A 57210-nucleotide genomic window follows, 5' to 3' on the forward strand; every position below is an offset into this window, starting at 1 on the left:
CGCGCCCTGCGCGCCGCCGACGCGGCGCTCCTGACCAGGCTTCCCGCCGCCGGTACGGTGCTTCCGCCGGTCACCAGGCCGCTGCTGCGGCCGCGGCAGCTCCTGCACGAGCTGGCCGTACTCCCCCCGGGACACGTCGTCGGCGGCGGCTTCACCGGGCGCGGCGCGGGCTCAGCCGACGCCTCGCGGATCGTCACCGGCTCGCATGCCGCCGGGCCCGTACGGGACAGGCCGCACGGCGTGACGACGGGCGCTGCGGGGGAGCGCCCCGGACCGGGGGACGACCTCCCGCACGCGTCCGGTGCGGCCGGTGACGGCGCGCCCCGCCGCCTCTGAGCCGCCGGTCCCGGCCCCGCGGCACCGCGCGGCGATCGTTGTGGCGCCCTGTGTCGGCGGCGGCCCGTAGGCTGGCGGCATGGCGACGAGTGGTGCGGTGGTCAAGAAGATCAAGAAGGCGAAGGTCGCGCAGACGCATGCGGGACTGGTACGGCAGGCGCGGCGGATCAACCGCGAGTTGGCGGAGGTTTATCCGTACGCGCATCCAGAGCTGGACTTCGAGAATCCCTTCCAGCTCCTGGTCGCCACGGTGCTGTCCGCGCAGACCACGGACCTGCGGGTGAACCAGACGACGCCCGCGCTGTTCGCGAAGTACCCGACGCCCGAGGACATGGCGGTGGCCGACCCCGAGACGCTGGAGCAGATCCTGCGCCCGACCGGCTTCTTCCGCGCCAAGGCGAAGGCCTTGCAAGGGCTCTCGACGGCGCTGCGGGACCGGTTCGGCGGTGAGGTGCCCGGGCGTCTCGAGGACCTGGTGACCCTGCCGGGCGTCGGCCGCAAGACGGCCAATGTCGTACTCGGCAACGCCTTCGGCGTCCCCGGCATCACCGTGGACACCCACTTCGGCCGCCTCGCCCGCCGCTTCGGCTGGACCGAGTCGCATGACCCGGAGAAGGTCGAGGAGGACGTCGCCGGGCTCTTCCCGAAGTCGGACTGGACGATGCTGTCGCACCGCGTCGTCTTCCACGGCCGCCGTATCTGCCACGCCCGCAAGCCCGCCTGCGGCGCCTGCCCGATCGCCCCGCTCTGCCCGGCCTACGGCGAGGGCGAGACGGACCCGGAGAAGGCGGAGAAGCTGCTCAAGTACGAGAAGGGCGGCGCCCCCGGACAGCGCCTGAAGCCCCCGCCGGACTACCCGGGCCGGCCCGCGCCCCCGCTGGCGGCCTCATGACCCACGCGCGGGGGGCGGGCACCGGAGCGGACGCGGGTGCCGGGCCGGACACGGGCGCGGGCCTCGGCGCGGACCCGCGAGCGGGCCTCGGCGCCGATGCCGGAGAAGGCACCGGGGTCGAGATCAGCGCCGCCGGGCTGCCCAGGTGGCTCGAACCGGTGGCCGACGCCGTCGCCGGGGTCCGGCCGGAACAGCTCAGCAGCTTTCTGCCGCCCGAAGGCGGCGGGCGGCAGTCCGCCGTCCTGATCCTGTTCGGGGACGGCGACCGGGGCCCCGAGATGCTGCTCATCGAGCGGTCGAGGGCGCTGCGTTCGCACGCGGGCCAGCCCTCCTTCCCCGGCGGCGCCCTCGACCCCGAGGACGGCGACCCGGACGGCGACGGGCCGGTGCGCGCCGCGCTGCGCGAGGCCGAGGAGGAGACCGGCCTCGACCCGACGGGCGTCCAGGTCTTCGGCGTGCTGCCGCGGCTCTACATCCCGGTCAGCGGCTTCGTGGTGACCCCCGTGCTCGGCTGGTGGCGCAGGCCCACCCCGGTCGGCGTGGTCGACCCGGCCGAGACCGCGCGCGTCTTCCGGGTGCCTGTGGCCGATCTCACCGACCCCGCCAACCGCGCGACCCTGACCCACCCCAGCGGCTTCCTCGGCCCGGCCTTCCTGGTCGAAGGCGCGCTGGTCTGGGGTTTCACCGCGGGGCTGATCGACAGGATCGTGAAGTTCGCGGGCTGGGAGCGGCCCTGGGACCGCGACCGCAAGGTGCCGCTCGCCTAGACCGTAACCGCGCCGTACCGCGCCCTGCGGAGCTCGTACGGCCGGTCCTCGGGGGCGCGTGCCGGGGCTCCTCCGAGGGTGTTCGGGGGGTGTCCGTGGCGGGTTCGGCCCCGTGGCGCCGGTCATCGGCCGTACCACGCAGGTCACCTGGGCCGTACGGTGCCGTCGGGCGGGGCGGCCATGAGACCGTGTCCAGGTGAACGTGCTGGACTTTCTGCTCATCCTCGCCGCCGTCTGGTTCGCCGTGGTCGGTTACCGGCAGGGCTTCGTTGTCGGAGTCATGTCGGTGGTCGGCTTCCTCGGCGGCGGTCTCGCCGCGATCTATCTGCTGCCGCTGTTCTGGGACAAGGCGACGGACCACTCCTCGCCGGGCTCGGTCGCGGTGATCACCGCCGTGGTGGTCGTCATCGTGTGCGCGTCGGTGGGGCAGGCGTTCACCACGCACCTGGGCAACAAACTCAGGACCCGCATCACGTGGTCGCCCGCCCGCGCCATCGACGCGGGCGGCGGCGCGCTGGTCAATGTGCTCGCCATGCTGCTGGTGGCCTGGCTGATCGGCAGCGCGCTGGCCACCACGGCGCTGCCGACGATAGGCCGCGAGGTGCGCTCGTCCAAGGTGCTGCTCGGCGTCTCCAGGGTGGTGCCGCAGGAAGCCGACACCTGGTTCACCGACTTCAGCTCCACCCTCGCGCAGAACGGCCTGCCGCAGGTCTTCGGGCCCTTCGGCTCCGAGCCGATCACCTCGGTGCCCCCTCCCGACCCGAACCTCGTGCACAGCGCCGTCGTCACCGACGCCCGCCGCAGCATCGTCAAGATCGTCGGCACCGCGTCGGGCTGCGGGAAGGTCCTCGAAGGGTCCGGCTTCGTCTTCGCCAAGGACCGCGTGATGACCAACGCGCACGTCGTCGGCGGCGTCTCCGAGCCCACCGTGCAGATCGGCGGCAAGGGCCGCCTGTACGACGCCCGCGTGGTCCTCTACGACTGGCAGCGCGACATCGCCGTCCTGGACGTGCCGCGTCTGAACGCGCCGGCGCTCAAGTTCACCAGCGGCGACGTACAGTCCCGCGACGACGCCATCGTGGCCGGTTTCCCGGAGAACGGCGCCTTCGACGTACGCGCCGCCCGCGTCCGCGGCCGTATCGAGGCCAACGGCCCGGACATCTACCACCGCGGCACCGTCCACCGCGACGTCTACTCGCTGTACGCGACCGTCCGCCAGGGCAACTCCGGCGGCCCGCTGCTCACCACGAACGGGCAGGTGGCGGGCGTCGTCTTCGCCAAGTCACTCGACGACTCGAACACCGGTTACGCGCTCACCGCCGACGAGATCCGCCCGGACATCGCGGCGGGCACGGCGGCGAGCCAGCAGGTCGACACGGAGAACTGCGCGCTGTGAGGTGACCGACGGCCGGCCCGGCGTACCTGTCGGCCGGGCCGTCCGTCGGCCGGACGGTCACTGCGCCCTGGCGTGCCGCAGCCGGGCGCCGACCCAGCGGGCCCGGCGCCGCAGGATGCGCGGGATTCCGATCTGGGGCTCCCCCGGCGGGAGCACGGCCAAGGGCGCCCCGCTGTTGACGGAGACGGAAGTGTTACGGCGATTGCGTGATACGTCACGGTAGTCGTGCGTCCAACCCATACGAAGCTAAGTGCCCGCAGCCCTTGGTCGGTAATCGCCCTTCGGTCGCCTGGTTGGCGTATGCGTCCGGCATTTTGCGGATCATATGACCGACACGCGGACGCCTGATGCGTGCGGGGCGGGCGCGGTGGCAGAGGGACGCCTGATGGCGGGTCAGAGCTTCGCTGAGAGTGAGTCAGTTACGGCGCGAGGCCGTGCGGAGGCGGCGGCTTGGGCCCGTCGGGAGCGTACGGCTCAGCGGTCCGGCTCCGGGTCCTTCAACCAGTTGATCAGCTCGGTCGAGAACGCGGCCGGGTCCTCCTCGTGCGGGAAGTGCCCCAGGCCGTCGAAGAGCCGCCAGCGGTAAGGCGCCTCGACGTACTCCCCGCTGCCCGCCGCGCTGCGGCTGCGGATCGCCGGGTCGAGCGAGCCGTGCAGGTGCAGCGTCGGCACCCGGACCGGCCGCTTCATCCGCCGGTTGAACTGGATGCCGTCGGGCCGCGCCATCGACCGCACCATCCAGCGGTACGGCTCGACCGCGCAATGTGCCGTCGAGGGGATCTGCATCGCGCGCCGGTAGACGTCCACGGCCTCGTCGTCCGGCAGCCGCGGCCCCGACCACTGGTGGATCAGTCGGCCGACCAACTCCGCGTCGTCCGCCACCAGGTGACGCTCCGGCAGCCAGGGCGACTGGAAGCCCCAGATGTAGGCGCCCGACTTGCTGTGCCGCAGGTCGGTCAGCATCGCGTTGCGCCAGCGGCGCGGGTGCGGCATCGACTCGACCGCGAGGCGGCGTACGAGCTTGGGCCGCATCGTCGCGGCCGTCCACGCCAGGTAGCCGCCGAGGTCGTGGCCGACCAGCGCGGCGTCCGGCTCGCCCAGCGACCTGATCACCCCGGTGACGTCGAGCGCGAGGTTGCCCGCGTCGTAACCGCGCGGCGTACGGTCGCTGCCGCCCACCCCCCGCAGGTCCATCGCCACCGCACGGAAACCGGCCTCGGCGAGTGCGGGCAGCTGGTGCCGCCAGGTCCACCAGAACTGCGGGAAGCCGTGCAGCAGGAGGACGAGCGGGCCGTCGCCCATCTCGGCGATGTGGAAGCGTGCGCCGTTCGCGGCCACGTCACGGTGGGTCCATGGCCCTTCGAGGCGGGGGACGGAACCGCCGCCGCCCGCACCTGACGGCCCGGTTCCCGGCCCGTTCCCCGAGCCGTTCCGCGACTCATTTCCCGAACCGCTTCCGCTGTCGTTTCCCGTGGCACTGCCCGACCTGCCGACGACCCTCATGGTGGAGAGAGTGTCACATCTTCAGGTCGGGTGCTCTGGTCGAACCGGCCATCGAATCCGGCCCGGCGCCGGACACCGAATCCCGGACGCCGCCGCGTCCCGCGTCCCTGTCCGCGCGGGGCAGCGCGGGCTTGGCGGCGGCCTTGTCCAGACTCGTGGCCGTGTCCAGCGGACGCGGGTGCGGCTTCGCGTTCTTCATCACCGCTGCGGTCTGCTTGGCCGACTCGATGGAGCGCTCCGGCTTCTTCACCTTCTTGAACCGGCCGTACGCGACCAGGCCGAGGAGCGCGGCGATCAGCACGTACGCCCCGGCGACGATCAGGAACGACCACCCCAGGGTGATCCCGAGCGCGTGGATGCCGTACGCGGCGGCCATGCTGAACATCGGCATGGCGAAGAAGGCCAGGGTCAGGGCGACACCGATCGCGCCGCTGCCGAACAGCGCCCGCTTCACGTCCTGCCGCAGTTCCACCTTGACGAGGGCGATCTCGTCGTGCACCAGGGCGGAGACATCCGCCGTGGCGGAGGCGAACAACTGGCCGAGGCTGCGCCCGTCGTCGTCGTGGGCTGCGCTCATTGCGTCCTCCGTCGTCAAATCGTTGTCGTTCCGTCAGATCATGCCTCAGCCGGAGTCATCTCCGCCGTCGCCCCGGGCCAGACGGGCGAGCCTGCGGTGTTCCGCGGCCTTCCGTTCCAGGATCTCGGCCATCCGCAGGTGGTAGGCGGGCTGGTCCTGCTCGTACACGTCGGGGACCCCGTCGCCGTCCTCGTCGCGCTCCTCCTCGTCGCACAAGGCGCGGTATTTGTTGTTCCGCAGCTTCAGCAGAATCGTCGCCAGCACCGCGGAGAGCAGCGAGCCGACCAGGACGGCGGCCTTCGCCTCGTCGGCGAGCAGCGCGTCGTCCTTGAAGGCGAGTTCGCCGATCAGCAGGGAGACGGTGAAGCCGATCCCGGCGAGCGAGGCGACCGCCAGGACGTCGGGCCATTTGAGGTCGGCGTTGAGCTGCGCCCGGGTGAAGCGGGCCGCCAGCCAGGTGCCGCCGAACACGCCGACGATCTTTCCGGCCACCAGTCCGATCAGCACACCGAGCGTCTCGGGCTTGGTGAACACATCGCGCAGCGAGCCGCCCGAGACCGCGACCCCGGCCGAGAACAGGGCGAACAGCGGCACGGCAAGGCCCGCCGAGATCGGCCGCACCAGGTGCTCGATGTGCTCGCCGGGAGATTCGCGCTCACCCTCGCGCCTGGTGCAGCGCAACATCAGGCCCATGGCGACGCCCGCGATGGTGGCGTGCACGCCGCTGTTGTACATCAGGCCCCAGATCACCAGCGCCAGCGGCACGTACACGTACCAGCCGCGTACTCCCGAGCGCAGCAGCAGCCAGAAGACGACCAGCCCGGCCGCCGCTCCGCCGAGCGCGGCGTAGTTGATCGAGGAGGTGAAGAAGACGGCGATGATCAGGATGGCGAAGAGGTCGTCGACGACGGCGAGGGTGAGCAGGAAGGCGCGCAGAGCGGCGGGCAGGGCGGTGCCGATGACGGCGAGGACCGCGAGCGCGAAGGCGATGTCGGTGGCGGTGGGGACGGCCCAGCCCTTGAGGGAGCCGCCGCCGGTGGCGCTGACGACGGTGTAGAAGATCGCGGGGACCGCCATGCCGCACATGGCCGCGATCACCGGGAGCGCGGCGGCCGAGGGGGTGCGCAGCTCGCCCGCGACCAGTTCGCGCTTCAGCTCGATGCCCGCCACGAAGAAGAAGACGGCGAGCAGGCCGTCCGCCGCCCAGTGCGCGACGGACAGGTCGAGGCCGAGCGTGGAGACGCCGAAGTGGAAGTGGCTGACGCTCTCGTAGCTGTGGTGCAGGGTGTTCGCCCAGATCAGCGCCACCACGGCGGCCACCAGGAGCAGGACTCCGCCGACGGTCTCCGCGCGCAGCGCGTCGAGGACGAAGGTGCGTTCCGGGAGCGGCAGCCGTCCTAGGACGGTGTCGGCGCGACGGCGCGGTTGCTCAGTCACGCGGGTACTCGGTCATGGGGGCGGCCTCCTGGGCGGGTGCGGCTGGCTGCGGACACAGGTGTCCCGTGTGCCGACCAGACTTCCCGGCGCGCCCTTAAGTTTTGTCGCGGTGCTGCCGCGATGTGTCGTCAGCCTAACCCGAACGTGTGAGGGGCGCCCCGGTGGTTGCCGGGGCGCCCCTCATGGGTGTGGTCGCGCGGGTGTGGTGACGCCAGGGGGTGGTGGCGCCAGGGGTGGTGGCGCCGGGTGTCAGTCCTCGCTGGGTGCGCTCGGCAGCTTGCTCTGGATGAGGTCCATCACCGTGGAGTCGGTGAGGGTGGTGACGTCCCCCAGCTCGCGGTTCTCCGCGACGTCGCGCAGCAGGCGGCGCATGATCTTGCCGGAGCGGGTCTTGGGCAACTCGTTGACGATGAGGATCCGCTTGGGCTTGGCGATCGGGCCGAGCGTCTTGCCGACGTGGTCGCGCAGCGCGCCCGCGAGGTCCGCGCTGTCCTCCGCGGTGCCGCGCAGGATGACGAACGCGACGATGGCCTGCCCGGTGGTGGCGTCGGCGGCGCCGACGACGGCGGACTCGGCGACCTTCGGGTGCGAGACCAGCGCCGACTCGACCTCGGTGGTGGAGATGTTGTGGCCCGAGACGAGCATGACGTCGTCGACCCGGCCGAGCAGCCAGATGTCGCCGTCCTCGTCCTTCTTGGCGCCGTCGCCCGCGAAGTAGCGGCCGGGGAAACGGGACCAGTAGGTGTCGATGTAGCGCTGGTCGTCGCCCCAGATGGTGCGGAGCATCGACGGCCACGGCTCGGTGAGGACCAGGTAGCCGCCGGAGCCGTCCGGCACCTCGTTGGCCTCGTCGTCCACGACGGTCGCGGCGATGCCGGGCAGCGCGCGCTGCGCGGAGCCGGGCTTGGTCTCGGTGACACCGGGCAGCGGGGAGATCATCATGGCGCCGGTCTCGGTCTGCCACCAGGTGTCCACGATCGGGGTCCTGCCGCCTCCGATGTGCTCGCGGTACCAGACCCACGCCTCGGGGTTGATCGGCTCGCCGACGCTGCCCAGCACGCGCAGGCTCGTCAGGTCGAACTTCGCGGGGATGTCGTCGCCCCACTTCATGAACGTGCGGATCGCGGTGGGCGCGGTGTAGAGCAGCGTGACGCCGTACTTCTGCACGATCTCCCAGAACCGGCCCTGGTGCGGGGTGTCCGGCGTGCCCTCGTAGATCACCTGGGTGGCGCCGTTGGAGAGCGGGCCGTAGACGATGTACGAGTGGCCGGTGACCCAGCCGATGTCGGCGGTGCACCAGTAGACGTCGGTCTCCGGCTTGAGGTCGAAGACCGCGTGGTGGGTGTAGCTGGCCTGGGTGAGGTAGCCGCCCGAGGTGTGCAGGATGCCCTTGGGCTTACCGGTGGTGCCCGAGGTGTAGAGGATGAACAGCGGGTGCTCGGCGTCGAAGGGCTGCGCGGTGTGCTCCGCGGACTGGCGCCCGGTGATCTCGTGCCACCACACGTCCCGGCCCTCGGTCCACTCCACGTCCTGGCCGGTGCGGCGCACCACCAGGACGTTGGTGACCTGCGGGGAGCGCGAGACGGCGTCGTCGATGGCGGGCTTGAGCGCGGACGGCTTGCCGCGCCGGTAGCCGCCGTCGGAGGTGATGACGAGCTTGGCGTCGGCGTCGGCGATCCGGGACGCGACGGCGTCGGCGGAGAAGCCGCCGAAGACCACCGAGTGCGCGGCGCCGATCCGGGCGCAGGCCAGCATCGCGATGACTGCCTCGGGGATCATCGGCAGGTAGACCGCGACCCGGTCGCCCTTCTCGACGCCCAGTTCGGTCAGCGCGTTGGCGGCGCGGGAGACCTCGTCCTTCAGCTCCGCGTAGGTGATGCTGCGGCTGTCGCCGGGCTCGCCCTCGAAGTGGATGGCGACCCGGTCGCCGTTCCCGGCCTCCACATGACGGTCGACGCAGTTGTACGCGACATTCAGCTCACCGTCGGCGAACCACTTCGCGAACGGCGGGTTCGACCAGTCCAGGGTCTGCGTGGGCTCGGTGGCCCAGGTCAGACGGCGGGCCTGCTCGGCCCAGAACCCCAGCCGGTCGGCCGCCGCCTGCTCGTACGCGTCCGCCGTGACGTTGGCGGACGCCGCCAGTTCGGCCGGGGGAGCGAACCGCCGCTCCTCCTTCAGCAGGTTGGCCAGGCTCTCGTTGCTGCTCACGCCAGCTCCTTGTCAGGGTGTCCCACATGTCCCAGCACTACCTCACCAGTCCTGGGCCACCCTGACAATAGCTACCCGAAAAATGGTTTAGACCTTTGCGGCCTCCCGGGCGGTGTCCGGTGCGGCGTCAGGCCCCACCGCCGCGAACACACTCGTCGAACCGTCCAGGATGTACGCCTGCGCCTCCGCGACATGGAAGTACATGCCGTGCAGTTGGAGCGTGCCCTCGCTGACCCGACGCGCCACGCAGGGGTGCGCCATCAGGTGTTCGAGCTGCTGCATCACATTGACCAGGCTCAGCCTTTCGAGGTCGTCGGCGACCGGCCGGTCCGCGAGCGCCACCTCGCCGCGGCCGAGTCTGCCGATCCGGCCGAGCCGCGCCAGGCTGGGGCGGCCGTGCCGCAGCCACCGGGCCAGCGGGGTCTGCGCGCCGGGCTCGTGATCGGAGCCCAGCAGCGCCTGCATCGCGCCGCAGCCGGAGTGCCCGCACACCGTGATGCTGGAGACCTGGAGCACGTCCACCGCGTACTCGACGGCGGCGGCCACCGAGTCGCAGGAGGCGTCGGAGCCGGGCGGCGGCATCAGATTGCCCACATTGCGCACCGTGAAGAGGTCACCGGGGCCGCTTGACGTGATCATGCTGGTGACCAGCCGGGAGTCCGCACAGGTGAGGAAGAGCTGGCCGGGCCGCTGTCCTTCGCGGGCCAGCCGCGCCAGCTCCTCGCGGACCAGCGGCGCGGTGTTGCGCTGGAAGGCGCTGACGCCGCCGAGCAGTTGACCACCGCTGGTGGCGGGCACGGTGCCGGAGCGGGTGCAGTGGTGGTTGCGCCACGGCGTCCAGGGGCGGCAGGCGTGCGCGCTCACCGGTTCGCTGACGGTCCGTCCGACCGCGTCGCCGAGCGTCGCGTGTCCGCCGCGCGAACGGTGCCTGGCGCACCAGGCGTTCAGCGCCTCGTAGGCCGCGTGGTCCATGAAGGAGCCGTCCAGCTCCACCACCGCGTTGGCCCCGTCGGGGACCTGGGTGAAGGCCCGGGTCAGCCGGGGCACCGCCAGGAACGTCAACTGGCCGGTGACCCGCACCCGGTGGCACTCCGGTTCCTCGGTGACGGTGACCCGCGTGTGCGTCAGGCGGCGCAGCGACAGGCACAGCGCGACCACGATCCCCACGATCACGCCCTGGAGCACACCGAACAGCACCACCGAGCCGAGCGTGGCCGCGTACACCGGGAATTCGCGGTGCCGCTGGACGTGTCTGATGTGCGCGAAGCTCACCATGCGGACGCCGACCAGCATCACCAGGGCGGCGAGCGCGGCCAGCGGGATCAGCTCCAGCGCCCAGGAGGCGAGCCCGGCGCAGAGCAGCACCCACACGCCGTGCATCACGGTGGCGCGGCGCGTCACCGCGCCCGCTTCGACATTGGCCGAGCCGCGGATCGCGCCGCCGGCCACCGGCAGGCCGCCGAGCAGGCCCGACACCATGTTGGCCGCGCCCTGGCCGAGCAGTTCGCGGTCGAGCTTGGCCGGCGGGGCGTGCGGTCCCGGACGCCGGCCCTGAAGGGTGTCGACGGCGACCGCGGACAGCAGCGACTCCATGCTCGCGACCAGGGTGACGGTGAGCACGGCGGCGACCACACCGAGGACCGGCCCCGAGGGCAGGGTGGGCAGCACGGGCGCGCTCCACGCGGGCAGATTCACGCGCGGCAGCGACAGTCCCGCGCTCACGGCGGTGGACAGCACGACCGCGGCCAGCGGCGCGGGGATCGCGCCGAGCAGCCGTCCCGCCCTGCCTCTCAGCCGCCGCCAGCCGAGCAGTACGGCCACGGTGATCGCGCCGATGGCGGGTGTGGCCGGGTTGGTGACCGCCAACTGGCCGGGCAGCGCGGTGATGTTGTCGAGGGCGGAGCTCTGCGGGCTGCCGCCGAGGACCACATGAAGCTGGCCGAGGGCGATGACCATACCGATGCCCGCGAGCATGCCGTGGACGATGGCGGGACTGACCGCGAGCGCGGATCTGGCCACCCGCGCCATGCCGAGCACGAGCTGCGCGAGCCCGGCGAGCACGGTGATGGCGCAGGTGCTGCGCCAGCCGTAACGGTGGACGAGGTCGGCGGTGACCACGACCAGGCTGGTCGCGGCGCCGCTGACCTGGAGGGGCGCCCCGCCGAGCAGCCCGGCGACGATGCCGCCGACGACCGCGGCGACGAGGCCGGACTGGAGGGGGGCCCCGGTCGCCAGCGCGAGGCCGAGCGACAGCGGGACGGCGATCAGGAAGACCGTGATCGAAGCGGACAGATCGGACCGGTGGATTCTCTGCATAATTCCCGTCTCCTTCGGTGGGCGGCGGGACGTGATTGCGGAGCGTTATCGCTCGCTACTCTCAAGCGTCAGTAAATGGAGAGTAATCGACCGATTGCGGAGAGTGAAGTCCAGAGGTTTGATCGGGGCTTTATTTACTGCTATCGAGTGAATTGGCAGATGAACGGCCAGGTCGTTGCGGTCACGACACGGTCACATGTCACTTTTTGGGCAAATCCCTTTTTCTGTGATGTGAGGTACGAATGCACTCCCTGCGCAAGGCACCGGCGCTACTCGCCGTAGCCGCGCTGGCCGCAGGCGCGGTCGCGTGCTCCGCCGCCGACGGCTCGGGCTCCGGATCAGCCGCCGGGTCCGGCCCCGGCGCCGCCCCGGTCGTCGGCCGCGCCGAGCCCGGCAACGCGGGCACCCACCCCGAAGCCGCGGCGCCCCACGCCGTCCGGCTCATCGGCGACGGTTCGACCGCCGACACCGGCCCGCAGCCCCATCAGCCGGTCTTCGCGCGCCTCAAGCCGGGGGAGCGGCCGCCGCAGCTCGTCGTGTTCTCCTGGGACGGCGCGGGCGAGGACAGCCAGAAGCTCTTCTCGCACTTCCGCGAGGTCGGCGAGCGCTACAACGCGGCGATGACGTACTTCCTCAGCGGCGTCTACCTGCTGCCCGGCGACCACAAGGACGTCTACGCCCCGCCCAAGCACCCGCGCGGCGCCTCCGACATCGGCTTCAACGACCGCCAGGGCATCACCGACACCCTGCGCGAACTGCGCCTCGCCTGGCAGAACGGCAGCGAGATCGGCACCCACTTCAACGGCCACTTCTGCGGTCCCAACGGCGGCGTCGGCACCTGGTCGAGCGACGAGTGGTCCAGCGAGATCCAGCAGGCCGAGGGCTTCGTGAAGAACTGGAAGACCAACTCCGGCCTCACCAAGCTCGACCCGCTGCCCTTCGACTACAGCAAGGAACTGGTCGGCGGGCGCGCCCCGTGCCTGGAGGGCCAGCACAATCTCATCCCGGCCGCCAAGGCCGCGGGCTTCCGCTACGATGCCAGCTCGATCGGCGGCCGACAGACCTGGCCCTCCAAGATCGACGGCGTCTGGGACTTCCCGCTCCAGGACATCCCGGTGCCGGGACGCGCCTTCGAGACGCTCTCCATGGACTACAACTTCCTCGCCAACCAGTCGGGCACCGTGCACGGCGACCCCGCCAAGCAGGCCGCCTGGGGCAAGCAGATGCACGACGGACTGGCCGCCGCCTTCGAGCGCGCCTACAACGGCAACCGCGCCCCGCTCTTCATCGGCGACCACTTCGAGTCCTGGAACGGCGGCGTCTACATGAAGGCCGTCGAGGACACCGTCAAGGAGGTCTGCGGCAAGGAAGGCGTGCGCTGCGTCAGCTTCAAGCAGGTCGCGGACTGGATGGACGCGCAGGACCCTGCGGTGCTCGCGCGGCTGCGGACGCTGGACGTCGGCCAGGCGCCCAAGGACGGCTGGAACACCTTCATGGGCGGAGCGCCCGCCGCCGCGACGGCGGGCGGTCCCGAGCGGATCAGGCCGGCTGTGCGCTAGCGGCCGCAGCGGGGTGGGGCAACTGCTCGTGCCGTTCCCGTTCCCGTTCCCGTTCGCCGAGCACGAAGTCGGGGTCGACCTGCGCCGCCAGGTCGGCGCCCGTCTTCGCGTTTCCCCAGCTCTCCGCGTTCTTGAGGTGGAAGTGCACCATCTGCTGGGTGTAGCGCGCCCAGTCCCTGCGCTCGTACGTGGCGTCCGCCCGTTCGTGCAGCGTGCGCAGCGCGCGGCGGTTGTCCTCCTCCAGCCGCGCGAACCGCGGCGGCCTGCCCTTCTCCATCGCGCGCACCCAGTCCGAGTGCCCGACGGTGACCAGCAGGTCGTCGCCGACCTCGGCGCGCAGGAAGGCCAGGTCGTCCGCGTCCCGCACCTTGTTGCCGACGACCGCGAGATCGACGCCGAAGTCGCGGGCGTACTCCTTGTACTGGCGGTAGACGGCCACGCCCTTGCGGGTCGGCTCGGCGACCAGGAACGTCATGTCGAAGCGGGTGAACATCCCGGAGGCGAAGGAGTCGCTGCCCGCCGTCATGTCCACGACCAGGTACTCGTCGCGGCCGTCCACCAGGTGGTTCAGGCAGAGTTCGACCGCGCCGACCTTGGAGTGGTAGCAGGCGACGCCGAGATCGGACTCATTGAAGGGGCCGGTGACCATCAGCCGCGCGGTGTCGCCCCCGGCGTCCCCGGCGCTCTCTGTGCCCCCGTCGACTCCGTGGCCTCGGTCCAGGTGCACGGTGCGCGCGCAGGCCGCGTAGACGGGGTTGTCCTCGACCAGCCGCAGCAGCCGCGAGCCGCGGCCGGGCGGGGTGGTCTTGATCATGGTCTCGGCGGAGGTGATCCGGGGGTTGGCGCCGCGCAGGTATTCCTTGATCTCCGGCAGGTGCGCGCCGAGCGCGGGCAGCGCGGCGGCGTCGTCCTCCGCCAGCCCGAGCGCCGGGCCGAGGTGCTGGTTGATGTCCGCGTCGATCGCGATGACCGGTACGCGGGAGGCGGCGAGATGGCGGATGAAGAGGGAGGACAGCGTGGTCTTGCCGCTGCCGCCCTTCCCGACGAAAGCGATCTTCATGTTCGCCAAGCGTAGTGGCATGGATACGGATTGTGAGCGTTCGGAGTGGGGAAGGCCACTCTTTCGGGGTCGTTCCGCGGGTTGGGGGGTGGCTAGGGTCGGAACCATGGCTACGAACGCTGATCCCGCTCCCGCCGCCGGTCGGACGGACCCGATGGCTGTCCTCGGCGCGCTGCCGGGCGTACCCGAATCGGTGGACGCCGTACGGCAGGCGGTGGACAAGGTCTACGGGCACCGGGTGATGCGGCGCCGGTCCACCGAGGTCACATCGGAGGCGGCGCTGCGCGGTGCCCGCGGGTCCGCGGCGCTGGCCGGCGCCGACTGGCCGCTGGAGGAGGTGCGCAGGCGCAGCGACTTCTCGGCCGACGAGCAGGCGCGTACGGTCGGCGCGGCGCTGCGGCTGACCGCCGAGGCCGGTCAACTGCTCAGTGTCTGGCGGCAGTCGCCCGTGCAGGCGCTCGCCCGGCTGCACCTGGTGGCGGCGGGCGGAGTGGCGGACGAGCCGACGGTGGGCCGCCCGCGGCTGGCGGGGGAGCCGGTGGACGAGCCGCTGGTCGAGATCGCCGAGATCCCGCTGCCCGACCCGGCCGAGGTCGCCGCCCGGCTGGACGGTCTGACCGGCCTGCTGCGGGCGGGCACCGACGCGCCCGCGCTGGTCGTCGGCGCGGTCGTGCACGGCGAATTGTTGTGCCTGCGGCCCTTCGGCTCCTTCAACGGGCCGGTCGCGAGGGCCGCCGAGCGGATCGTGCTGGTCGGCAGCGGTCTCGACCCGAAGTCGATCTGTCCGGCCGAGGTCGGTCACGCGGAGTTGGGCCGGGCCGGTTATCTCAAGGCGCTGGAGGGATACGCGTCCGGTACTCCGGAAGGCATGGTCCAGTGGATCAGCCATTGCGGGCGGGCGCTGGAACTCGGGGTCCGCGAAAGTGTCGCGGTGTGCGAAGCGCTCCAGCGGGGCGCCGCCTGAGCGGTCGACCGCCGGATGTGTGGTGGCTGAAAAGAGATGCGGCGGCACCTTGAGGTGCCGCCGCTGCCATGTCCGTCAAGTTACCAGTGCGTGCACGGTAATTGCCGATCAGGCCGGGATCTTCGCCCGTCACCTGGTGCGGCTGGCCCGATAAGCGGGTCGGCTCCGCGTGGGTGCCTGACTTCCATGCTCGGTCCGTGGGGCCTGGTGCTGTGAACTGCGGTCTTCCTCTCGGAACTCCGTGGTCTCGCGGGCCGCTACGTCCTTTGTACCGCCGTGGGAGGCGGAGGGGAACCCCTCGCCCGACTTCTTTACTTTTGGGATCAATCAGGACATAAGGGCGGGCCGACGGCGTCGGGACGCCAGCCACACCAGCCCGGCCGTCGCGGCCGCCGCACCCACGGCCGCCGCCGCGAGCACCGGCCGGGGCGGCATCGACAGCGACGGAATCCGCTGATTCAGCCGCACGGGACGGCTGAAAGTCAGCACTGGCCAGTCACGTGAGACGGCCTCCTTGCGCAGCGCCCGGTCGGGATTGACCGCGTACGGATGACCGACCGACTCCAGCATCGGGATGTCGGTCACCGAATCGCTGTACGCGAAGGACCGCTCCAGGTCGTAGCCCTCCGACTTCGCCAGCTCGGCGATGGCGTCCGCTTTTGCGGGACCGTAGACGTAGTGCTCGATCTCCCCGTTGTACGCGCCGTCCTCCACGACCATCCGTGTGGCTACGACATGGTCGGCACCCAGCATCGCGCCAATCGGCTGGACCACCTCGGAGCCGGAGGCGCTGACGATCACCACGTCGCGTCCTGCGGCGTGGTGCTCCTCGATCAGCGAGGCCGCCTCGTCGTAGATGATCGGGTCGATCAGGTCATGCAGCGTCTCCGCCACGATCTCCCGCACCTGCTGGACATTCCAGCCCCGGCACAGCTCGGAGAGGTATTTGCGCATACCTTCCATCTGGTCGTGATCCGCGCCACCGACCAAGTACACGAACTGGGCATATGCGGTACGCAATACCGCACGTCTGTTGATGAGACCGCCCTGGTAGAAGGAGCGCCCGAAGGCGAGCGTGCTGGACTTGGCGATCACGGTCTTGTCGAGATCGAAGAACGCCGCGGTGCGCGGTGGCAGGTGGTTTTCCACGTGACGAGCATAGGCAACCACCATTCGGCGTAAGCTCGGGCGTGTGGGTTTGCCTGAGAAGGGCTTCGGGTACACCATGGAAGTCACGGATCGTTCGCGACCGTGCTAACCCGGTCTGGCTCCTCCCCCCCCGAGTCGGACCGTGGGGACGACCCCCGCTCTCCCCCCCGGCGGGGGTCGTCGCACGTCCGGATGCCTTTTCCCCGTTCTCGCGACGTCCTTCCACTCGCATCCTCATGTCGTTCCCCCTCGCGTGCGGCACGGCTGTGATGCGTACGACGTGTGACGGTCCGTAATCGTTGCCAGGCGTCGGCGAACTCACCCGTGAGAGTGGCGGAGTTATCCACAATCGCTGAGTTGTCCACAGATTCCGACCAAGATCATCTCAATTCTCCTGTCTGTCCCAACCTGATCGCAGGCGATGCACACCGGTGCTCGCGTCAGAAGCGACGGGGGACAGGAAATGACGGGATCGACGACACCCGACCAGCGGCCGACCGCCATCGAAGGGCCGGGCGGCCCGCTGATTGTCACCGAGGACGAAACGCTCCTCGACGACCTGCTGCGGCTGTGCGCCGCGGCCGGTACGGAACCGGAGGTGGTCTTCACCGCGCCCCCGCGCGCGACGAGTTGGGATACCGCGCCCCTCGTCCTGGTCGGCGCCGAGGCCACCTCCCGGGTCCAGGACGCCGTCCGCCGCAAGGGAGTTCTGGTCGTCGGGCGTGATCTGCACGACCACGACGTGTGGCGCAGGGCCGTCGCGATCGGCGCCGACCACGTCCTCTTCCTGCCCGACGCCGAGACCTGGCTGGTCGACCGCATCGCCGACATCGCCGAAGGCGTGAGCGAACCCGCCCTGACCGTCGGGGTGGTGGGCGGCCGGGGCGGCGCGGGCGCCAGCACGTTGGCCTGCGCGCTCGCCGTCACCGCGGCCGCTACGGGCAGGCGCACCATGCTCATCGACGGCGATCCGCTCGGCGGCGGCCTCGACATCCTGCTCGGCGCCGAGCGCGTCGGCGGCCTGCGCTGGCCCGACCTCGCCGACTCACGGGGGCGCGTCAACAGCGGGGCACTGGAGGAATCCCTGCCCAGGCTCGACGCGTTGAGCGTCCTGAGCTGGGACCGCGGCGACTCCGTGCTCGTCCCGCCCCAGGCCATGCGGTCCGTGCTCGGCGCCGCCCGCCGCCGCGGCGGAGTCGTCGTGGTCGACCTGCCACGGCGCGTGGACGACGCGGTCGCCGAGACCCTCGCGCAGATCGACGTCGGACTCCTCGTCGTACCAGCCGAGTTGCGGGCGGTCGCCGCGGCCACCCGCGTCGCCGCGGCGGTCGGCATGGTCCTCAAGGACCTGCGCGTCGTCGCCCGCGGCCCCTTCGCCTCCGGCCTCGCCGACGACGAGATCGCCCGCCTCGTCGGCCTGCCGCTGGCGGGCCAACTCCCTCCGGAACCAGGCTTGTCGGACGCCCTGTCCGGCAGCGGACCACCGGGCTCCGCGAGTCGCGGCCCGCTCGCCCGCTTCTGCGCCGCCTTCCTCGCCCAGGCCCAGCCCAGCGGCGGGAGCGTGACGGTATGAACGCCGAACTCCTCGACGCCGTACGGCTGCACCTGGCGGAACACGGCGGCGAACCCACCCCGGCACGCGTGGCCGCCGCGCTGCGCGCCCGCGGACGCCTGCTCGGCGACAGCGAAGTCCTCGACGTGGTCGCGGCACTGCGTTCCGAACTCGTCGGCGCGGGCCCGCTTGAGCCGCTGCTCGCCGACCCCGCCGTCACCGACATCCTCGTCAACGCACCCGACCAGGTGTGGATCGACCGCGGCAGCGGTCTCGAACGCGCCGCCGTCCGCTTCACCGACACCACCGCCGTGCGCAGGCTCGCCCAACGCCTCGCGACCACCGCCGGCCGCCGCCTGGACGACGCCCACCCGTGGGTCGACGCCCGACTGCCCGACGGCACCCGGCTGCACGCCGTCCTGCCGCCGGTCGTGGTCGGCTCGCCGTGCCTGTCGCTGCGCGTCGTGCGGGCCCGCGCCTTCACCCTCGCCGAACTCGTCGCGGCCGGCACGCTCGACACCGAGACCGCCCGGCTGCTGCGCGCGGTCCTCGACGCCCGGCTGTCGTTCATGATCAGCGGCGGCACCGGGTCGGGCAAGACCACACTCCTGAGCTGCCTGCTCGGCCTCGTCGACCCCGCGGCCCGCATCGTCCTGGCCGAGGACTCCGCCGAGTTGCGTCCCGACCACCCGCACGTCGTCCGCCTGGAGACCCGGCCCGCCAACCAGGAGGGCGCGGGACACGTCACCCTGCGGGACCTCGTCCGCCAGGCGCTGCGCATGCGCCCCGACCGGCTCGTGGTCGGCGAGGTCCGCGGCGCCGAGGTCACCGACCTGCTGAGCGCGCTGAACACCGGCCACGAGGGCGGCTGCGGCACCGTCCACGCCAACGCCGCCGCCGACGTCCCGGCCCGCCTCGAAGCCCTCGGCTCCACCGCGGGCCTCGATCGGGCCGCCCTGCACAGCCAGTTGGCCGCCGCACTCGCCGTCGTCATCCACCTCGTCCGCGACAGCTCCGGCCTGCGCCGCCTCGCGGAGATCCACGTACTCAAGCGGGGCTCCGACGGCCTGGTCGCCACCCTGCCCGCCCTGCTCCGCGATGCCCGCGGCCACCACGAACGCGGCCCCGGCTGGGACCGGTTGGCGGCACTGTGCTCGGCGGGTGCGTCATGAGCGCCCCGCTTTCTCAACCTGATGTCGTGCGGGCTGCCGCCCGGCGTGCTGTTTCTGTTGCTCGCGGGGGTTCGCTGGCGCACCTCGAATCTCCCTGGCCTGGGCTGCGAGCTGCTGGTCGCGCATCGCTGGGCGGGTGCGTCATGAGCGCCCCGGTCTGTCCACCCTCGGTCATGCGGGCTGCTGCCCGGCGAGGTGTTCTGGCGGTCCCGGGGGTTCGCTGGTGCTGCGGTCCGGGCCGTGAGCCGGCGGTCGGACATCGCCGGGCAGGTGCGTCGTGAGCGCGGCGACCTTTCCGCCCTCGGTCGTGTGGGCCGCTGCCCTCTGCGCTGGCTTGGCCCTCCTCGTGACGCGCTGGCCCACCTCCGATCCCCGCCGCCGGGCGCGCGATCTGCTCATCGGACCAGGACCCGAAGATGTGGGGGAGGGCGAGCGGGGGCCGGTCACTGGTGAGCAGCGGGCGAATCCGCTGGCACGGCTGAGGAAGGCGGGGGAGACGGCCCGCCACGAGTGGGCGATCCGGCTTGCGCGGTGGCGCGACGGACGGACGGCGGGCCGTCGCCGGGCGTGGGAGCCGCTGCGGATCGCCGCACGGTTCGCCGGTCGGCGCGGACGGGTCGGGCCCGAGGCGGTGTGTCTGCCGGTGGGCGGTGGGCTGGGGCTGCTGACGGGATCGGTACTGCCGGTGGTCGCGGGCGCCGTGGCGGTGCCGCTGATGGGGCGGGCGTTGCGACGGCGGGGCGAGCGGGCGGCGGCCGAGCGCGGGGCGGTCGCGGTGAGCGCACTGTGCGGCACCGTGGCCGGAGACCTCAGGGCCGGACGGCCACCGCACTCGGCGCTGACCGACGCGGTCGAGTCGGCGGCCTGGCCCGCCTCGCCCGACCTCGCCGACGCGGCACGAATGCTGCTGTCGGCGGCCAGATTCGGCGGCGACGTGCCGCACGCGCTGCGGGAGGCGGCCCGGCTCGGCGCGGGGACGCATGGGCTCGCCGCGGTCGCCGCCTGCTGGCAGGTCGCGGTGGAGGGCGGCGCAGGACTGGCCGCCGCGCTCGACCGGGTCGCCGCGGCGCTACGGGCGGACGCCGATCAACGCGACGACCTGCGAGCCCAGTTGGCGGGTCCGAGGTCCACGGCGGTGCTGCTCGCGCTGCTGCCGCTGTTCGGCGTCGTGCTCGGCGCGGGCCTGGGCGCCGACCCCTCGAGGGTGCTGCTGCACAACCCGGCGGGACTGCTCTGCCTGGTCGCGGGCGGCTGCCTGGAGTGGGCGGGGCTCGCGTGGACGGCGCGGATCATCCGGGCGGCAGCGGGCGGACCGACAGCGGCCAGAACTCGGCCCCCCGGTCCTGCGAAGGGCGCTCCGACGGCCGCCGTTTCCGTGAGGGACGGTTCCTCGGGGGGCGGCTCTCCAGCGGCCGGTGGCGCGGTGATCGATTCCGCGGCGACCGGCCGGGGACAGGCGGTGACCCCGGTGGGGTCGCGGGACCGGGGACGGCCGTGAACGGCGGAAGTGTCCACAGCCTGGGGACAGCCCTCGTGGCGCTCGCGTTGGTGGCGGCTGCGGTGGTCGCCGTCGGTGGGGCGCTGACCGAGGCGCGGAGGGAGAGATCGGCGACGCGGCGGTTGCGCGCGGCGCTGGGGACCGGGCGGTCGAGGAAGTCCCCGCGGCGGGCGCTGCGGCGGCTCAGGGGACCGCTGCGCGACTGGGGTCCGCCGGTCGCGGCCGGGCTGGGGGCCGCGACGTTGATCAGCGGGGCGCTGGGCGGCCTGGTGGGGGTCCTCACGGCCCTCGGGGTCAGGAGATCACTCCGGGGGCGGCAGAACGCCACAGAGAGCTCCGGGGCGGACGAGGAGCCCGATCCGTCGGAACTCCCGCTCTGCGCGGACCTGATGGCCGCCTGCCTCGCCGCCGGGGCGTCACCCGGAGAAGCGGCGGGCGCCGTGGGCCGGTCGTTGGCCGGGCCGCTCGGGACCGCGCTGATACGGGTCAGGGCCGAGCTGCGGCTGGGCGGCGACCCGGCGGAGTGCTGGCAGCGGTTCGGACGGCTGCCCGCCGCCCGCGAGATGGGGCGCTGCCTGGCCCGCGCCTCCACGACTGGCAGCGCGCCGGTCGCGGAGATGTCCCGGCTGGCCGCGGACTACCGCACCGCGTACGCCCGTTCGGCGCTCGCCAGGGCCCGGCGGGCCGCGGTACACGCCACCGCGCCTCTGGGGGTCTGTTTCCTCCCCGCCTTCCTGCTGGTCGGCGTCGCTCCCGTGGTGATGGGCCTGGCGGGCACCGTCCTCGGCCGCACGGGCTGACACCCCGCCCGGACCGCCCGCGCCCGACGCACCACCCGAAGCGAACGACTCGAACACCCATGTCCATACGCACACCCACACGCACATCCACGACACCAGGAGATCCCGATGACACATCAGACGATGGACCAGCACCTCGCCCGGACGGCCCAGACGGTCCCGGCGAACTCGATCAACTCGAAGAACCCGTCCGGCGCGAGGGCCTCGGCTAGGCCCGCGCTCCGGGTGCCGCCGGTGCCGCGCGCGGTTCGCCTGGCGCGGGCCGAGCGGCGGCGGTGGGTAGCCCGGATGCGGCGGAGGGCGGCGCGGTACAGGGACGTGAGCCGTACGGCGGCGGAGGCGGGGATGAGCACGGCCGAGTACGCGGTGGGGACGATCGCGGCGTGCGGGTTCGCGGCGGTGCTCTACAAGATCGTGACGAGCGGGCCGGTGCGCTCGGCGTTGACCGGCGTGATCGTGAAGGCACTCCATGTGCCGTTCTGAGCGGGGCCGCCCGCCGCGCGACCAGGGGTATGTCACGGCGGAGGCCGCCATGGTGATCCCGATGCTGGTGGCGCTCACCGCCGCCCTGATCTGGGGCCTGATGGCGGCTGCGGCGCAGGTGCGGTGCGTGGACGCGGCGCGGGCGGGGGCGCGTGCCGCGGCTCGCTCCGAGGCGCCGGGCGAGGTGCTGCGGGTGGCGCGGGAGGCCGCGCCGTCCGGAGCGCGGGTCGGCGTGGAGCGGTCGGGCGACCTGATCCGGGTCCGGGTCACCGTCCCGGTGCCGCGCTTCCCCGTCACCCTGCGGGCCGAGGCCGTCGCGCTCGCGGAGGACGCCGTGGGCGGGGGTGGGCAGCCGTGAAGGCCCCCGCGCCCTGCGGGGACCGGGGCTCCGCCACTGTGTGGTCACTGGGACTGATCGCCGTGCTGGGCGCGGTCTTCGCCGCCGTGCTCTTCATGGACGAGGCGGTCATCGCCCGGCACCGGGCGGGCGGCGCCGCGGATCTGGCGGCGCTCGCCGCGGCCGACCACGCGCTGGAGGGCCGTACGCGGGCCTGCGGGCTGGCGGCCGAGGTGGCGGCGGCGCAGGGCGCCCGGCTGGTGAGCTGCGTGGTGGCGGGCGAGATCTCCGACGTCACTGCGGAGGTCGACGGCGCCCGTGTGCGGTCCCGCGCGGGACCGTCACTCGACCCCGGTCCCGACCCCGGGCCGGCCACCGTAGGCGGAACCGGGCGCGGCCTCGGGACCGGCTGCGGCCCCGGACCGGGCACCGTCCCCCGCCTCATGACCGGCCTCAGGACCGGCTTCGGCCCCGGCGCCGTCCCCCGCCTCAGGCGCGGCCTCGGGACCGGCCTCAGGACCGGCTTCGGCCCCGGTCCCGGCACCGTCCCCCGCCTCATGACCGGCCTCATGACCGGCCTCAGGACCGGCTTCGGCCCCGGCCCCGGACCCGGCACCGTCCTCGGCGGCGGCGGCCGTCAGCAGGCAGTCCAGGAGGCGGACCGCGGCGGCCTTGTCCAGGGGGTCGTTGCCGTTGCCGCACTTGGGGGACTGGACGCAGGAGGGGCAGCCGAATTCGCATTCGCAGGAGGCGATGGCCTCGCGGGTGGCGGTGAGCCAGGTGCGGGCGGTGTGGAAGGCGCGTTCGGCGAAGCCCGCGCCGCCGGGGTGGCCGTCGTAGACGAAGACGGTGGGCAGGCCGGTGTCGGCGTGCAGGGGTATGGAGACCCCGCCGATGTCCCAGCGGTCGCAGGTCGCGAAGAGCGGGAGGAGACCGATCGCGGCGTGCTCGGCGGCGTGCAGGGCGCCGGGCAGCTCCTCGGGGTGGATCCGGGCGGCGTCCAGCTGCGCGTCCGTGACGGTCCACCACACGGCCCGGGTGCGCAGGGTGCGCGGGGGCAGGTCGAGCTTGGTCTCGCCGAGGATCTCACCGGTGATCAGTTTGCGGCGCAGGAAGGACACCACCTGGTGGGTCACCTCGACGGAGCCGAAGTGGATCCGCGCCTCGCCCCACGGCTCCTCCAGGTCGCCGCTGAGCACCCGGATGTCGGTGGTGTCGCGGGCCATCGTGGAGTAGGACGGGTCGGCGGGCTCGACCAGCGCCACGCCGTCCTCCAGGTCGAGCCGCTTGACCAGGTAGGTGCGGCCCTGGTGGAGATGGACGGCACCGTCGTGGACGGCGGTGTGCGCCGAGGAGGCGTCCACCGTGCCCAGCAGCCGCCCGGTCGCCGTCTCCACGACCTGCACGGGACTGCCGCCCTCGCCGCGGATGTCGGTGAGGTCCGCGGCCCGCTCGCGGCGGGTCCAGTACCAGCCGGACGCGCGCCGGCGCAGCAGCCCCCGCTTCTCCAGCTGCGGCATCAGCGACGCCGCCTCGGGGCCGAACAGGACGAGGTCGTCGTCGGTGAGCGGCAGCTCGGCCGCGGCGGCGCACAGGTGCGGGGCCAGCACGTAGGGATTGTCCGGGTCCAGGACGGTGCTCTCGACGGGCTGCTCGAAGATCGCCTCGGGGTGGTGGACGAGGTACGTGTCCAGCGGGTCGTCCCGGCCGACCATGATCGCCAGCGCGCCCTGCCCGGTCCGTCCGGCGCGGCCCGCCTGCTGCCACAGCGAGGCCCGCGTGCCCGGGTAGCCGGCCAGCAGGACCGCGTCGAGGCCGGAGATGTCCACGCCCAGTTCGAGGGCGGAGGTGGAGGCGAGGCCGAGGAGGCGGCCGGAGTGCAGGTCGCGTTCCAGGGCCCGGCGCTCGTCGGCGAGGTAGCCGCCGCGGTAGGCGGCGACCCGCCCGGGAAGCGAGGGGTCGATCTCGGCCAGGCGTTCCTGGGCGATCAGGGCGACCAGTTCCGCGCCGCGCCGGGAGCGGACGAAGGCCACGCTGCGCACGCCTTGGACGACCAGGTCGGTGAGGAGTTCCGCGGTCTCGGCGGTCGCGGTGCGGCGCACGGGAGCGCCGTGTTCGCCGGACAGCTCGGTCAGCGGCGGCTCCCACAGCGCGAAGGCCAGGCCGCCGCGCGGCGACGTGTCCTCGGTCACTTCGGCCACCGGCACCCCGGTGAGCCGGGAGGCGGCCCGCGCCGGGTCCGCGGCCGTCGCGGAGGCGAGCACGAACACCGGCTCGGCCCCGTACCGCGCACAGACCCGGCGCAGGCGGCGCAGCACCTGGGCGACGTGCGAGCCGAAGACACCGCGGTAGGTGTGGCACTCGTCGATCACCACGTAGCGCAGTTGACGCAGGAAGGAGGCCCAGCGGGCGTGGCCGGGCAGGATGCCGCGGTGCAGCATGTCGGGGTTGGTGAGCACGTAGGTGGCGTACTGCCGGACCCACTCGCGTTCCTCGACGGGGGTGTCGCCGTCGTAGACCGCGGGGCGGATCGCGGTGCCCAGGGGCGCGGCGAGGCGGGTGACGGCGCGGCGCTGGTCGGCGGCCAGGGCCTTGGTGGGGGACAGATAGAGCGCGGTGGCGCCCCGGCCGTTCGGCGCCTCGGAGCCGTCCAGCAGGGCGCTGAGCACCGGTGCCAGATACGCCAGCGACTTCCCGGAGGCGGTTCCGGTGGCCACCACCACCGACTCGCCGCGCGCCGCGTGGCCCGCTGCCAGCGCCTGGTGCTCCCAGGGACGGTCGATCCCGGCCGCGCGGATCGCGTCCACGACCTCGCTTCTGATCGTGTCGGGCCAGGAGGCATGGCGACCGACCCGCGGGGGCAGGTGCTCCGTATGGGTGATGCGCGCGGCTCGGTCTGCCCCCCTGGCGAGCCGCTCCAAAGCGGTTCGGGGGGACGGGCGGCCGTGCGCCGACTGCGGAAGATGATCCTGGGCCATCGGCACTCAGTGTGTCACCGGCGTGACGGACAATCGCAGTAAGGCGTCGTGCTCGCCCGCTGCGAAGTGATTGAATGCCATCGCGGCCGTCGATCCGTCCCCTACCTTCTGGTGGGGGCCCCAGGGGGGCGCCGCGTCGATGCAAGGTGCTGGAGGATCCGTGGACCTGTCCCTGTCGACCCGAACCGTCGGCGATCGTACGATCGTCGAAGTCGGCGGCGAGATTGATGTGTACACCGCGCCCAAGCTGCGGGAACAGCTTGTGGAGCTTGTGAACGACGGGAGTTACCACCTGGTCGTGGACATGGAGGGAGTGGACTTCCTCGACTCCACCGGCCTGGGTGTGCTCGTCGGCGGGCTGAAGCGGGTGCGTGCTCATGAAGGATCGCTGCGACTGGTGTGCAACCAGGAGCGCATCCTGAAGATTTTCCGTATCACCGGTCTGACCAAGGTGTTCCCGATTCACACCTCGGTCGACGAGGCTGTCGCGGCGACCGACTGACGATCGCCGTCGAGGGGTACCGGACGGGATCACCGTCCGGGCCCCCGTGATGCCCACCCAAAGGACCGAAGGGGAGGCCATGCCCACCGTAGAACTGCTCTTCAGCGCCCAGCCGGAGCATGTGCGAACAGCACGGCTCGTAGCGGCGGCGGTGGCGCGCCGGGCGGGGGTGGACGAGGCGGTTCTGGACGAAGTACGGCTCGCGGTGGGCGAGGCCTGCAGCCGCGCGGTGGGTCTGCACCGTGGCAACGGCGTGGAAGAACCGGTCCGGGTGATGCTGACCGAGGAGGAGAAGAAGTTCTCCATCGAGGTCGCCGACGAGGTCCCGGGCAACGCCTCGGGCTCCGCGTCCGACGCCGCGGGTGACGAGCTGAGCGACGAGGGCGAGATGGGCCTCGCCGTGATCAGCGGCCTGGTCGACGATGTCGAGGTCACCGAGACCGCCACCGGCGGTGTGATCCGCATGAGCTGGCCGATCGCCCCGCCCGCCTGACCGTAGCCCGCCCCGCCCGTCCGACCGTGGACCGGCGGCCCCCTCGACCGGCGGACCGGCTCGACCGGCGGACCGGCTCGACCGGCGGACCGGCTCGACCGGCCAGACCGGGCACACCGTTCTGAGCGCGACGCGGCCCCCGGCCGCCCCTCAGATCATCTTTCTCGCCTGATCACAGGCGACACTCACTCCTGTTCACAGGCGAACGCCGCGTTCACGAATATCCTTTTTCGACGCGGCACCCTGTTTTGAAGTGCTGCGGCTCCCTACAATCCGTCCATCTTGCTCAGCTCGCCTGAGCGTTGCGGCTTGTCGAGCCGTGAAGCCGCACGCCCATGCGCCAAACGTCAAGGAGGACGAATGGCGGGGCCACTTACCCCTCACACGCTTGCCGCGACACCGGTACTGACCGACGGAAATCGTCTCCTCGTATGGATCATCGCCGTCGTCGCACTGGGCGCACTCGCGCTCGCCGCGGTGTTGGTACGTCAAGTGCTCGCAGCGGACGAGGGCACCGACAGCATGAAGAAAATCGCGGCTGCCGTGCAGGAAGGCGCCAACGCCTACCTCGCACGGCAGTTCCGTACCCTGGGAATTTTCGCCGTGGTGGCGTTCTTCCTGCTCATGCTGCTGCCCTCGGACACCACTTCGCAGCGGATCGGCCGGTCGATCTTCTTTCTCGTGGGCGCCGTGTTCTCCGCGGTCACCGGATATGTCGGAATGTGGCTGGCGGTCCGCAGCAATGTGCGGGTCGCCGCCGCGGCCAGATCGGCGACACCGGCACCCGGCGAACCCCCGGCCGACCTGACCGACGTGTCGCACCGGGCGATGCGGATCGCGTTCAGGACCGGCGGCGTCGTCGGCATGTTCACCGTGGGCCTCGGCCTGCTCGGCGCGTCCGCCGTCGTCCTGATCTACAAGGCCGACGCGCCCAAGGTGCTCGAAGGATTCGGATTCGGCGCGGCGCTGCTGGCGATGTTCATGCGCGTCGGCGGCGGCATCTTCACCAAGGCGGCCGACGTCGGCGCCGACCTGGTCGGCAAGGTCGAGAAGGGCATCCCCGAGGACGACCCGCGCAACGCCGCGACCATCGCCGACAACGTCGGTGACAACGTCGGCGACTGCGCGGGCATGGCGGCCGACCTCTTCGAGTCGTACGCCGTCACCCTGGTCGCCGCGCTGATCCTCGGCAAGGTGACCTTCGGCGACTCCGGCCTCGCCTTCCCCCTGCTCATCCCGGCGATCGGCGTCCTCACCGCCATGGTCGGCATCTTCGCGGTCTCCCCCCGCCGCAGCGACCGCAGCGGCATGACGGCCATTAACCGCGGCTTCTTCATCTCCGCGGTCATCTCCCTGATCGGCGTCGCCATCGCCGTCTACACCTACCTGCCGTCCTCCTACGCCGACCTCAAGGGCGTCGACAGCGACATCTCCGGCCACGCCGGCGACCCGCGCACCCTGGCGATGGTCGCCGTCGCCATCGGCATCGTGCTGGCCGCGGTGATCCAGCAGCTCACCGGCTACTTCACCGAGACCACCAGGCGCCCGGTCCGCGACATCGGCAAGACCTCGCTGACCGGCCCCGCCACCGTCATCCTGTCCGGGATCTCACTCGGACTGGAGTCCGCGGTCTACTCGGCGGTGCTGATCGGCCTGTCCGTCTACGGCGCCTTCCTGCTCGGCGGGACCTCCGTCTGGCTCGCGCTGTTCGCGGTCGCGCTGGCGGGCACCGGCCTGCTGACCACCGTCGGCGTCATCGTCGCCATGGACACCTTCGGACCCGTCTCCGACAACGCGCAGGGCATCGCCGAGATGTCCGGCGACGTGCACGGCGAGGGCGCCCAGGTGCTCACCGACCTCGACGCCGTCGGCAACACCACGAAGGCCATCACCAAGGGCATCGCCATCGCCACCGCGGTACTGGCCGCCACCGCCCTGTTCGGCTCGTTCAAGGAGGCCATCGACACCGCCGTCGCCAAGGCCCATCCAGCGGCCTCCGACGCCCGCTGGCTGTCCCTGGACATCTCCCAGCCCAACAACCTGGTCGGGCTGCTGCTCGGCGCGGCCGTCGTCTTCCTCTTCTCCGGCCTCGCCATCAACGCCGTCTCCCGGTCCGCGGGTTCGGTGGTCTACGAGGTGCGCAGGCAGTTCCGCGAACACCCGGGGATCATGGACGGCACCGAACTGCCCGAGTACGGACGGGTGGTCGACATCTGCACCAAGGACGCGCTGCGCGAACTGGCCACCCCCGGCCTGCTCGCCGTCCTCGCGCCCGTGGCGGTCGGCTTCACCTTCGGCGTCGGATCGCTCGCCTCGTACCTGGCGGGCGCGATCGGCGCGGGCACGCTGATGGCGGTGTTCCTGGCCAACTCCGGCGGCGCCTGGGACAACGCCAAGAAACTCGTCGAGGACGGTCACTACGGCGGCAAGGGCAGCGAGGCCCACGCCGCGACCGTCATCGGCGACACGGTCGGCGACCCGTTCAAGGACACCGCGGGCCCGGCCATCAACCCGCTGCTGAAGGTGATGAACCTGGTGGCGCTGCTGATCGCCCCCGCGGTGGTCAAGTTCAGCTACGGCGTGGACGCGAATCTCGGCGTACGCGTCACCGTCGCGGTGGTCTCGATCGCCGTCATCGTCATCGCGGTCTACATCTCCAAGCGGCGCGGCATCGCGATGGAGGGCGACGACGACGGCGACGGCGGGGACACCGGGACCCGTACCCCGGACACGGCCGCCGTGGCCTGATCCGACGCACCGTCAAGGGCCGGGGCCGTCAAGGGCACCGGTCCGTCGAGGGCTCGGTGGGCGACCGTACGTGATCCGGTACGTGTGTGGTCGCCCACCGCACCTTAGTGCGAATGGCTTGAATGTCGGACGAATCACCTCACGGATTCACGGTGACCACCCGTCAGCCGTGTATGTTCCGGGGCCGTAAGGCCACGGAAGGGACCCATCCGGTGAAGGTGAACAAGAAGCTCCTGGCCGCGCTCTCCGGTGCGGTCATGCTGCTCGCGCTGTCGGGGTGCAGCGACGACTCCAACAAGAAGCTGGACAACTGGGCGAAGGGCGTCTGCGACCAGGCCGCGGCCCAGACCAAGAAGATCAACGACGCCAACACGGCGATCACCCAGGTCAACAGCAACGGCAAGCCCCAGGACGTCAAGTCCGCCGACTCCGCCGCCTTCCAGTCGATCTCCGAGGCGTACAAGTCGCTCGCCGACATCGTCAGCAAGGCCGGCGCCCCGCCGGTCAAGGACGGTGCGAAGATCCAGCAGGACGCGGTGAACGACCTCAACGGCCTGTCCACCCAGTACGGGACGCTCAAGAAGCAGGTCGACGGGCTCGACACCAGCGACCAGGGGAAGTTCGCGGACGGCCTCAAGGGCGTCTCCAACTCGCTGGGCAAGGTCAGCCAGAACGGCGAGCAGGCCCTCGACTCGCTCCGCCAGGGCGACGTCGGCAAGGCCATGGCCAAGCAGCCCGGCTGCAAGCAGGCGTCCGGCTCCTCCTCGGCCTCACCGTCGGCGTCGTAGGCCCCCGGCCCCCTCAGGCCCCGGCCCCCGGCCCGTGGCCACCAGACCGCGCCCACGAAGGCCCCGCGACCACGACCGCGCCCCCACAGCACCCCCGCTGTCCGATACGCCACGGCCCGCCGCCCCGCACAAAGGGCGCCGGGCCGCGGCGACTCCGCGACAATGGCCGGTGTGAGTACGCCCCTCCTCCCCGCCGCCCGGAACGCCCCGTCCCTGCGCGACGACCTGCGCGCCGCAGCCTTCACCGCGGACGGCTGTCTCGACCTCCTCGGAGCCGCCGCCTACGCGGCCCTCTCCCGGGCCGAGACCGTCCCCGCCCTGCGCGCCACCCGTGGCGGCAGCCCCCTGGAGACCCTGGTCAGGCTCTTCCTCCTGCAACGCCCCGTGTCCTACGAGCGGACCCGCGCCGCCCTGCCCCGGATCGACGACTACGCGGCCGGCGGCTGGCTGGCGCGCGACGGCGACGACGTACGCGCCACCGTGGACGTACGCCCGTACGCCGGTGAGGAGGGCGCGGACTGGTGGATCGTCTCCGACCTCGGCTGCGCGGTCGGCGGCGCGGGCGGTATCGGCACCGGTACCGGGTCCGACGGGGAGAGCACGCCCGGCGTCGACCGGGCCGACCTGGTGCTCGGCGTCGGCGGCGCCTCCACGACACTGGCCGGGCTGACCGTGCGCGAGCCGGTCGGCAGCGCCCTGGACCTCGGCACCGGCTCCGGCATCCAGGCGCTGCACGCCTCCCGGCACGCCACCCGCGTCACGGCGACCGACGTCAATCCGCGCGCCCTGCACTTCGCCCGGCTCACCCTCGCGCTGTCCGGCGCCCGCGAACCCGACCTGCGCGAGGGCAGCCTCTTCGAGCCGGTCCGCGACGAGCGCTTCGACCTGATCGTGTCCAACCCGCCCTTCGTGATCTCCCCGAGCGGGCGCTTCACCTACCGGGACGGCGGTATGGCGGGCGACGACCTGTGCCGCACCCTGGTGCAGCAGTCGGCAGACCATCTCAACGACGGCGGCTACTGCCAGCTCCTCGCCAACTGGCAGCACACCGAGGGCCAGGACTGGCGCGAGCGCCTGGTCTCGTGGATCCCGCGCGGCTGCGACGCCTGGATCGTGCAGCGCGAGGTCCAGGACGTCACGCAGTACGCCGAGCTGTGGCTGCGCGACGGCGGCGACCACCGTACGGATCCGGCCACGTACGCCGCCCGCTACGACGCGTGGCTCGACGAGTTCGAGCAGCGCAAGGTGAACGGCGTCGGCTTCGGCTGGATCACGCTGCGCAAGTCGGGCGCGGACCAGCCCGTGATCACCGCGGAGGAGTGGCCGCACCCGGTGGAGCAGCCGCTCGGCCCGCACATCGCCGGGTGGTTCGACCGCCAGGACTTCCTGCGCACCCGTGACGACGCGGCGCTGCTCAGCTCCCGTTTCGCGCTCGGCGACGGGGTGGTGCAGGAGCAGGTGGGGCTGCCGGGCGCCGAGGACCCGGAGCACGTGGTGCTGCGCGCGGCCCGCGGAATGCGGCGCGCCACGAAGGTCGACACGGTGGGCGCGGGCTTCGCGGGCGTCTGCGACGGGACGCTGACCGCGGGGCGGATCGTGGACGCCATCGCGCAGTTGCTCGGCGAGGACCCCGTGGTGCTGCGCGACCGCACGCCGGAGTCGATCCGGCTGCTGGTGGAGCAGGGGTTCCTCGACCCGGTGGAGTGACGCGGGGAGCGGCCCGACGAGCGGCCTGACGAGCGGCCTGGGGACGCCTCGGCGAAGTGGCCCGGCGGACTGACGCGGTGGAGTGGACGACGCGTCAGAACACGTTGCGGACAACCGTCCACGTCACGGCCACGCACAGCACGGCCAGTGACACCCGCGGGTTCACCACCAGCCGCCGGCGACGGCCGCGCAGCCCCTCGGCCATCCAGCGCCCGCACAGCCACAGCGCCAGGGGCGCGGCCAGCAGCAGGACGGCGTTGTCGTGGAAGGCGCGCCCCACGTCGCCGTGCATCAGGTCGTACACCATGCGCGTACCGCCGCAGGCCGGGCAGAGCAGCCCGGTAGCCCAGTTGAACGGGCAGCGTGGCAGCCAGTGGCCCGGCTGGTGCGGGTCGGTGCCGTACAGATAGACGGCGCCCGCCACCCCGGCGGCGAGCGTCGCCAGGGGAGCGGTGGCCGGGTGGCCGAGAACCGCCGACGGGCGGCGCGCCCCCGGGGAGACCGGGGGAGCGCCGCCCTGTGGCCGACGGACTCCGTCAGCCACGCAGCACCCGGCCCTGCGCGTCGGTCGGGTTGTCCCCGGCCAGCAGCATGATGCCGTCGATCAGCGCCCAGATGCCGCAGCCGCCGCACGTGAAGAGCTGCCCCAGCGCCATGCCGGTGTGCCCGGTGTAGAAACGGCCCACGCCGAAGCTGCCGAGGAAGAGCTGAAGCACTCCCGCGACCACCTTGGACTTGTCCGAGTACGGCCGCCCGTAGGGGTCGTAGCCGTACGGCGCGGACGGGTCCGCGGCGTACGCGGCACCGGGCGGCGCGTACCCACCGCCTTGCGGCGGGTAGCCGTAACCGGGTGCCTGGCCGCCGCCCTGGGGCGGGTAGCCGTAACCGGGAGCCTGGCCCCCGGGCTGCTGCGGGTATCCGTATCCGGGCTGGCCCCCGGGCTGCTGCTCCCCGTACGGATTGTCGCCCTGCGGCTTGTCACCGTACGGATTCTGGCCATACGGATTCTGGTCGGACATGCCCCGTCCCCCTGTGCTGAACGTCGTTGAACGTCTTGTTGTGTACCGGTCGTTGCCGGACATCTTTGCAGGACGGCCCCCGCCACGTCCCACCCCCTGGGGGCGGAGACCTGTGTTCACCCGCGGTTCGCGTGCCGGACGCCCTGGCGTGGCAGCGTCCGGGAGCACACACCTGGACAGGACGAGACGGGACGAGGGGACGCATGGAGCGGGTGCCCGCACTCTTCGCCGGAACGGTCTTCGCCGTCTTCGGGGCCGCGCTCCTGCTCTGGACGGCCGCCCGGCTGCGCGCCCGGCAGCCCGTGACGGCCGCGGGATCCACCGCCGCAACTGTCATGTCCATTTTCTTCGGCGCGGTCGCGCTCCTCACCGGCGTCTGGTGTCTCACACAGGTCTGACCGCCACCGCCCTTCCCCGACCCTCCTGACGTGCGTGAAATCACGCACGCGCCCGGGAACGCGCCCCCGGCGCCCCTCCGGGAAACCGACCGGAGCGGCCGTCCATGCGGCAGGCAGACCAGTTGTCGGATTATCGATGTTGTCACTAACCAGCGTAGAAAGCGCAGGTCAGGCTGCATGGCTGAGCACGAGCCGCTTGGCTGAGTACGAGCCGAACGAAGGTCTCAGAGGGATTCAGAGCGAGGCAGGGTGGTCCCAGGTCGAGTTGGCCGCCTCAGTGAACCGCGCTGCCAACCAAGCCGGTGTCAGCGTGAGTTGCGACAAGGGCAACGTGAACAAGTGGCTCGGCGGCGCACGCCCACAGGCGAAGTGGCGTCCGTTGATCCTGGAAGCGTTATCTCGCCGTCTGGGACGCCCAGTTACTCATGCCGAAGCCGGCTTTCCTCGCACGGGCTCGGCCAGCGGTACTACGTGCAGGCACTCCACCTGGCCGCTGACGCCGAGGACCATGTGACCTGCTGCCGCAACCTCCGCGGAATGGCGCTTCAAGCAGCCAATCTCAGGCACGGGAAACGGTCGCTGGAACTCGCCGACTCCGCCGCAGAGGCGGCACCCAAGGCGGGCCCGCGCCTGCAAGCCTTCCTCGCCGGGCAGCAGGCCCAGGGCGTGGCGCTCGTCAACGACAGACGGCTCGCCTTCTCCCGTCTCGCCGAAACACAGGCCGCCCTCTCAAAAGCCGACAACCGGCGTGACGCCATCGGCGGTCACGACCAGGCCGCCTACTTCTTCCACGTATCCAGCGTGCTCCATGCCCCGGGTGATGTGGCTGGATCCATCGAGGCCATGCAGGACTCCAACCGCGTGCGCCCCCCTGTCGAGAAGCAGGGACGCGCGCACGCCAACGGCTTGCTCGCACAACGGCGGCTCGAAGTCGGCCACTTGGAGGCGTCCTGCGCCACTTGGTCGAAATTCCTTGATGAACTGCCCCCGCACGAAAGGCAACAGACCTCCGCCCTGATCACGGAAAGCTCATGGCAGTACCTCGGCCTCGGCTACAGCCCCGGCGAACAACTCCTCGCGGCAACCGTCCGTGAGGAGAACGCTCTCGCGCGTCAAATCGCACGGGAAGGGGAAGAAAGCTGAGGGACGCCACGGTGACCGTGAGCCAGGCGGATCAAGCCGACGCGCGGATAGCGGCCTGGGTGGAGGAACAGGCCAGGAACGCGCCCCCGTTGAGCGAAGAACAGCTCGAAACGCTGCACGAACTGCTCAGGCTGTAGCCCGCCAGACCACTTCCAACAGCGTCGGATCGAACGGCGCGCGGCTGTATCGCCCCTTCGGGACGGGCTTCACCACCACGGCCTGGATGACTGTCCCGATGGCGATGCGCTGCTGTCGGAGATCGAACTGCTCCCAGCGCTCACGCGTGAAACCAGCCAGGAAGTTCCTCGCCTCCTGCTCGGCAAGGAACGCGGCTCGGTCGTTCTCCGACTCCTGGATCCGGCCGTCCAGATCAGGAAGCATCTGGAAGAAGTCGGCGGGCCGGATCGTCCCTGCGCTGTACGCCTCTTTCAGGAGACGCTTCCGCTCCAGCAACGAATCCAGCGTGCCCTGACCGTGCCACGCCCTGGCCTCGGGCTCCTTGGCCGCGTACTGCTCGGACAGCACCTTGAGAACAAGCTCAATGATCGCCTCGTCCACCTTGTCCATGCGCCGGGCGAGCCCCCGGCAGTTGGACGAGTTGCAGGAGTAGGCGCCGTGCGGCGTCCGAGCGGTCACCGGATTGCCGACCAGGGTGGACGTGCAGATCTCGCCGGACAGATTCAGTCTGCCGCACCGCAGAAAACCGGACAGCTTGTACTTCCGGGTCTGCTGCACTTCCTTGCGCCGCGCGGCCCGCGACCCTCTCGCCGGGTCGCCCTTCAGCGTGTCCGGGTTCACCCGGTGGTAACTGGTGTAGCGGCGCAGAACCTTCTGCCACTCCTCGGGGGTGGCGATCGTCTCCCAGCTACCGACGACTGGCTCCCCGGTCTTCTGGTCCCGCACGAGCTCACCGCCGAGCATGCGATATCCGCAGATCGCCGGGTTGCTGACCATGTTCCGGACGGTCGTGCTCGTCCACTTCCCGCCCCGGACGGTGGACACCTGCTCCGCGATGAGCCACTGCGTCACCGTCCGCTCGGACTGGCCCGCCATGATCCGCTCGATCGACTCGCGCAGGTACTTGGACTCGACCGGGTCCAAGAGGTGATTGTGCGGCCGGTCAACCTTCACGTCAGCGGCCAGCCACCCGAAGCGGCGGTGTCCGCCTGACTGCTTGCCTTCCTTGGCGCGGTCGCGGACGTTCCGTATGGCTCGCTGCCTGATCTTCTTGACCTCTCGTTCGTCACCGGAGGACGTGACGAGACCCACGACCTGCGCCCCGTCGGAGTGAACGTCAACGTGACGCTTCTCATCCACCGCGTAGAAACAGCCTTCGGCGTCCACCGTCAGCGCCCGGTGGACGCGTAGGAAGTCCTCCGGCAGTCGGCGTACCCGATCCTCGGCGACGGCGATGATGCCTTTCACGGGCACCCCCTCGGCCGTACGCCTGGCGCGGAGATCACGGATCATGGTCAGAAATGCCGGGCGCTGGATGTCGGGGTCGGCGGCCGTGATGTGGTTGTCCGTGTATCTCGCCACAACGACCCAGTTCAGACCATCTGCCGCAGCGGTGTTGTTGGCGTGCTGGCGACCGACCCCGATGGCCTGCTCTTCGTGCTTGTCCTCGCTGATCCGGGCGTAGGAGCAGACGGGGCAGCGGTCGCCGATCCACTCCTCAGCAGACACTCCAGATGCAAGCGCCTTCGCAAGTTCAGGCGCGATCTGCCATGTGGACGTAGCCTTCATGAGGACTCCGGCGTGTGTGTACTGTAATGGTTAGAACATACATCGGGTTACCGTTCCAGTGGCGTTGTGGACTTTTCCCGTTTGACACGGGACAGGGAGGTACGGTCACACTCCGCAGCGACACACCTTCGACCGGGAGAGAAGAGCGACGTTGTCCCCGACCCGCGAGACCGCACACAGCGGCCAGCGACTCGTCATTGTCGAGTCGCCTGCCAAGGCGAAAACGATCAAGGGATATCTGGGCCCTGGATACGTCGTCGAGGCCAGCGTCGGGCACATCCGCGACCTCCCCAACGGGGCCGCCGAAGTGCCGGCGGAGTTCAAGGGCCAGCCCTGGGCGCGGCTCGGCGTCAATGTGGACAGTGATTTCCAACCCATCTATGTGGTCAATGCCGATAAAAAGGCACAGGTCAAGAAGCTCAAGGACCTCCTCAAGGACTCCACTGAACTCTTCCTCGCCACCGATGAGGACCGCGAGGGCGAGGCCATCGCCTGGCATTTGCAGGAAATCCTCAAGCCCAAGGTGCCCGTTCACCGGATGGTGTTCCACGAGATCACCAAGGACGCCATCCAGGAGGCCGTCCGCAATCCGCGCGAGCTGAACCAGCGCCTGGTCGACGCCCAGGAGACCCGCCGCATCCTCGACCGGCTGTACGGCTACGAGGTCTCGCCGGTGCTGTGGAAGAAGGTCATGCCGCGGCTGTCGGCCGGGCGCGTGCAGTCCGTCGCCACCCGGCTCGTCGTCGAGCGCGAACGCGAGCGGATGGCGTTCCGTACCGCCGACTACTGGGACCTGACCGGCACCTTCGCCACCGGCCGCACCGGTGACGCCTCCGACCCCTCCACGCTCGTCGCCCGGCTCACCACCGTCGACGGCCGCCGGGTCGCGCAGGGCCGGGACTTCGACGCGGCCACCGGCCAGCTCAAGTCCGGCTCGCAGGTGCTCCAGCTCGACGAGAGCGCCGCCCGCGCCCTGGCCGCCGCGCTCGCCGACACCCAGTTCGCCGTACGCAGCGTCGAGTCCAAGCCGTACCGCCGCTCGCCGTACGCCCCCTTCCGCACCACCACCCTCCAGCAGGAGGCGTCGCGCAAGCTGGGCTTCGGCGCGAAGGCCACCATGCAGGTCGCGCAGAAGCTGTACGAGAACGGCTTCATCACCTACATGCGTACGGACTCCACCACGCTCTCGGAGACCGCCGTCCGCGCCGCCCGCGCCCAGGTCACGCAGCTCTACGGGGCGGACTACCTGCCGGACAAGCCGCGCGTCTACGCGGGCAAGGTCAAGAACGCGCAGGAGGCGCACGAGGCGATCCGCCCCTCGGGCGACCGCTTCCGCACCCCCGCCGAGACGCGCCTGACCGGCGACCAGTTCCGGCTCTACGAGCTGATCTGGATGCGTACGGTCGCGTCCCAGATGAAGGACGCGGTCGGCCAGTCCGTCACCGTCAAGGTCGGCGGCGCCTCCGCCGACGGCCGCGACGCCGAGTTCAGCGCGTCCGGCAAGATCATCACCTTCCACGGCTTCCTGAAGGCGTACGTCGAAGGCGCCGACGACCCCAACGCCGAGCTGGACGACCGCGAGCGCAGGCTGCCGCAGGTCACCGAGGGCGACGCGCTGAGCGCCGAGGAGATCACCGCCGACGGCCACTCGACCAAGCCGCCCGCCCGCTACACCGAGGCGTCGCTGGTCAAGGAGCTGGAGGAGCGGGAGATCGGCCGCCCGTCGACGTACGCCACGATCCTGGGCACGATCCTCGACCGCGGCTACGTCTTCAAGAAGGGCACCGCGCTCGTCCCGACCTTCCTCTCCTTCGCGGTCGTCAACCTGCTGGAGAAGCACTTCGGCCGTCTGGTCGACTACGACTTCACCGCCTCCATGGAGGACGACCTCGACCGCATCGCCCGCGGTGAGGCCCAGGCCGTGCCGTGGCTGCGCCGCTTCTACTTCGGCTCCGACGACGGCAGCGCCACCGTCGGCTCCGCCGCCGACGCGGGCAACGGGGACGGCGACCACCTCGGCGGCCTCAAGGAGCTCGTCGAGGACCTGGGCGCGATCGACGCCCGGGAGATCTCCTCCTTCCCGATCGGCGACGGCATCATGCTGCGCGTCGGCCGCTACGGCCCCTACATCGAGAAGGGCGAGCGCGGCGAGGACGACCACCGCCGTGCCGACGTACCCGAGGACCTGCCGCCGGACGAGCTGTCCGTCGAGTACGCCGAGGAGCTGTTCGCCAAGCCCAGCGGCGACTTCGCGCTCGGCGACGACCCGGCGACCGGCCGTCCGATCATCGCCAAGGACGGGCGCTACGGTCCCTACGTCACCGAAGTCCTGCCCGAGGACACCCCGAAGACCGGCAAGAACGCGGTCAAGCCGCGTACCGCCTCGCTCTTCAAGTCGATGTCCATCGACACCGTCACCCTTGAGGACGCCCTCAAGCTGATGTCCCTGCCGCGCGTGGTCGGCAAGGACGCCGAGGGCGTCGAGATCACCGCGCAGAACGGGCGCTACGGGCCCTACCTCAAGAAGGGCACCGACTCGCGCTCGCTGGAGACCGAGGACCAGCTCTTCTCGATCACCCTCGACGAAGCGCTCGCCATCTACGCCCAGCCCAAGCAGCGCGGTCGCGCCGCCGCCAAGCCGCCGCTCAAGGAACTGGGCACCGACCCGGTCAGCGAGCGCCCCGTCGTCGTCAAGGACGGCCGCTTCGGTCCCTACGTCACCGACGGCGAGACCAACGCGACGCTGCGCCGCGACGACGAGGTGGAGTCGATCACGCCCGAGCGCGGGTACGAACTCCTCGCGGAGAAGCGGGCGAAGGGGCCCGTGAAGAAGAAGACCGCCGCCAAGAAGGCACCGGCCAAGAAGGCTCCCGCCAAGAAGACGGCGGCTTCCGGCACCGCGAAGAAGACCGCCGCGAAGAAGGCGCCGGCCAAGAAGGCGGCTGCCTCGGCGGCGGCGAAGAAGTCGACGGCCTCAGCCGATTAGCCCGCACACCGAGCCGGTGGGCGGGCGACGACAGCGTCTGCCCCACCGGGCCGGTGGTGAACCGCGCGCCGGTCAGGGGCCGGTCGCGCGGTTTCCCGCGCCCCTGAGAAGCTGGCCGTGCGTCGGCGCGCTGTACCTTCCGCCTCTCCTGCCTCCCCTTCCTCCCCCTTGAAGCACCCTTTGAAGAGCCCTTTGAAGGGCCCCTTGAAGGGCCGCCTTCGCCCAGGTGAGTGCGCTTCCCCGCCCTCCTGGAGGGGAGGTCCGCCCAGGAGTGGGACCGGCTCCGTGTAGGGCGTCGTAAGGCGGATAGGCTGTTGGGATGACGCCATCCGAGCAGCCCAAGCCGCCCGCCGCAGACGTCACGGCCGCAGATGTCAGGGCCGAGGACGTCGAGGGGGACGTGACCGACGCGTTCGCCACCGACCTCGCCGCTGACAGCCGTGAGCGAGCGGTCGGTGCGCTGCTGAAAATCCCGGCGCTGCGCAAATTGTGGAGCGCGCAGCTCACCGGGGCGGTGGCGGACCGACTGGGTCTGCTCGTGCTGCTGTGGCTCGCCGTGCAGGCGGCGGTGGCCGACCACGCGTACGGCGGCGGCTACCGGGGTATCGCCTTCGCCACCGCGGCCGTCTTCGGCGCGCGCCTGGTCTCGACGCTGCTGTTCGGCGCCGTCCTGCTCGGCCCGCTGTCGGCGCTGACGTCCGAGAGCGGCCGACTGGACCGCCGGTGGACGATGATCGGCGCGGACGCCGTACGACTCGGGCTGTTCATCGTCGCGCCGCTGTGGATCACCTGGTCGCAGCACACCGCGCTGACCTGGCTGCTGGTGACCGCCTTCGTCACCGGGGTGGCCGAGCGGCTGTGGGCCGTCGCCAAGGACGGCGCCGCCCCGCTGCTCCTGCCGCCGCCCGGCGACACCTCCGTGCGGCCCGCGCCCGACCACCTGGCGACGCTGCACCGGCTGGACCTGCGGACCAGCTTCGTCGCACTGCCGCTGGCAGCGGCAGGCCTCGTCGTCGTCACGCTGGTGAACACGCTGATCGCGGTCGGCGTCACCTGGTTCGACCAGCATCAGGTGGCGCTCGCGTCGTACGTGGCGGCCGGGCTCTTCTCGTCCTCCATGTCCGTGCTCTACCTCCTCGAACTGCCCTCGGGCACGGTGGCGCGTCCGCGCTCCCCGCTCGAAGGGCTGCGGCTGCCCAAAGGCCCCGCGGGTGCCGAGCGCGGCAGGACCGGCGTACTGCCGCTGCTGGTGCTGGCGACCGCCGCGGTCGTCGGCGCGATCGGCGCGGCGGTCGCCGTGGCCGTCCTGCACGCGCTCGCCCTCGGCTTCGGCCCGACCGGCTTCGGCCTGCTCGTCCTGGCCCTCACCGCCGGTACGGTCATCGGCATCCGCCTCGCCCCCCGTACGCTCCCGGCGCTGTCCAGGCGCAGACTGCTCGCGCTGTCCATCGGCGTCACCGGGCTCGGCCTGCTCCTCACCGGCATCGTCGCCGACCAGACCACCGTCCTTCTGCTCGCGCTGCTGGCCGGCGCCGCGGCGGGCGTCACCGCCAACACCGGGCACATCCTGATCGAACAGGAAGCCGAGGCGGGACGGCGCGGCCGTACCACCGAGCACCTGCACGCGGTCTCGCGCGCCGTCCTCGCTCTCGCCGTGATCGTCGCGCCGCTGGTCGCCGCCGCGATCGGCCCGCACCGCATCCAGAAGGGTCACTTCACCTTCGACCACGGCGGTGCCGCGTACACGCTGATGCTGATCGGCGCCCTGCTGCTGCCGGTCGCCGCGCTCGTCCTCGGCAAGACCGACGACCGCAGCGGCGTACCGCTCCGGCGCGACCTGCGCGAGGCCCTGACCGGTGCGGAACCGGCCGTCGCCCCCGCCGCCACCGGATTCTTCATCGCCATAGAAGGCGGCGACGGCGCGGGCAAGTCCACCCAGGTCGAAGCCCTCGCCGACTGGATCCGCGCCAAGGGCCACGAGGTCGTCGTCACCCGCGAGCCCGGCGCCACCGCCGTCGGCAAGCGTCTGCGCTCCATCCTCCTCGACGTCTCCTCCGGCGGGATCTCGCACCGCGCCGAGGCGCTGCTCTACGCCGCCGACCGCGCCGAGCACATCGACTCCGTCGTCCGCCCGGCCCTCGAACGCGGCGCCGTCGTCATCTCCGACCGCTACATCGACTCCTCCGTCGCCTACCAGGGCGCCGGACGCGACCTCGCCCCCACCGAGATCGCCCGCATCTCCCGCTGGGCCACCGACGGACTCGTCCCGCACCTCACCGTGCTCCTCGACGTCAGCCCCGATGCCGCCCGCGAACGCTTCACCGAAGCGCCCGACCGCCTCGAATCCGAACCCGCCGCCTTCCACCAGCGCGTCCGCGCGGGCTTCCTCACCCTCGCCGCCGCCGACCCCGGCCGCTACCTCGTCGTCGACGGCGCCCAGGACCCCGCCGCCGTCACCACCGTCGTACGCCACCGCCTCGACCAGCTCCTTCCGCTCTCCGCCCAGGAGATCGAGGCCCGCGCCGAGGCCGAGCGCCAGGCCGCCGCCGAGGCCGCCCGCCTCGCCGCCGAAGAGGCCGCCCGCAAGGCCGAGGAAGAGCGCCAGGAGCGCGAGCGCCAGGCCCAGCTCGAACGGCTCCGCCGCGAGGAAGAGGAGCGCCGCCTCGCCGCCGAGGAGGCCACCCGCCGCGAGATCGCCGAGCGCGCCGCCGCCCGTGAGGCCGAGGCCGAACGCCTCCGCGCCGAAGAGGCCGCGCGCATCGCCGCCGAGGAGACGGCTCGCCGCGAGGCCGAGGAGGCCGCCCGCGCGGCCGAGCAGGAACGGCTCCGCCGTCTCGCCGAGGAGCAGGCACGCCTGCGCTCCGAGGCCGACGCGCGCCGCCTCGAAAAGCAGCGCAAGGCGGAGGAGGCCCTTCTCCGCGCCGAGGAGGCCCGCACCGCCGCGGCTGCGGCTGCCGCCGCCGCGAGTGCCGGTTCGGCCGGCTCCTCCGACGCCGAGGAGACCACCGAGCTGCCGCAGACCTCGGACTCGGCCGAAACCACGACGGTCAATGTCGTGCCTCCGCCGCCTTCCTCGGCTCCCGCCGAGGACGAGACGACGGTTCTCCCGGCAGTTCCGGCCGAGCCGGACGTGTCCGCTGGTCCGGCCGCCGATGAGACGGCTGTTCTTCCGGCAGTTCCGGCCGAGCCGGAGGATGCTCCCGCCGAGGACGCCTCGTCGGCTGACGGCACCACCTCTGACGAGTCCGCTTCGAATGAGGCCGACTCTCGCGAAGACAGCCCCCGCGAGGACAGTTCCGAGACCACGACGGTGCTGCCGCCGGTCGTACCCCCGGTCGGATCTCCGGCCTCGGACGACCCGACCGACCGCGTCCCCCCGTGGCTCTTCCGCCCCGAGGATCAGCCGGGCAACGAGCGCACCCGCGAATTCCCCACCGCCGAGACGCCGTCGGCCGCCCCGCGCCGTCCTCGCCCCAACTGGGCCGAGGAGACCCCCCTCGACGACCTCCCCACCCTCGCCGACGAACTCCTCGGCCCCCACGACGACGACCACCGGCCGCCGGGGCGCTCTTGACCTTTGTCTTTGCCCGCCCGCCCACCCGTGCGGGTGTGTTGTCGTCTGCGGGTGCCGCTTGTGCGTGGGTCGGTGCCGGTCCGGGGTACCTCCTCGAAATGCGGCTACCTGGCCATGTGTATCCGGTGCCGTTCTTGTCACCGCATTTCTGCGGGGGCACCCCGGCCCGTCCCCTTCCGGTACGTCGGCGTCCGCCCGCCGGTGGGGGTTGCCGGGGGTGGGGGGTTCTTTCGGCGGGCCGCCCTGCGCCGGTGCCCCCTCCCGGCCGCTCCGGAAAGCCCGGGCCTTCCCCAAGCGCCCAACAACCCCCTGGCGGTCACGTCCCCTCCGACCCACCGCCAACCACCCAGCACCCGCCATACCGTCGGCTCGCGCAGATCCCGGCCCCCACCCACCCCGGCTGAACGTCAGGCGGGGCAGGTCCCAGCCCCCACCCAGCCCCCTCGCCCACCGGGGCGGACCGTTGGCCGTGCAGGTCCCGCATCTCACGCACTCCTTTCGCTGGCCCCGCCTGGACGTCTGGTGGCGCAGGGGCTTGGCCCCCACCCAGCCCCGTCGCCCACCGGGGCGGACCGTTGGCCGTGCAGGTCCCCCACCCCGCCCACGCCCTTTCGCCGGCCCCGCCGGTACGTCTGGTGGCGCAGGGGCCTGGCCCCCCAGCCCCGTCGCCCACCGGGGCGGACCGTTGGCCGTGCAGGTCCCGCATCTCACGCACCCCTTTCGCTGGCCCCGCCTGGACGTCTGGTGGCGCAGGACTCGGTCCTCACCCCCCTTCCGCTGGACCGTTGGCCGTGCAGGTCCCGGATCCCCCACCCGCCCTCCTCCGCCCACCCGGCTGGACGTCTGGTGAGGCGGGCCTGGCCCCCACCCACCCCTTCTCGTCCGCCCCGGGTGGACGCCGGCTGGCGTAGGTCCCGGATCCCCACCCACCGCCCTCCGCCCACCCCGCCGGGAGGTCGGGGGGCGCAGGGGCCCGGCTCCCCCCACCCCTTTCCGCCACCCCCACCGGCACGCGGGCGCCGACGTACCGGGAGGGGACGGGCCGGGGTGCCCCCGCAGAAATGCGGTGACAGGAACGGCACCGAATAAGCAAAGGCCAGGTAGCCGCATTTCGAGGAGGTGCCCCGGACCGGCACCGACCAGGCACGAGCGGCACCCGCAGACGAAGAAAACACCCGCACGGGTGGGCGGGCGGGGAGAAACCCCACCCCGACCAAAGGGCGAAGGTTCGCTCTTTTGGGGGGCCGTCCGCGAAGATGACCCCGTGCGGTATCGGATTCTTGGGGTCACGGAGGCCCGCGCCTCCGACGACGGGCCCGAAATCGGCCTCGGCGGCAGCCGCCTGCGAGCCGTCCTCGCGGTGCTGGCCCTCAACGCGGGCCGCCCCGTACCCCCCGAAGCCCTCATCGAACAGGTCTGGGCGGCCGACCTCCCGGCCGACGCCGCCGGCGCCCTGCAAGCCCTGATGTCGCGGCTGCGACGAGCCCTGGGCCGGGACGCCGTCGTCTCGGAACCCGGCGGCTACCGCCTGGCCACCCCCCGCGACTCGGTGGACCTGTACGAGTTCGAGCGCCTCGCCCGCGAGGGCGATACGGCCCTGGCGGCGGGAGACGCCGCGACGGCGGCCGACACCCTGACCCGCGCCCTCACCCTGTGGCGCGGCCCGGCCCTGGCCGACCTCCCGGACCGTACGTCCGCCGCGGCCCGCCCCGAAGCCCTGAAGCTGGCCGCCCTGCGGAACAGGGTGGAAGCCGACCTCCGCCTCGGCAGGGCGGCGGACACCCTCCCCGGCCTGCGCGCGGCAGTGGCCGAGCACCCGCTGGACGAGTCGTTCAGGGCCCAGTTGATGCGGGCGTTGCACGCCGAGGGCAGGACGGCCGACGCCCTGGCGGCGTACGACGAGACCAGGACCGTACTCGCGGAAGCGCTCGGCACCGATCCGGGCCCCGAACTGCGAGCGCTGCACGGTGAGTTGCTGCGGCGAAGGCCGCCGCCCCCCGCGCAGGGCAACATCCGTGCCCGCCTCACCAGCTTCGTCGGCCGCGAGGCCGAACTCGACGACATCAAAGGCGACTTGGCCGCGGCCCGCCTCGTGACGCTGACCGGCCCCGGCGGCTCCGGCAAGACCCGCCTGGCGCAGGAGGCGGGCGACGCGGCGGCGCGCCGCCACCCGGACGGCGTGTGGCTGGTCGAACTCGCCCCGCTGGACGACCACTCGGCGGTCCCGCACGCCGTGCTGAGCGCCCTCGGGCGCCGCGACACGCTGCTGCTCGGCGGCGCGGGCCGCGACCAGTTCCTGTCCGAGGCGTCGCACGGCGAGGACCCGCTGGCCCGGCTGCTCGAACACTGCGCGCAGCGACGCCTGTTGCTGGTGCTCGACAACTGCGAGCACCTGATCGGTGCCGCCGCCTCCCTCGCCGCCGAGCTGCTGGCGGCCTGCCCCGGCGTGGCCGTACTGGCCACGAGCCGCGAGCCGTTGGGCGTACCGGGCGAGGTCGTACGGCCGGTGGAGCCGCTGCCGCCCGCGACCGCGTACCGGCTGTTCGCCGACCGCGCGGCGACCGTACGCGCGGACGCCCGCCTCACCACGGCGGAGAACGACGCGGCCGTACGCGAGATCTGCCGCCGTCTCGACGGCCTGCCGCTGGCCATCGAGCTGGCCGCGGCCCGGCTGCGGGCCCTGTCGCCGCGGCAGATCGCGGACCGGCTTGACGACCGGTTCCGGCTGCTGACCAGCGGCAGCCGTACGGTGCTGCCGCGCCAGCAGACGCTGCGGGCGGTGGTGGACTGGAGCTGGGAGCTGCTGACCGAGCGGGAGCGTACGACGCTGCGCGGGCTGAGCGTCTTCTCCGGCGGCTGCACGCTGTCGGCCGCCGAGGCGGTGTGCGGTCCCGACGCGCTGGAGACGGTGGCCCAACTGGTGGACAAGTCCCTGGTGGTGGCGGTCCACGCGCCCACCCCCGGCCAGGACGTCCGCTACCGCCTGCTGGAGACGATCCATGAGTACGCCGGCGAGCGCGCCGCCGGGCGGCCCGGGGAACTGGCCGCGGCCGAGTGCCGGCACACCGCGTACTTCCGCGAACTGGCCCGCACGGCCGACTCCGAGCTGCGCGGCGCCGACCAACTCCACTGGCTGGAGGTGCTGGAGACGGAGCTGGACAACGTCCGCGCCGCGCTGAACCGGCTGGTCGAGTCGCCCTCCGGCGGAGAAGAGGACACCGGGAGCCAGGACGCGGAGCTGGACGCGATCACGATCGTGCTGTCCATGGGCTGGTTCTGGTGGCTGCGCAATTACCGCGACGAAGCGGACTCCTGGCTGGAACGGGTGACGGAGCTGGGCGGCGAGCCCCCGCTCGACCCGGCGGACCGGATGTTCTGGCCGCGCCTGGACCTGCGGATGCTGCACTTCTTCGTGAAGAGCGACCACGCCTCGGAGGCGCAGTGGTCGTCGGCCGACTCGCGGGCGATGGCCGCGCTGCTGGCGGCGGCGTACAGCCAGGGAGGTCCGCCTGCGGCGCGTTTCCCCGGCATGCTGTGGCCGTTCACCACGTATCTGCTCGGCAGGGACGAGGAGATCGGCCGGCACGCCGACACCGTCGTCGCCAACTGCCGGGAGCACGGCGGCGAGTGGGAGATCGCGGTGGCGCTGATGCTCCGTACGCACATCGCCGTGGACACGCCGGGAGGGCTCGCGCGGATCGACGCCGACTGGGCGGAGCTCCAGGAGCGCAGGGAGCGGCTCGGCGACCGCTGGATCCGCGCCCAAGTGCACGGTGCGAGCGCCGAGATCGAGGTCGTCCGCGGGCAGTACGCGGCGGCGCACGGCGACTTCGAGGCCGCGCACCGGCTCGGCCGGGAGCTGGGCGCGTACGGCGAAGGGGCCTTCCTGCTGGCCCGGATGGGTGAGTTGGCGCACCGCCGCGGGGACGACGAGGAGGCGCGCAAGCTGGTCGAACAGGCCGGGGAGGAAGCGGAGCTGTACGGCGTGTGGGACGCCCGCACGTACATCCGTTACCTCAAGGCGCTGCTGCTCCTGCGCCGGGGCGAGCCGCGGCAGGCCAGGGAGCTGTGCGAGATGGCGGTCGGGCACATGGCGGACGGTACGCCGCCGCCGACGTTCAAGGTGCTGCTCGCGAGCCTGGGCGCGCGGATCACGGCGGCCGAGGGCGACCCGGTGGCGGCGCTGCTCGGCCTCGCCGAGTCGGCGAGCCTGGCGCTGGCGGAGGGCTGCACGGAGCCGGTGGTGGGCGCGCAGCTCGACTCGGCGGCCGAGGTGCTGGTCGAGCTGGGCGACCTGCGGTCGGCGGCCCGGATGTCGGCGGCGTCCTCGGCCGTACGCGGGCCGCTGCCGCGCACGGTGCCCGAGCTGGTCACCGCCGACGCCGTGGAGGAGCGGGCCAGGGCGGGCCTCGGCGACGGCGAATGGGCGGCGGCCTGCGCGGAGGGCGCGGTGCTGGACGCTTCAGAGGCGGTGGCGGCGCTGCTGGAGGCGGCGCACGCGATGGCGGCGGGGTCGTAGGGGGAGCGGGGGCGTACGGCCGTACGGGAATAGGTCCCGCGCGCGTCCTCGTTGACGTGGGAACCTTGATTGAGCATTCAAGGAACAGCCAGCGCCCGCCTACGCCCGGAAGTGAAAAGCCTTGAAAGTTGAGATCTACTCCGATATCGCCTGCCCCTGGTGCTACCTCGGAAAATCCCGCTTCGAGCGCGCCCTCGCCGCTTTCCCGCAGGGAGATTCGGTCGAGGTGGTCTACCGGCCTTTCCAGCTCGACCCGACCGCGCCCGAGAGCCCGCAGCCGCACCGCGAGGTGCTGGCGAGGAAATTCGGGCCGCAGGCCGTGGCCATGGACGACCGACTCGCCTCGATGGGCGCCGCCGAAGGGCTGACCTTCGACTTCGACACGGTCGTGGAGAACAACTCGCTGCTCGCCCACCGCCTGCTGCGCTTCGCCCTGGACACGTACGGCCCCGAGACGCAGAACCGGCTCAAGGGCCGCCTGATGACCGGGCACTTCGGCGAGGGCCTGGACATCGGCGACCGTACGGCCCTGACGGACGCGGCCGTCGCGGCCGGCCTCGACCGGGACGCGGTCACCGCCTTCCTCGCCGGTGACGACCTGCGCGACGAGGTCGTGGCGGAGATCGACCAGGCCCGGCAGATCGGCATCACGGCCGTGCCGACCTTCGTCTTCGAGGGCAAGTGGGCGGTGCAGGGCGGCCAGGAGACGTCCGTCTTCCTCCAGGCGCTCGAACAGGTCGCCAAGGACTCGGCCGCCGAGGCGGCTGCCCTCGCCGGTACGGAGGACGCGGCTGCGGACGCCGCCTGCGCCGACGGGGTGTGCGCGGTCCCGTCAGCCACCACTGCGGACGCACCGGCCGCGAACAGCTAATCGGTTCATCGCCGAGAATGCTCATCGCCGCAGAGCGCTCATCGCCGAGAGCGCTCATGGCCGCAGAATCCATGGCCCGGGCGCTCTCTGTACGAAAACGCCCGGAGCCCACGGACCGGCCGCCTACGAGCAGCTGATCACCGAATCCGCCCAGTCGGCCAGATTCGCCAGCCCGAGACCGGGGCCGCCGCCGTGCCGCCCCTCGGGATCGACCACCAGCCGGATCGTCTTGTACCCGGTGATCCCGACGTGCACGGGCACGGCCGCGTCGCCGCCGCGTACGACACCCGACTGCCACAGCCGGGTGTCGTCGCCGTACACCGAGAAGCTGGCCGCGCCGAAGCGCCCGGTCAGGCCGTCGATCCCGGCGCGCGCGTCATAGGTGACGCATGCCTGGTTCAGGTCGATGGTCAGCGACGACGGCGCGTGGACGGTGATGCCGTGCTCGTACTGCGTACCGCCGATCGTCAGGCCCCAGCGGTTCCACCACCAGCTCGTGACCGACGGCCGGATCGTCGGCCCGGAGGTGTCGCCGAGCCCGCTGATGCCCAGCGAATTGACCTTGTACGCGGTCGGCGCGGGCGGCGGAGGGGTCGGTGTCGGTGTCGGCGCGGGGGTCGTCGGGGCCGGCTTCGGCGGCGGAGGGACGACCGGCTTCGGCTTCGGCGTGGGCTTGGGACTCGGCTTCGCCGGGGTCGGCTTCGGCTTCGGCGGCGGAGTCGTCTTCTCGACCGGCTGTACGGGCGGCGGAGGGACGACCGGCTTCGGCTTCGGCGCGGGTTTCGGCGCGGGCGGCGGGGGAGTGGTCACCACCGCGACCGGCGGCGGCTTGGGCTGGGCCTTCGGCGGCGCCTTCTCGTGGCCCCCGGTGAGGGCCAGCGCGAACGCCGCCGCGGCCGCGGCGACCACCAAGGCCGCCGCGATACCGACCTTGGCGGGCGCGCCGAGCCCTTCGGACGCGGCGCCTCCCGCGGCCGCGCCGCCCGCGCTCGACGTCGTACCCGACCCGGCAGCGGCGGCGGCCACACCTCCCGCGGCCCCTGCCGCGCCGACCGCTCCGCCGACCGCGACGATCCCGGCGGCCTTGGCGGCGTAGACGGCGGCGAACCAGCCGATGTACGCGACCGGCAGCAGTCCCTTGAGCGCCGAGTTGAGGTCGGCCAGCTCCAGCGAGGCGGCCGTGCACCGCTCGCACTCCTTCAGGTGCCTGCTCAACTCCCGGTCCGCGCGCATCCGCAGGCCCCCGCGCGCGTGCGCGCCGAGCCGGTCGGCGTACCGCGCGCACTCGCCCTCGGCGGTCAGCGTGGAGCTGACGTGTGCCTGGAGATACGCCTGGCGCAGGCCCTCGCGGGCCCGGTGGGCCAGGACGGCCGTCGCGTTGGGTGTGAGTCCGAGCAGCGGCGCGATGGCGGACGGCGACTCGTCCTCGACTGCGGTGTGCCACAGCACGGTCTGCCAGCGCTCGGGGAGCGTACGGAACGCCTGGATGGCCAGCGTCTGCTCGGCCTCCTGCATGGCCCGTACGTCCGCGCCGAGTTCGTTGGTGTCCTCGGTGGCCGTCGAGCCCGCCGCGGAGACGGCGAAGACGGCGAAGTCCTCGACCAGGTGCTCGCGCTTGGCGGTGTTGCCCCAGGACGCCGCGACCCGGCGCACCGTGGTGAGCAGATACGCGCGAACCGCCGACTCGGGGCCGCTGCCGCCGCGGATCGCCTGGAGCGTACGGGCGAAGACCTCGCCGGTCAGATCCTCCGCGGTGTGCGCGTCCCGGCAGCAGGTGCGTGCGTAGCGGCGAACCGATTCGGCATGCCGCCGGTACAGCTCCTCGTACGCGCTGTCCTGCCCGCCGCGCACCCGTGCCACCAACTCGGCGTCGGACAGCGCGGATTCGAGGGCGTCGGCCTCGGCGGAGGCGGCGTGCGCGGGATGGCCCTGCACGGAGAGCAGGTCGTCGTCGGCCGGTGCCTCGGTGGCCGGTGTCCCGGCGGACGGCGGCGCGGCGGGGGCGGGTACGCGGCCGGACTCCGGGTCGGCGGTACGGCCCGGCTCGCGGTCCGTGCCCCAGTCGGTCTCACGCGCGCCCTCGCCGGTCCCCTCGCGGGCTTCCTCGCGGACGTCGTCGCGTGCGGCCGGGTCGCGCTGTCCCGGCACTTCGCGCTGCCCCGGCACCCTGCGCGAGGGCAGCCCGTCGCCGGTCTCCGGGCCCGCGGCGGGAGCGCCGGACTCGCCGTTTGCCTCTTCCACGGGGCAAGCGTGGCACAGGAGGGCGGGCCGGGGTCACGGGATACCGGGGAACCACTCATCCGTGGAGAGATCGTTCACGATTCCTCTACGTTCACCCGATCGGTGGAGCGCGTGACGCCGACCCGAGCGGCGCCGGGTCGCGCGACGTCCCGCCGCGTGACTCCGAGCGCCTTGTGCCGAGCCGTTTATATCGAGCCGGGTCCTTAAGCCGACCCGTGTTGCTCGGCTGATCCGAGTTGTGGAACCCAGCCCTGCGGGGTGAGCCGAGCCGCGTTACGCCGGCTCCTGACCTTCCGTCACGCCCTCGCCCCGTGCCCCCGCGCCCCCTGACGGGGTATCGGCCGCCCGCTCGCCGGGCCGCGAGCGCAGCCCGTCCAGCAGGATGTCCAACAGCCGCGCCGAGGCCGCCGCCTGCTGCTCGGGGTCGGGCAGCGAAGGCGCCGAGGTGGCGATGACCAGCAGGACGTCGGCCACCGACACGTCGAGGCGCAACTCGCCCGCCTCGCGCGCCCGGTCCACGAGCCGTCCGACGACATCGAGCAGTGCCCGTATGCCGTTCTGGTCGCTGCTCCGGTCGGCGCCGCCGTCGCTTCCGCCGATGTCGTCACGGCCCGCGTGGTCCGCGACCTCACCGGCCGTACCGGTCACCGTTCCCGCGGCCGGACCCGTGCCCGCTGACGTCGGCGCCGCGGCGCTCCCGGCCGCCGTCGCGAACGGATTGCGCTGCTGCGGAACCCGGTTCGGCTCGACGCCCAACGGCGACGTACCGCCGTGCTCCGTACCGGCGCCCGTCGACGGGCTCTGCACCCGCAGCACCTGCGGCGGCAGCAGCCGTCCGGCGCCCGAGGCGACCGAGGTGCGCAGGAAGCGCGCCAGCGCCGACCACGCCTCGTTCTCCTGGCCGAGCGCCGTACGCGCCTGCTCGGTCAGCCGCGCCGTCTCCTCTTCGGCGATCCGCCTGACCAGCACGTCCTTACTCGGGAAACGGCGGTAGACCGTACCCACGCCGACCCGCGCGCGGCGGGCGACGTCCTCCATCGGAGCCCCGTACCCCGACTCGCCGAAGACTTCACGCGCGGCCCGCAGTACGTGTTCCAGATTGCGCTGCGCGTCGACGCGCAACGGTGCCGGACGGTTTCCGCCGACGGCGCCGTCCGAACCGGCCGCGGCCGTCGTCCACTGAGAGTCCTGAATGTGCATATACGTATCCCCCGGAAAATTCGCGTCTCCCCCCGGAGACTCCCCGCTCATGGGCGATCATCAGTACGCGTCCCCCGCAGTACTACGAGATACGAACATAGTTGAGCCCACGTCAAGAAAGAAGGGGGTTGTGATCCGACCGGCGCGCGCCCCCGATCGGAGCAACGGGCGCCGTGCACTTCCGCGCGGCCTTTGCCCGGTGGTGGGTGCACCGCTGACCTGCTGCGTCGCCGAACCCGTCGAAGAAACCGGGGAATCATCACGTCCGCGCTGTGGACAAACGGCTATGGTCCATTGCGTCATGGAGCAATGACGGAGTCGGCAGCGAGGAACAGAGCAGGCATCCCGCGCATTCTCGTGGTGGGCGGTGGCTATGTCGGGATGTACACCGCGCTGCGGTTGCAGCGGAAGCTCAAGCGCGACGAGGCCGAAGTCGTCGTCGTCGAACCGCAGCCGTACATGACGTATCAGCCCTTCCTGCCCGAGGCCGCCGCCGGATCCATCTCCCCCCGCCATGTCGTCGTACCGCTGCGGCGGGTGCTCGGCAAGTGCCGGATCGTCGTGGGCGAGGCGCGCGGCATCGATCACGCCAAGCGCGTCGCGAGCATCGCCACCCCGGTCACCGACGAGGAGGGCGGCGACCTGCTGGAGCTGGCGTACGACCAGCTCGTGATCGCGCCGGGCTCGGTCTCCCGTACCCTCCCGGTCCCCGGGCTCGCCGAGCACGGCATCGGTTTCAAGACCGTCGAGGAGGCGATCGGGCTGCGCAACCACGTGCTGGAACAGCTCGACATCGCCTCCTCCACCCGTGACGTCGACGTCCGCGAGGCCGCGCTGACCTTCGTCTTCGTCGGCGGCGGATACGCGGGCGTCGAAGCGCTCGGCGAGCTGGAGAACATGGCGCGTTACGCCGTGCGGTACTACCACAACATCCGCCCCGAGGACATGAGATGGGTCCTGGTCGAGGCATCCGGCCGGATCCTGCCCGAGGTCGGCGAGGAGATGGGCAAGTACGCGATCCGCGAGCTGCGCGGGCGCAACGTCGACATCCGGCTGGAGACGCGGCTGGAGTCGTGCGAGAACCGGATCGCCGTACTGTCCGACGGCGAACGGCTGCCCACCAGGACGGTGGTCTGGACGGCGGGCGTCAAACCGCACCCGGTGCTGGCCGCGACGGACCTGCCGCTCACCGACCGCGGACGGCTGCGCGCCGAGGCCACCTTGCGGATCGCCGGTTCGGAGACGGCGTGGGCGGCGGGCGACGCGGCGGCCGTGCCCGATCTGACGGCACCGGAGCCCGGCACCGACTGCGCGCCCAACGCCCAGCACGCCCTGCGGCAGGCCCGCGTCCTGGCCGACAACGTCCTGGCGACCCTGCGCGGCCGGCCGCTGACCGAATACCGCCACAAGTACGCGGGCTCCGTCGCCTCGCTCGGGCTGCACGAAGGTGTCGCCTTCATCTACGGGCGCAAACTCAAGGGTTACCCGGCCTGGTTCATGCACCGCGCCTACCACCTCAGCCGCGTCCCCACCTTCAACCGCAAGGCCCGTGTCCTGGCGGAATGGCTGCTCGCGGGGCTCTTCAAGCGCGAAATCGTCTCGCTCGGCTCACTGGAACACCCGCGCGCCGAATTCGAACTGGCCGCCGGATCGCACCGCGATCCCGACGCGCCCTGACCCGCCCCGGACGCCGCGCGATTCCCCCCGGGGTCGCCGGTCGGCCACACTGGTGGTGTGACCACGCGTGCGCCAGCACCTGCAAAGAGTGACAAATACGAGGAATCGGACGTTTGAACCTTACGCGTTGGAGCGCCCGGCTCCCCGGAACACAGCGACGCAGTGCCGTACCCGCGGCGCGCGCCAAAGTCGGCGACCCCGCGCGCGCCGACGCGGCCGACCCCGCGACGGCACCGCCGGACGCGGGCAGCGCCGCCGCCCCTGACGCCGACCCCGAAGGCACCCGCCAGGCCCCCGGCTCGCCGGCGGGCCAGGCCACGGGTCCCGTCCCCGCCGCCGGCGCCGTCACCGACGAACCGTCAGTCACCGGCGTCCTCAGCCGCCTTCCGGCCCTCATCGCCGTCACACACGGCCCCGCCCACCGCGTGGACTTCGTCAACGACGCCTACACGGAGGTCTTCGGCGCCCGCACCACCGGCGCCCCGGCCCGCGACGCGCTGCCCGAACTCGACGAGCTCGGCCTGCTCCCGCTCATGGACCAGGTCCACCGCAGCGGCAAGCCGCGCACCGTCAAGGCCCGCAAGGTGGTCGGCGACGACGACCGCTCACCCGCCAAGCCCGGCTACTTCACCTTCACCTGCACCCCTGTCAGGGCGGGCGACCCCGACCCCGAGCGCCGCGGCGTCCTGGTCTTCGCTGCCGACGTCACCGACCAGGTGCACTCCGCCGAGCGCCTGCGCGAGAGCGAACGCCGCCTCCACGAGACCGCCGTCACCCTCCAGCGCAGCCTTCTCCCGCAGGAGCTCGAACAGCCCGACGACCTCCGCGTCGCCGCCACCTACCAGCCCGGCGGCACCGACGCGGCCGTCGGCGGCGACTGGTACGACGTGATCACCCTCGGCGCGGGCCGCACCGCCCTCGTCATCGGCGACGTGATGGGCCGGGGCGTCCGTGCCGCGGCCGTCATGGGCCAGCTCCGTACCGCCGTACGCGCCTACGCCCGGCTCGACCTGCCGCCGCACGAGGTCATCCAGCTCCTGGACGGCCTCGCCTCGGAGATCGACGCCACCCAGATCGCCACCTGCGTCTACGCCGTGCACGACCCCAGCGAGGGCCGCCTGTCGTACGCCACCGCGGGACACCTGCCGATCCTGATCCGCGACCCCGACGGCACCGTCCGCCGCGCCGACGAACCCACGGGGCCGCCGCTCGGCACCGGCGGCTGGATCCACACCTCGGGCTCGGTCGCCCTCGGCCCCGGCTGCACCGCCGTCCTGTACACCGACGGCCTGATCGAGCGGCGTGGCGAGGACATCGATGTCGGTGTGGACGCCCTGATGTCGGCCCTGTCCGGCGCCACCGGCGCACCCCAGGTGATCTGCGACCGCCTGATGCGCGCTCTCGGCGTCACCTCGGAACACGACGACGACGTGGCCGTCCTCGTCCTCCAGTACCCGGACCACACCGGCAGCGAGGCCGAGCTCTTCCGCAACGCCTCGCTCGAACTCCTCGGCGGCGTCGAGGCCGCACCCCGCGCCCGCGCCTTCGCCTCCGGGGTGCTCGCCTCCTGGCGCTTCCCCGTCGAACTGCGCGACCTCGGCGTCCTCGCGGCCAGCGAACTCGTCGCCAACTCCCTCAAGCACGGCACCCCGCCCATGCGGCTGCGGCTGCGCCGCACCGACCGGCGGCTGATCATCGAGGTCACCGACGGCGACGACCACCTGCCGCGCCGCCGCCGCGCGGAACCCGGCGACGAGGCCGGCCGCGGCATCTCGATCATCGCCACCGTCGCGTCGTCCTGGGGCTCCCGCCGCACCCCGGGCGGCGGCAAGGCCGTCTGGTGCGAATTCGCCCTGCCGGGCTGAGAGTGCCGGTGGGGTGAGGCGGGCGGGGTGACGGTGCCGCCGCCTCTGGGCCGTCGCCGCCGCTGGGCCGGGGCCGGGGCCGCTGGGGGACCGCATCCGTTCGGGTGCGGGGCCGTTTGGGTCCGGGGCCGACCGCCTGGCCGAGGGCCGGGCAGGCCGGCCCTCGGGGCGGAGGGGCGGGGGTGCCGACTACGGGGAGACGGTCGCGGCCGGTTCCGGTCGCGCTTCGGCCGTGGCGCCGACGGTCGCGGCCGGTATTCGGGCGGCCGGGTCGGCGTCCGCGGTCACCCGCGAGTCCAGATCCAGGTCCTTGGCTTGAGCCGAGTCCACGACCACGTCCACGGTCGTGTCCGTGTCCGTGTCCGTCCCGGCAGGGAGCCGTGGCGCGGAACGGGCGACCACGCGGGCCGCCGCCAGATGCGGACTGTCCTGCAAGAGCGTGAGGTGCCGCCCCATCCGCAGCGCGGTCACCGAGATCGCCAGCGAGCAGAGCACCAGCATCACGATGTACGCCCCGTACGCGCCCGCACCCGCCATCAGGCCGCCGACGGCGGGACCGAGGGCGAGGGCCAACTGCTTCACCAGGGCGAACGCCGAGTTGTACTGACCGACCATCCGCGCGGGCGCCAGATCGGCGACCAGCGGAGCCACGGTCGGCGCCAGCATCGCCTCGCCGAGCCCGAACAGGGCGTACGTCGAGATGATCGCCGCGACCGCCATCGCGTGACTGCCGTGCGCCAGCCCGGACGCCCCGGCCACCAGCCAGGCGACCGTCCAGACCAGACCGACCGCCGCGATGACCCGGCTGCGCCTGCGCTGCTCGACCAGCCGCAGCACCACGAACTGCGCCAGCACGATCACGGCGGTGTTGGCCGCGAGCGCCACGCCCAGCGTGGTCGGCGAAATCCGGGTGACCTCGACGGCGAACGCCGAGAGCCCCGACTCGAACTGCCCGTAGCAGGCGAAGAACATCACGAAGCCCAGCACGGACACCATGACCATCGCCCGGTCACCGAGCAGCAGCCGCCAGCCGCCGGAGGCAGCGCCGTCGGACCGTACCGCCCCGTCGACCTGCGGCGCGTGCGGCATGCGCACGGTCGCGATGACCGCGCCCAGCACCAGGAACATTGCGGCCTCGATGGCGAAGAGCCGGATGAACGACGCCGGATGTGCGGTGTCGACCAGCAGACCGCCGAGCAGACCGCCCAGGCCGAGCCCCAGGTTGTTGAGGAAGAACTGTGTGGCGAAGGCGCGCGACCGCGTCGCGGTCGTCGAGCACCACACGATCATCGTCGCCAGCGCGGGCTGCACCACCGCTATACCGGCACCGAGCGCACCAGCCGCCGCGATGACCACCGGTTCACTGCCGGACAGCCCGAGCCCCAGTGACCCGGCTGCGGCCAGCACCGTACCGACCACCGCGACCGGCACCGGACCGCGCTGATCGATGACCCGGCCGGTGAAGGGCAGCACGAAGAGCGCCGCCACGGCGAACGTCGCGAGCACCACACCTGCGGTACCCGCGCCCAGCCCCCGCACCTGCGAGACGTAAATAAAGGTGAACGGGACCGTGAAGCCGTTCCCGAACGCGCTCAGCGCTGTTCCCACCTGGATCCGGCGCAGCGCCGCGCCCATCGCCGTTGTCACACTCACCCCACTTGACCATTGAGTCTTCGCTTTGAAGACTTCAGCACTAAAGTTCGAAGCTAAAGAGTACATCGCGAAGGGCTTTAGCGCAAAGGGTTCCGTGTCATACTCGAAGGATGACCGCAGCCGCAGGTTCACCGGGGGCGCCGCAGGAGCTGGACCTCGACGCCCAGATCGCCGCCTACCAGCGCGAATTCCCTGAGGTCGACCCCCAGGTGGAGAAGGTCGTCACCGCCCTGGGCCGCCTCAACCGCCGGATGAACGTGGCGTACGGCCGCCAGCTCGTCGACCTCGGCATCAGCAGCGCGGAGTGGGAAGTCCTCAAAGCACTCGTCGTCGTCGGCAAGCCCTACCGTCTCGGCCCCGGCGACCTCGCCAAGCGCCTCGGTCTCACCCCGGCCGCCATGACCCACCGGATCGACCGCATGGTCGCCGAGGGCCTGGTCACCCGCGAGCGCGACGAGGCCAACCGCGTTCGCGTCATCGTCGAACTGACCGACGAGGGCCGTGACAAGTGGCTCCAGACCATGCGCCTGGCCGCCGTCTTCGAGGACGAGCTCCTCCAGGACCTCACGACGGTGGAACGCGCCGCCCTCGGCGAGATCCTCACCCGCCTTCTGCGCCGCGTCGAGTACAGCCAGCCGGACGCCGGCGGCCGGCTCGAAGACCTGGACTGACCCGTGTGATGGGGACCACCTTGCCCCGAGTTGACATGGGTGGTCCTCGTCCGTAGTGTTCTCCGAGTTGTCCGACGTGAGCGCCGACTCCGGTCGGTCCCCGGACAGCCATTCCGCAGGAACCTTTCGACCATGAGCGACAGCCTTGTGTTGTCGCGTTGTTGTCGTGCGTTTGTGTGTTTTGGCGGAATGCAGGCGGTGTTTCGTTCGACCGGGCCGATTTGGCCGGGCGGCACGGGATCAGCTAATGTCTCACTCGTCGGAACGGCCGAACAGCCGGAAAGACAAGCCCCGCTGACTGGGGGTCAGACACTGGAAAGCGTCTGATAGAGTCGGAGACACGACGAAGGGAAAGCCCGGAGGGCCGGTGAAACGGTCTGAAGGAAGCTTCCGTTCCTTGAGAACTCAACAGCGTGCCAAAAGTC

Annotated in this window: 41 protein-coding genes and 2 pseudogenes (1 of these 43 cut by a window edge); 28 read left to right on the forward strand and 15 right to left on the reverse strand. The window is 72.0% G+C overall.

The features are described 5' to 3' along the window. The 4 genes from ACFZBB_RS32210 to ACFZBB_RS32225 all read left to right on the forward strand — a co-directional run. A protein-coding gene (locus ACFZBB_RS32210; RefSeq protein ID WP_391129967.1) for an FUSC family protein crosses the window boundary here: on the forward strand, positions 1–336 show its 3' end. Its footprint begins 1062 nt before the window's first position; the window shows 336 of its 1398 coding nt (coding positions 1063–1398); the start codon falls outside the window, past its left edge; its stop codon occupies positions 334–336. A 79-nt stretch (positions 337–415) separates the two neighbouring features. Beyond that, the gene (gene nth, locus ACFZBB_RS32215) at positions 416–1228 is read left to right on the forward strand and encodes an endonuclease III (RefSeq protein ID WP_391129970.1); all 813 of its coding nucleotides are present in this window, start codon (positions 416–418) and stop codon (positions 1226–1228) included. Then, entirely contained in the window at positions 1225–1995 is a 771-nt protein-coding gene (locus ACFZBB_RS32220; RefSeq protein WP_391129973.1) for an NUDIX domain-containing protein, read from the forward strand. Before nth ends, ACFZBB_RS32220 begins: the two co-directional genes overlap by 4 nt. A gap of 196 nt (positions 1996–2191) precedes the next feature. After that, the gene (locus ACFZBB_RS32225) at positions 2192–3391 is read left to right on the forward strand and encodes a MarP family serine protease (protein ID WP_391129976.1); all 1200 of its coding nucleotides are present in this window, start codon (positions 2192–2194) and stop codon (positions 3389–3391) included. 57 nt (positions 3392–3448) lie between these two features. Here the strand turns inward: ACFZBB_RS32225 and ACFZBB_RS32230 are convergent, their stop codons facing one another. From ACFZBB_RS32230 to ACFZBB_RS32255, 6 genes are all read right to left on the reverse strand, one after another. Continuing rightward, positions 3449–3631, reverse strand: a complete 183-nt coding sequence (locus ACFZBB_RS32230; RefSeq protein WP_223187240.1) for a hypothetical protein — start codon at positions 3629–3631, stop codon at positions 3449–3451. 234 nt (positions 3632–3865) lie between these two features. Next, positions 3866–4894, reverse strand: a complete 1029-nt coding sequence (locus tag ACFZBB_RS32235; protein WP_391129979.1) for an alpha/beta fold hydrolase — start codon at positions 4892–4894, stop codon at positions 3866–3868. A gap of 13 nt (positions 4895–4907) precedes the next feature. Further along, positions 4908–5471, reverse strand: a complete 564-nt coding sequence (locus tag ACFZBB_RS32240) for a phage holin family protein (protein WP_391129983.1) — start codon at positions 5469–5471, stop codon at positions 4908–4910. Positions 5472–5516: 45 nt separating this feature from the next. Next, on the reverse strand, positions 5517–6908 hold the full coding sequence (gene nhaA, locus ACFZBB_RS32245; protein WP_391129986.1) for a Na+/H+ antiporter NhaA: 1392 nt from the start codon (positions 6906–6908) through the stop codon (positions 5517–5519). A gap of 249 nt (positions 6909–7157) precedes the next feature. Continuing rightward, positions 7158–9116, reverse strand: coding sequence for an acetate--CoA ligase (gene acs / locus ACFZBB_RS32250; RefSeq protein ID WP_391129989.1), 1959 nt, complete (start codon positions 9114–9116; stop codon positions 7158–7160). A gap of 87 nt (positions 9117–9203) precedes the next feature. Further along, positions 9204–11432, reverse strand: a complete 2229-nt coding sequence (locus ACFZBB_RS32255) for a SulP family inorganic anion transporter (protein WP_391129992.1) — start codon at positions 11430–11432, stop codon at positions 9204–9206. A 242-nt stretch (positions 11433–11674) separates the two neighbouring features. Between ACFZBB_RS32255 and ACFZBB_RS32260 the strand changes: the two genes are divergently transcribed. Continuing rightward, a complete protein-coding gene (locus tag ACFZBB_RS32260) occupies positions 11675–12991 on the forward strand; it encodes a hypothetical protein (RefSeq protein WP_391129995.1) in 1317 nt (438 codons plus the stop codon). Here the strand turns inward: ACFZBB_RS32260 and ACFZBB_RS32265 are convergent. Continuing rightward, on the reverse strand, positions 12972–14051 hold the full coding sequence (locus tag ACFZBB_RS32265; protein ID WP_391129998.1) for an ATP-binding protein: 1080 nt from the start codon (positions 14049–14051) through the stop codon (positions 12972–12974). The genes ACFZBB_RS32260 and ACFZBB_RS32265 overlap by 20 nt on opposite strands. Before the next feature lie 106 nt (positions 14052–14157). Here ACFZBB_RS32265 and ACFZBB_RS32270 point away from each other — a divergent pair, with 106 nt between their 5' ends. Further along, a complete protein-coding gene (locus ACFZBB_RS32270) occupies positions 14158–15015 on the forward strand; it encodes an oxidoreductase (protein ID WP_391130001.1) in 858 nt (285 codons plus the stop codon). A 327-nt stretch (positions 15016–15342) separates the two neighbouring features. Here the strand turns inward: ACFZBB_RS32270 and ACFZBB_RS32275 are convergent, their stop codons facing one another. Then, complete coding sequence (locus ACFZBB_RS32275) at positions 15343–16188, reverse strand: HAD family phosphatase (RefSeq protein ID WP_188282803.1); 846 nt, start codon at positions 16186–16188, stop codon at positions 15343–15345. Between the two features lie 439 nt (positions 16189–16627). Here ACFZBB_RS32275 and ssd point away from each other — a divergent pair, with 439 nt between their 5' ends. From ssd to ACFZBB_RS32310, 7 genes and pseudogenes are all read left to right on the forward strand, one after another. Then, a complete protein-coding gene (ssd, locus tag ACFZBB_RS32280; RefSeq protein ID WP_391130003.1) occupies positions 16628–17737 on the forward strand; it encodes a septum site-determining protein Ssd in 1110 nt (369 codons plus the stop codon). Continuing rightward, positions 17734–18888: a TadA family conjugal transfer-associated ATPase gene (locus ACFZBB_RS32285; RefSeq protein WP_391130006.1), complete on the forward strand. Its 1155-nt coding sequence runs from the start codon at positions 17734–17736 to the stop codon at positions 18886–18888. Before ssd ends, ACFZBB_RS32285 begins: the two co-directional genes overlap by 4 nt. A gap of 277 nt (positions 18889–19165) precedes the next feature. After that, positions 19166–20191, forward strand: a pseudogene (locus ACFZBB_RS32290) (type II secretion system F family protein); the annotation flags it as partial. A 191-nt stretch (positions 20192–20382) separates the two neighbouring features. Continuing rightward, positions 20383–21186 carry a type II secretion system F family protein gene (locus tag ACFZBB_RS32295; RefSeq protein WP_391130009.1) on the forward strand — a complete coding sequence of 268 codons (804 nt, stop codon included), beginning with the start codon at positions 20383–20385 and terminating at the stop codon, positions 21184–21186. 108 nt (positions 21187–21294) lie between these two features. After that, complete coding sequence (locus ACFZBB_RS32300; RefSeq protein ID WP_391130012.1) at positions 21295–21669, forward strand: DUF4244 domain-containing protein; 375 nt, start codon at positions 21295–21297, stop codon at positions 21667–21669. After that, positions 21656–22027, forward strand: a complete 372-nt coding sequence (locus ACFZBB_RS32305; protein ID WP_391130015.1) for a TadE family type IV pilus minor pilin — start codon at positions 21656–21658, stop codon at positions 22025–22027. The genes ACFZBB_RS32300 and ACFZBB_RS32305 overlap by 14 nt, the downstream gene beginning before the upstream one ends. Then, positions 22024–22323, forward strand: a pseudogene (locus ACFZBB_RS32310) (Rv3654c family TadE-like protein); the annotation flags it as partial. The gene ACFZBB_RS32305 and the pseudogene ACFZBB_RS32310, both read left to right, overlap by 4 nt. Before the next feature lie 24 nt (positions 22324–22347). Here ACFZBB_RS32310 and ACFZBB_RS32315 read toward each other — a convergent pair. Beyond that, positions 22348–24984 (reverse strand): DEAD/DEAH box helicase, encoded by a 2637-nt coding sequence (locus ACFZBB_RS32315; RefSeq protein WP_391130018.1) that lies wholly within the window; start codon positions 24982–24984, stop codon positions 22348–22350. Positions 24985–25144: 160 nt separating this feature from the next. Here ACFZBB_RS32315 and bldG point away from each other — a divergent pair, with 160 nt between their 5' ends. From bldG to ACFZBB_RS32340, 5 genes are all read left to right on the forward strand, one after another. Further along, positions 25145–25486 carry an anti-sigma factor antagonist BldG gene (gene bldG, locus ACFZBB_RS32320; protein WP_031520166.1) on the forward strand — a complete coding sequence of 114 codons (342 nt, stop codon included), beginning with the start codon at positions 25145–25147 and terminating at the stop codon, positions 25484–25486. A 79-nt stretch (positions 25487–25565) separates the two neighbouring features. Then, entirely contained in the window at positions 25566–25979 is a 414-nt protein-coding gene (locus tag ACFZBB_RS32325; protein ID WP_391130021.1) for an ATP-binding protein, read from the forward strand. A 360-nt stretch (positions 25980–26339) separates the two neighbouring features. Next, entirely contained in the window at positions 26340–28727 is a 2388-nt protein-coding gene (locus ACFZBB_RS32330; RefSeq protein WP_355346127.1) for a sodium-translocating pyrophosphatase, read from the forward strand. A gap of 212 nt (positions 28728–28939) precedes the next feature. Continuing rightward, the gene (locus ACFZBB_RS32335) at positions 28940–29515 is read left to right on the forward strand and encodes a small secreted protein (protein WP_391130024.1); all 576 of its coding nucleotides are present in this window, start codon (positions 28940–28942) and stop codon (positions 29513–29515) included. A gap of 162 nt (positions 29516–29677) precedes the next feature. Then, positions 29678–31222 carry a methyltransferase gene (locus tag ACFZBB_RS32340; RefSeq protein WP_391130027.1) on the forward strand — a complete coding sequence of 515 codons (1545 nt, stop codon included), beginning with the start codon at positions 29678–29680 and terminating at the stop codon, positions 31220–31222. Between the two features lie 94 nt (positions 31223–31316). Here the strand turns inward: ACFZBB_RS32340 and ACFZBB_RS32345 are convergent, their stop codons facing one another. Both ACFZBB_RS32345 and ACFZBB_RS32350 read right to left on the reverse strand, forming a co-directional pair. Then, the gene (locus ACFZBB_RS32345) at positions 31317–31766 is read right to left on the reverse strand and encodes a DUF2752 domain-containing protein (RefSeq protein ID WP_391130030.1); all 450 of its coding nucleotides are present in this window, start codon (positions 31764–31766) and stop codon (positions 31317–31319) included. After that, positions 31759–32241, reverse strand: coding sequence for a TM2 domain-containing protein (locus ACFZBB_RS32350; RefSeq protein ID WP_355346118.1), 483 nt, complete (start codon positions 32239–32241; stop codon positions 31759–31761). Before ACFZBB_RS32350 ends, ACFZBB_RS32345 begins: the two co-directional genes overlap by 8 nt. Before the next feature lie 203 nt (positions 32242–32444). On the opposite strand from ACFZBB_RS32350, the gene ACFZBB_RS32355 reads away from it, so the two are divergent. The 3 genes from ACFZBB_RS32355 to ACFZBB_RS32365 all read left to right on the forward strand — a co-directional run bounded on the left by ACFZBB_RS32355 (position 32445) and on the right by ACFZBB_RS32365 (position 33919). Further along, the gene (locus ACFZBB_RS32355) at positions 32445–32639 is read left to right on the forward strand and encodes a hypothetical protein (RefSeq protein WP_355346115.1); all 195 of its coding nucleotides are present in this window, start codon (positions 32445–32447) and stop codon (positions 32637–32639) included. Positions 32640–33176: 537 nt separating this feature from the next. After that, positions 33177–33782 (forward strand): hypothetical protein, encoded by a 606-nt coding sequence (locus tag ACFZBB_RS32360; protein ID WP_391130033.1) that lies wholly within the window; start codon positions 33177–33179, stop codon positions 33780–33782. A gap of 11 nt (positions 33783–33793) precedes the next feature. Continuing rightward, positions 33794–33919 carry a hypothetical protein gene (locus ACFZBB_RS32365; protein ID WP_391130036.1) on the forward strand — a complete coding sequence of 42 codons (126 nt, stop codon included), beginning with the start codon at positions 33794–33796 and terminating at the stop codon, positions 33917–33919. On the opposite strand, the gene ACFZBB_RS32370 is transcribed toward ACFZBB_RS32365, so the two are convergent. Then, positions 33909–35528 carry a recombinase family protein gene (locus tag ACFZBB_RS32370; protein WP_391130038.1) on the reverse strand — a complete coding sequence of 540 codons (1620 nt, stop codon included), beginning with the start codon at positions 35526–35528 and terminating at the stop codon, positions 33909–33911. The genes ACFZBB_RS32365 and ACFZBB_RS32370 overlap by 11 nt on opposite strands. A gap of 151 nt (positions 35529–35679) precedes the next feature. On the opposite strand from ACFZBB_RS32370, the gene topA reads away from it, so the two are divergent. From topA to ACFZBB_RS32390, 4 genes are all read left to right on the forward strand, one after another. After that, on the forward strand, positions 35680–38514 hold the full coding sequence (gene topA, locus ACFZBB_RS32375) for a type I DNA topoisomerase (protein WP_391130041.1): 2835 nt from the start codon (positions 35680–35682) through the stop codon (positions 38512–38514). A gap of 319 nt (positions 38515–38833) precedes the next feature. Next, positions 38834–42088 (forward strand): dTMP kinase, encoded by a 3255-nt coding sequence (gene tmk, locus ACFZBB_RS32380; RefSeq protein ID WP_391130044.1) that lies wholly within the window; start codon positions 38834–38836, stop codon positions 42086–42088. 1264 nt (positions 42089–43352) lie between these two features. Next, entirely contained in the window at positions 43353–46607 is a 3255-nt protein-coding gene (locus tag ACFZBB_RS32385; RefSeq protein WP_391130047.1) for a BTAD domain-containing putative transcriptional regulator, read from the forward strand. Between the two features lie 121 nt (positions 46608–46728). Beyond that, positions 46729–47478 carry a DsbA family protein gene (locus ACFZBB_RS32390; protein WP_391130050.1) on the forward strand — a complete coding sequence of 250 codons (750 nt, stop codon included), beginning with the start codon at positions 46729–46731 and terminating at the stop codon, positions 47476–47478. A 123-nt stretch (positions 47479–47601) separates the two neighbouring features. On the opposite strand, the gene ACFZBB_RS32395 is transcribed toward ACFZBB_RS32390, so the two are convergent. After that, a complete protein-coding gene (locus ACFZBB_RS32395) occupies positions 47602–49719 on the reverse strand; it encodes a sigma-70 family RNA polymerase sigma factor (protein WP_391130053.1) in 2118 nt (705 codons plus the stop codon). Positions 49720–49992: 273 nt separating this feature from the next. After that, positions 49993–50919, reverse strand: a complete 927-nt coding sequence (locus tag ACFZBB_RS32400; protein WP_391130056.1) for a TetR family transcriptional regulator — start codon at positions 50917–50919, stop codon at positions 49993–49995. A 309-nt stretch (positions 50920–51228) separates the two neighbouring features. Here ACFZBB_RS32400 and ACFZBB_RS32405 point away from each other — a divergent pair, with 309 nt between their 5' ends. After that, complete coding sequence (locus ACFZBB_RS32405; protein WP_391130060.1) at positions 51229–52596, forward strand: FAD-dependent oxidoreductase; 1368 nt, start codon at positions 51229–51231, stop codon at positions 52594–52596. Positions 52597–52709: 113 nt separating this feature from the next. Beyond that, positions 52710–54461 (forward strand): SpoIIE family protein phosphatase, encoded by a 1752-nt coding sequence (locus tag ACFZBB_RS32410; RefSeq protein ID WP_391130063.1) that lies wholly within the window; start codon positions 52710–52712, stop codon positions 54459–54461. A 189-nt stretch (positions 54462–54650) separates the two neighbouring features. Here the strand turns inward: ACFZBB_RS32410 and ACFZBB_RS32415 are convergent, their stop codons facing one another. Beyond that, positions 54651–56108 (reverse strand): MFS transporter, encoded by a 1458-nt coding sequence (locus ACFZBB_RS32415; RefSeq protein WP_391130072.1) that lies wholly within the window; start codon positions 56106–56108, stop codon positions 54651–54653. Positions 56109–56224: 116 nt separating this feature from the next. On the opposite strand from ACFZBB_RS32415, the gene ACFZBB_RS32420 reads away from it, so the two are divergent. Then, on the forward strand, positions 56225–56785 hold the full coding sequence (locus ACFZBB_RS32420) for a MarR family transcriptional regulator (RefSeq protein ID WP_355346088.1): 561 nt from the start codon (positions 56225–56227) through the stop codon (positions 56783–56785). Positions 56786–57210: the final 425 nt, after the last annotated feature.

The organism is Streptomyces sp. NPDC008139 (genome assembly GCF_042957025.1).
Classification (GTDB): Bacteria; Actinomycetota; Actinomycetes; order Streptomycetales; family Streptomycetaceae; genus Actinacidiphila.

What these genes read in the sequence shown, in the direction of transcription:
- nth (WP_391129970.1), top strand. Translation starts at nt 416, where the DNA reads ATGGCGACGAGTGGTGCGGTGGTCAAGAAGATCAAGAAGGCGAAGGTC.
- ACFZBB_RS32220 (WP_391129973.1), top strand. Translation starts at nt 1,225, where the DNA reads ATGACCCACGCGCGGGGGGCGGGCACCGGAGCGGACGCGGGTGCCGGG.
- ACFZBB_RS32230 (WP_223187240.1), bottom strand. Translation starts at nt 3,631, where the DNA reads ATGGGTTGGACGCACGACTACCGTGACGTATCACGCAATCGCCGTAAC.
- ACFZBB_RS32235 (WP_391129979.1), bottom strand. Translation starts at nt 4,894, where the DNA reads ATGAGGGTCGTCGGCAGGTCGGGCAGTGCCACGGGAAACGACAGCGGA.
- ACFZBB_RS32240 (WP_391129983.1), bottom strand. Translation starts at nt 5,471, where the DNA reads ATGAGCGCAGCCCACGACGACGACGGGCGCAGCCTCGGCCAGTTGTTC.
- ACFZBB_RS32255 (WP_391129992.1), bottom strand. Translation starts at nt 11,432, where the DNA reads ATGCAGAGAATCCACCGGTCCGATCTGTCCGCTTCGATCACGGTCTTC.
- ACFZBB_RS32260 (WP_391129995.1), top strand. Translation starts at nt 11,675, where the DNA reads ATGCACTCCCTGCGCAAGGCACCGGCGCTACTCGCCGTAGCCGCGCTG.
- ACFZBB_RS32265 (WP_391129998.1), bottom strand. Translation starts at nt 14,051, where the DNA reads ATGAAGATCGCTTTCGTCGGGAAGGGCGGCAGCGGCAAGACCACGCTG.
- ACFZBB_RS32270 (WP_391130001.1), top strand. Translation starts at nt 14,158, where the DNA reads ATGGCTACGAACGCTGATCCCGCTCCCGCCGCCGGTCGGACGGACCCG.
- ACFZBB_RS32275 (WP_188282803.1), bottom strand. Translation starts at nt 16,188, where the DNA reads ATGGTGGTTGCCTATGCTCGTCACGTGGAAAACCACCTGCCACCGCGC.
- ssd (WP_391130003.1), top strand. Translation starts at nt 16,628, where the DNA reads ATGACGGGATCGACGACACCCGACCAGCGGCCGACCGCCATCGAAGGG.
- ACFZBB_RS32285 (WP_391130006.1), top strand. Translation starts at nt 17,734, where the DNA reads ATGAACGCCGAACTCCTCGACGCCGTACGGCTGCACCTGGCGGAACAC.
- ACFZBB_RS32300 (WP_391130012.1), top strand. Translation starts at nt 21,295, where the DNA reads ATGACACATCAGACGATGGACCAGCACCTCGCCCGGACGGCCCAGACG.
- ACFZBB_RS32305 (WP_391130015.1), top strand. Translation starts at nt 21,656, where the DNA reads ATGTGCCGTTCTGAGCGGGGCCGCCCGCCGCGCGACCAGGGGTATGTC.
- ACFZBB_RS32315 (WP_391130018.1), bottom strand. Translation starts at nt 24,984, where the DNA reads ATGGCCCAGGATCATCTTCCGCAGTCGGCGCACGGCCGCCCGTCCCCC.
- ACFZBB_RS32325 (WP_391130021.1), top strand. Translation starts at nt 25,566, where the DNA reads ATGCCCACCGTAGAACTGCTCTTCAGCGCCCAGCCGGAGCATGTGCGA.
- ACFZBB_RS32330 (WP_355346127.1), top strand. Translation starts at nt 26,340, where the DNA reads ATGGCGGGGCCACTTACCCCTCACACGCTTGCCGCGACACCGGTACTG.
- ACFZBB_RS32340 (WP_391130027.1), top strand. Translation starts at nt 29,678, where the DNA reads ATGGCCGGTGTGAGTACGCCCCTCCTCCCCGCCGCCCGGAACGCCCCG.
- ACFZBB_RS32350 (WP_355346118.1), bottom strand. Translation starts at nt 32,241, where the DNA reads ATGTCCGACCAGAATCCGTATGGCCAGAATCCGTACGGTGACAAGCCG.
- ACFZBB_RS32355 (WP_355346115.1), top strand. Translation starts at nt 32,445, where the DNA reads ATGGAGCGGGTGCCCGCACTCTTCGCCGGAACGGTCTTCGCCGTCTTC.
- ACFZBB_RS32360 (WP_391130033.1), top strand. Translation starts at nt 33,177, where the DNA reads ATGGCGCTTCAAGCAGCCAATCTCAGGCACGGGAAACGGTCGCTGGAA.
- ACFZBB_RS32370 (WP_391130038.1), bottom strand. Translation starts at nt 35,528, where the DNA reads ATGAAGGCTACGTCCACATGGCAGATCGCGCCTGAACTTGCGAAGGCG.
- tmk (WP_391130044.1), top strand. Translation starts at nt 38,834, where the DNA reads ATGACGCCATCCGAGCAGCCCAAGCCGCCCGCCGCAGACGTCACGGCC.
- ACFZBB_RS32400 (WP_391130056.1), bottom strand. Translation starts at nt 50,919, where the DNA reads ATGCACATTCAGGACTCTCAGTGGACGACGGCCGCGGCCGGTTCGGAC.
- ACFZBB_RS32405 (WP_391130060.1), top strand. Translation starts at nt 51,229, where the DNA reads ATGACGGAGTCGGCAGCGAGGAACAGAGCAGGCATCCCGCGCATTCTC.
- ACFZBB_RS32420 (WP_355346088.1), top strand. Translation starts at nt 56,225, where the DNA reads ATGACCGCAGCCGCAGGTTCACCGGGGGCGCCGCAGGAGCTGGACCTC.